Consider the following 56,340-nt stretch of genomic DNA (forward strand, 5'->3'; position numbering starts at 1 on the left):
GATTGAAACCGTATCGCGCCATTGCGACGCGCTACGATAAGCTCAAACGAAATTACGAAAGCATGGTGGCCTTGGCATGCGGCTTTTTATGGCTACCAATGTGAAACGTCAACAGGCCCTAGCGTTACCGGCCGATAGTGGCGTTATTTTTCCGCCACGCAAAACGCCGGGGCCGTTAAGTCTTCAGCGGCTAGGCCCACAGCATGCCTCAAGCCGGCACGGAAAATTTGAAACCATCGTGCAAGCCAGCGTGCAAACGCTGCCGCGCGCTTCCGACGGCTGCCATACTCAAGCGGGCGGCACCCGCGACGGCGGCGCCGCCCGTCAACGCCTTCCCACGATTCAACACCACAAAAGGCAGGTATTCCATGCGACATCTTCCACTTATCCACCGCCGTCATGGCGGCAGAAGCGGCCGTATTGCGCTGCTGCTCTCGCTGGCGCTCGGCGCCTTCACCGCCGCGTCCCCTTCGCTGGCCGATAACGAGCGTACGCCGAGCCTTCAGGTGCAGGCACAGTCCACCGTCGAGGTGACGCCCGATCGCGCCACCGTCCGCGCCCGGCTGTGGGAAGACACCCCCGCCGTCAACCTCGCTGATGAGCAGCAGCGCCAGCAGCACCAAAAGGCCCGCCGGGAGGCGCGAGACGCCCTGGAAAAGCGCGCCGCTAGCCTGATCGACGCGCTTGAAGACGACACCGGCATCGAACGCGACGCCATCAGCGCCGGCTCGCTAGGCGTGCACCCGCGGCGCGATGAAACTCCCGGTTCCGGGCAGGACGATGACCGCCAGCCTCTGACGCGCACGCGGCTGGAGCGCCCGATCACCGTTCAGCTCGACGACCTGGACCGGCTCGAGGACGTACTCGGCACGCTGATGGCGGCCGACGTCAACCGCCTCGACGGCGTAACCTTTGACCTCAAGGACCGCCAAGGCGCAACCGACAGGGCGCTGACGCAGGCGCTGGAAAAGGCCCGCCGCAAGGCCGGCCTGATGGCAGAGAGCCTAGACGTCGAGCTCGGCCGCGTGCAGCGCGTGGAAGAAACCCGCTCGCCGGGCTTTTCTCCGCGCATGATGAGCATAAGCGCCGACTCGCGTGGCAATACCGAAGCCTCGGCGCCGGCTACGGAATACCGCCCCGGCACCATCGACGTCGAGGCCGGCGTCAACGTCGAGTGGGCGCTTGAAGACAGCGATAGCGAAAGGGATAGCGACGCTTAAAGGCGAATGGTCTCCACGCCGCCCATATAGGGGCGCAGCGGCTCGGGAACGGTGACCGTGCCGTCTGCCTGCTGGTGGTTTTCCAGCACCGCCAGCAGGCAGCGCCCCACCGCCAGGCCGGAGCCGTTCAGCGTATGGACCAGCCGGGGCTTTTTCGCCTCGGGACGGCGATAGCGCGCCCGCATCCGCCGGGCCTGGAAATCCTCGCAGTTGGAAATCGAGGAAATCTCGCGGTAGGTCTCCTGGCTTGGCAACCACACTTCCAGATCGTAGGTCTTGGCGGCGCCAAAGCCCATGTCGCCGGTACACAGCGTCACCGCGCGGTACGGCAACTCCAGCGCCTGCAAAATCGCCTCGGCGTGGCCGCGCATGTCCTCGAGCGCCGCGTAGCTGTGCTCGGGCTCCACCACCTGCACCATTTCCACCTTGTCGAACTGGTGCTGGCGGATCATCCCCCGGGTATCCCGCCCGTGAGACCCCGCTTCGCTGCGAAAGCACGGCGTATGGGCGGTGAGCTTCAGCGGCAGCGCCTCGGCCTCGACGATTTCGTCGCGCACGAAGTTCGCCAGCGGCACCTCCGAGGTCGGGATCAGATGATACTCGCGCTCGTCGTCCAGGCGGAACAAGTCCTCGCCGAACTTGGGCAGCTGCCCGGTCCCGATCAGCGAGTCGCGGTTGACGATATAGGGCACGTAGCACTCTTCGTAGCCGTGCTGCTCGGTCTGGGTATCCAGCATGAACTGCGCCAGCGCCCGGTGCAGCTTGGCCACCGGGCCGCGCATCACGGCAAAGCGCGCGCCGGTGAGCTTGGACGCCAGGTCAAAATCGAGATAGCCGGACTTCTTGCCCAGATCCACGTGGTCAAGCACCGCGAAATCAAACTCGCGCGGCGCCCCCCAGCGGTGCAGCTCGACGTTATCGTCTTCGTTCCGGCCTTCGGGTACGCTTTCATGGGGCAGGTTGGGAATCCCGCTGACGGCGTGCTCCCACTCTTCCTGAACCTCGGCGTGGGCCTGCTTGGCTTCGTCCAGCCGATCGCCCAGATCGCTCACTTCATCCAGCAGCGGCTGAATGTCCTCCCCGCTGGCCTTGGCATTGCCGATCGCCTTGGAGCGCGTGTTGCGCTCGTTTTGCAGCTGTTCGGTCCGGGTCTGCAGCTCCCGACGGCGCGACTCAAGCGCAGCAAGCCCTTCCGTATCCAGGGTATAGCCGCGGCGAGCCAGCTGCCGGGCCACCGCCTCCAGATCTCCGCGCAGCAGTTTCGGGTCGAGCATGAGTCATCCTCCGGGCTGAAATCAGAAAGACACGCAGCGCCAAACGCCCGTGACAAAGGCCGTCATTGTAGGCAAAAGCCCGCCGTGGAGCTATGGTTGGACCTTGATACTCAGGCAATCGCAGCTGGCTATGTCCAGAAGAGCCGGGGACAGGTCAAAGAGGGGGTTCTACGCCATGGATGGCGTAGGTAGCGAGTCCCCTCGCAGACCTGTTGACGGCTCAGCCTGGTTGACTGAGGCTAAGATGCCTTCTTATCTCTTCCGACAGCGAGCCGTCATGACCCGCGCTTTCACTACCACGCCCTTCATCACCGTGTTTGACGCCCTGGACGACCTTCACCGCGGCGACCCGCGCATCGTCGAGGTGGACGGCGAAGCCGAACCCAGAGAGCTGGTTTACGCCCGGCGCATGAGCGCCTGGCTTGAGCACATTGACAGCGAGCCAAGCGACATCCTGCGCCTGGCCGTGCGCGCCCAGCACCTTGAGCGCTGGCAACTGCCCCGCGCCGACTACACCGAAGGTCGCGTGGGTTACCTGACCTGGCGCCGCGACCAGAGCCGCCGGGCCGGCGAAACGACGGCCAGGCTGATGCGCGAAGCCGGCTACGCCGAGGCCGACGCCGAACGCGCCGCCAGAATCATCCGCAAACAGGACCTTAAGCGCGACGCCGAGGTGCAGACGCTCGAAGACTGCGCCTGCCTGGTCTTTCTGGAAAACTACTTTGCCGACTTCTCGCGCACCATCGAGCGCGATCATCTGATCCGCATCGTGCAGAAAACCTGGCGCAAGATGTCACCCGGGGCGCGGGAGCTCGCGCTAGCCCTGCCCATGTCCGAGACCTCTGCGGCTATCGTTCAGGAGGCCCTGGCGGACGCGCCGGCCTGAAGCGGACCCCGTGTGCAGCCCGGGAGCGGCTGCGTTAAACTGGATACCTCCCTTTGATCTCCGGCTTTCCGGCTGTGACGGCGCTGATATTCCATGATTGCATCCCTGACTCGGCAGACTATCCCCCTTGAGCGCGCAAGCGCCGACTACGTGCGCTTTCTCGAAGCGCTCAAGGCCACCGGCTTTGACGGCGAGATCGCCCCGGACTACGCCAACCGCACCGTCGCGGCCACGGACAACTCCATCTACCAGCGCCTGCCCCAGGCCGTGCTCTACCCCCGCCACCGCGAGGACCTTGAGCGCATCGCCAAGCTCGCCGGCGAGGTGCCCAACCGCGATATCGTCCTCGCCCCCCGGGGCGGCGGCACCGGCACCAACGGCCAGTCGCTCACCGACGGCCTGGTAGTGGACGTCTCCCGACACATGAACCGCATTCTCGAGATCGACGTGGAAAACCGCCGGGTGCGGGTGCAGGCCGGCGTGGTCAAGGATCAGCTCAACGCCGCGCTCAAGCCCTACGGGCTGTTCTTTGCTCCGGACCTGTCCACCTCCAACCGCGCCACCGTCGGCGGGATGATCGCCACCGACGCCAGCGGCCAGGGCAGCTGCGAATACGGCAAGACCCGGGACCACGTGCTCGAGCTCGACAGCGTGCTGCTGGGCGGCAAGCGCCTGATAAGCCACGCCCTCGACCCGGACGAGGAGCGCGACACCAGCGCCCAAAGCGGCATAATCGGCGATATTCACCGCACCGCCGCCGACATCATCGACCGCAAGGCCGACCTCATCGCGGAAACCTTTCCGCCGCTCAACCGCTGCCTCACCGGCTACGACCTGGCCCACCTGCGCGACGCCAAGCAGCGCCTGGATATCAACAGCCTGCTGTGCGGCGCGGAAGGCTCGCTGGGGCTGTTAAGCGAGGCGACACTCAACGTGCTGCCTATTCCTGAGTATTCGACGCTGGTCAACGTGCGCTACGCCGGCTTCATGGACGCCCTCAGGGATGCCAAGGCGCTGATGGGCAGGGCCCAGCCAACGTCCATTGAAACCATCGACGACAGCGTGCTGCTGCTGGCCATGGACGATTTCGTCTGGGACGGCGTGGCCGAGTTTTTCCCCCAGGGCGACACGCCCATTCGCGGCATCAACCTGGTGGAACTCAACGACAACGACCCGGATAGGCTTGCCCAGCGCGTGGCGGCCTTTACCCGCCACCTGGCCGACGATGACAGCGTCTCGCGGCTGGGCTATACCCTAGCCGAAGGCCGCGGCGCGATCCAGAAAGTCTACGCCATGCGCAAGCGCGCGGTGGGGCTTCTGGGCAACGTCCAGGGGGAAAAGCGCCCGATCCCGTTCGTCGAAGACACCGCCGTGCCGCCGGAGCACCTGGCCGACTACATCGCCGACTTTCGCGCCGTCCTCGACCGCCACGGGCTGAAATATGGCATGTTCGGCCACGTCGACGCCGGCGTGCTCCACGTGCGCCCGGCCATCGACATGAAGGACCCCGAGCAGGCGCGGCTGATCCGCGAGATTTCCGACGAGGTCGCCGAGCTGACCCAGCGCTACCACGGCCTTTTGTGGGGCGAACACGGCAAGGGCATCCGCTCGGAGTACGCGCCCAAATTCTTCGGCGAGCTCTACCCCAGCCTGCAGCGGGTCAAGGCGGCCTTTGACCCGCACAACCAGCTGAACCCGGGCAAGATCGCCTCGCCGCGCCACGAAGGCGGGCTGATCGCCCGGGAGAGCGATCCGGCGCTTTTGACCATCGACGGCGTGACCACCCGGGGCGAGCTCGACCGCACCATCGACGAGCGCGCCTGGCAGTCCTATGACGCGGCGGTGTACTGCAACGGCAACGGCGCCTGCTACAACTACGACGTCGACGACCCCATGTGCCCGTCGTGGAAGGCCACCCGCCAGCGCATTCACTCGCCCAAGGGCCGCGCCAGCCTGATCCGCGAATGGCTGCGGCTGCAAAACGCCGCCGGCGTGGACGTGGTGGAAGAATCGCACAAGAAAAAGACCGAAGGCGTGGGTGGCTTTATCGCCCACCTGCCGCTGCGCACCTACAACACCTTGAACCGCCGCGGCCGCGACGACTACTCCCACGAGGTGTACGAGGCCATGGCGGGCTGTTTGGCGTGCAAGTCCTGCGCCAGCCAGTGCCCGGTGAAGGTCAACGTGCCGCAGTTTCGCTCGCAGTTCCTCGAGGTTTATCACGGCCGCTACCTGCGTCCGCTCCGGGACTACCTGGTCGGCACCACCGAGTTCATGCTGCCCACGCTTGCCAAGGCGGCGCCGCTGTATAACGCCCTGATCACCGGCCGCCTGGTGGACGGTCTGATGCGCCGGGGGCTCGGCATGAGCGACTCGCCGACACTATCCCGGGCCAGCCTGAAAAAGCAGCTCAGGGCCTGGGGCGTGAGCGCCGCCACGCCTACCGCCCTTGGCCTGCTCACCGAGCAGCAGCGCGCCAACAGCGTGATTATCGTCCAGGACGCCTTCACCACCCACTTTGAAGCGCAACTGGTCATGGACGTGGTCGAGCTTCTATCCCGGCTCAACCTGCGGGTGTTCGTCATGCCCTACGCCGCCAACGGCAAGCCGCTCAACGTCCAGGGCTTTCTCGGCGCGTTTGAACGCACCGCGGAAAAGCAGGCGCGGCGCCTGCGCACCCTGGCCGACTTCGGCGTGCCGCTGATCGGCATCGACCCGGCGATGACGCTCTGCTACCGCCAGGAATACGTCAAGGCGCTGGGCGAAGATGCCGTGCCGCCGGTAGCGCTGCTCCAGGAATGGCTGGTCACCCGGCTGAACACGCTCCCGGTAGCGCCGCTGGACGGGCCCGAGGACGGCTACCGGCTGCTTTCCCACTGCACCGAACAGACCAGCGAGCCCCAGGCCCCCAAAGCCTGGCAGCAGGTGTTCGCCGCCTTCGGCCTGGAGCTTGAGACGCTTGCCAGCGGCTGCTGCGGCATGTCCGGCACCTACGGCCACGAAACCCGCAACGTCGAGACGTCGAAAACCGTCTACGCCCAGTCCTGGCAGCCCATGGTCGAGGCCGAAGAAAGCCCAGGTCGTCTGCTCGCCACCGGCTACTCCTGCCGCAGCCAGGCCAGCCGCTTCTCAAGCGCCACCCTGCCCCATCCGCTGCAGGCGCTGCTCACGGCGATGAAGCGTACGGGCTAGCCCACTTACCTCAGAAAAACATCGCCTGGAGCGCCTCCCCCGGGCTCTCCTTGCGCATAAAGGCCTCACCTACTAGAAAGCCGTTGACGCCGCTGTCGCGCATTTTGGCGACGTCTTCGCGGGTGTGGATGCCGGATTCGGTAATCACCGTGACGCCCTCGGGCACTTTCTTGAGCAGGTCGAGGGTAGTGTCGAGCGTGGTGTCGAAGGTGTGCAGGTTGCGGTTGTTGATGCCCACAAGCTCGAGATCGAGCCTGAGCGCGCGCTCCAGCTCCTCGGCATCGTGGACTTCAACCAGCACGTCCATGCCCAGCGCATGAGCCTGCTGGTTCAGCTCGGCGAGTCGGTCGTCGTCGAGCGCGGCGACGATCAGCAGAATGCAGTCCGCGCCGATGGCCCGGGCCTCGGTGACCTGGTAGCCGTGGGTGATGAAGTCCTTGCGGATCACCGGCAGCGAGCAGGCGTCCCGGGCGGCAATGAGAAAATCCTCGTGACCCTGGAAGAAGTCCGCGTCGGTAAGCACCGACAGGCAGGCCGCGCCGCCGTCGGCGTAGCTTTGGGCAATCTCGGCAGGCGCGAAGTCCTCGCGGATGACGCCCTTGGACGGCGAGGCTTTTTTGATCTCGGCGATCACCGCCGCCTCCCCCGCCGCCATGCGCTCGTTCAGCGCGCGAATAAAGCCGCGCGGGGCGCTTTGCTTGTCGGCCAGCGCCAGCAGGTCGGCCTCGGAAACCGCTTGGCGGCGCTGCGTTACTTCCTCATCCTTGCGCGCCAGAATGCGGGTTAACACGGTCGGCGTAGCCTGATCGCTCATAGATATCATCTCACTGCGGTTGCGTTAGGGTTTGAACTGGGCGGTGAAGCGCGAAAGCTCGCGCATTTTTTCCAGCGGCAGCCTGTCCCGCTGGGCGCCGCGCGCCAGGCGCACGCCCTCTTTCAGCGTGTCGGCCACGCCGGCGCAGTAAAGCGCCGCGCCGGCGTTGAGCGAGACGATATCTGCCGGGGCGCCTTCGCCGCTCAGCGCGGCCTTTACCTGGCGCAGGCTGTCTTCCACGCCGTCGGCTTTCAGCGATTCAAGGCTTTGGCGCTCGATGCCCAGCTCTTCCGGGGTAATGCGGTATTCGGTGATGTCGCCGTCTTTTAATTCGGCTACCTGCGTCGGGGCCGCCAGCGAAATTTCGTCCAGCCCGTCGTCGGAGTGGACCACCATGACGCGGCGGCTGCCGAGCTTTTGCAGCACCTCAGCCAAAAGCGGCACCAGGGCCGGGTCGTACACGCCCAAAAGCTGGTTGGGCGCGCCGGCGGGGTTGGTCAGCGGGCCGAGAATGTTGAACAGCGTGCGCACGCCCATGTCGCGGCGCGGCACTACGGCGTGGCGCATGGCCGGGTGGTGGTTGGGGGCGAACATGAAGCCCACGCCGACCTCTTCGATGCAGCGAGCCACCTGCCCGGCTTCCAGATTGAGAAAGATCCCCGCCACGTCGAACAGATCCGCACTGCCGGACGACGATGACACGCTGCGCCCGCCGTGCTTGGCCACGCGAGCGCCGGCCGCGGCGGCGACGAAGCTCGAGGCGGTGGAAACGTTGAACAGGTTGGCGCCGTCGCCGCCGGTGCCGACGATATCCACCACGCCGCCCTGCACCTCGGGCGTGACGCGGTTCATCAGCTCGCGCATGACCTGGGCGGCGGCGCCAATCTCGGTGGCCGTTTCGCCCTTCATGGCGAGCCCCATGAGCAGCGCGCCGACCTGGGCGTCGCTGGCGTCCCCGGTCATGATCTGGCGCATGAGCGCGTGCATCTGGTCAAACGACAGGTTCTCGCGGCGCATCACCGCATTGATTGCGTCTCGCATCTGCATGAAAAAGGTGGGCCTCGTGCTCGTGATGCGCCGGTTCAAGCGCGTTGCAAAAAATTCGCCAAAAGCGCGTGGCCCTGGCGGGTCAAAATCGACTCGGGATGAAACTGCACCCCTTCAATGTCCAGCTCGCGGTGGCGAAGCCCCATGATCAGCCCCGGCGTAACGTCGTCCTCCGGCGTCCAGGCGGTGATCTCCAGGCACTCGGGCAGGCTGGCTTTATCCACCACCAGCGAATGGTAGCGGGTCACTTCCAGCGGGTTGTCAAGCCCGGTAAATACGCCATGGCCAAGATGCTCAACGGCCGAGGTCTTGCCGTGCATCACTGCCGGGGCGCGAATCACGCGGCCGCCGTAGGCCTGGCCGATCGCCTGGTGGCCCAGGCACACCCCCAGAATCGGCAGCTGGCCGGCAAAGTGGCGAACGGCGTCCAGAGATATCCCCGCCTCGTCGGGCGTACAGGGGCCCGGGGAGATGACCAGGTGGCTTGGCGCCAGAGCGTCGATGTCGGCGATGGCGATCTCGTCGTTGCGGTAAGTCAACACTTCGGCCCCCAGCTCCGCCAGATACTGGACGATGTTGTAGGTGAAGCTGTCGTAGTTATCGATCATGACGATCTTTGCCGCTTTGGCCATCAAAACATCCTGTGGTTTGCCGGGTCATTCAGGCGTTTGCCGATCAACCCGACGGCCTGCTTGCTACCGGCCGGGCAGTTTCTCCGAGTGTAACGCAACCCGCCGCCAGGGTGCACGGTGCCGGCCATCCGAGAGGTGCTCACACCGCCCGGGCTTTTTAGCGCTCCTTGAACTACCTCCCGCTTTAATGCTTAGCTAGACGCTTGAAGACAGCGTCACACCGGCTTGCAACGCTTACTCCCCGCCAGAGCACGGGGCGCGTATAAAAACAGCTCACGCGTCGCCGGATAGCGCTTTCCCAGACACCGTAACGGGTACGCCTTATGCCACTCGACAGTGCCAACGAGTTGATCGCCGAGTACTGGGCCATCGGGCTTTTCGTCCTGGCCGTGTTTCTGCTGTGCGCGTTCATGATCGGCGCCTCGGCGCTGCTCGGCGGGCGCAGCCAGGGGCGCAGCAAGACCATTCCGTTTGAAAGCGGTGTCCTTGGCGCCGGCGACGCCCGGCAGCGCTTTTCCATCCAGTTTTATCTGGTGGCGATGCTGTTCGTCATCTTCGATATTGAAGCCGTTTTCCTGTTTGCCTGGGCCGTCTCGGTACGCGAATCGGGCTGGCCGGGCTTCTGGGGCGCAGCCGTTTTCATTGGCATCCTGCTTGCCGGGCTCATCTACGACTATCGCTCCGGCGCACTCGACTGGGCGCCTGGCGGCAGCGAACGGATGCACCGGGGAAGCGCGCGGCGCGGCTGAATCGACGCGCGATTCAGCGCCTGCCAGCACGAAGCAAGTACCAGGGCCGAGGCGTTTCCGGCCGGCACTCAACGATTTCAGTCGGGAGGCATAACATGGCATATACCCTGACCCGGGCCGACGACGCAATGGCGCAGCAGAGCGACCGCTATCCGCTGGGCGAGCGTCAGCGCGTCGACGATCCGATGAAGCAGCAGGTACACCGCAGCGTGTTCACCGGCAAGCTGGAAGAGGTGCTCAACTCGGCGGTGAACTGGGGGCGCAAGAACTCCCTCTGGCCCTACAACTTCGGGCTGTCCTGCTGCTATGTGGAAATGACCACGGCGTTTACCGCCCCCCACGACGTCGCGCGCTTCGGCGCCGAGGTGCTCCGCGCCTCTCCGCGCCAGGCGGACTTCATGGTGATCTCCGGCACCTGCTTTGTGAAAATGGCGCCGGTCATCCAGCAGCTCTACGACCAGATGCTGGAGCCCAAGTGGGTGATCTCCATGGGCTCCTGCTCCAACTCCGGCGGCATGTACGATATTTATTCCGTGGTTCAGGGGGTGGATAAATTCCTCCCCGTGGACGTGTACGTGCCCGGCTGCCCGCCCCGCCCGGAGGCCTTTTTGCAGGGGCTGCAGCTGCTTCAGGACTCCATCCAGGAAGAGCGCCGTCCGCTTTCCTGGGTCGTCGGTGACCAGGGCGTTTACCGCGCGGAAATGCCGTCTCAGCGGGAGAAGCACCGCGATCAGCGGATTCAAGCCACTGAACTGCGCACGCCGGACAGCGTATAGCGCCCCAAGCCAGGCGGAACCGCCTTTAGCCAAGGAGAACCTGCACCACCATGAGCACAGATGCCTCCGCCGCGATTGTCCATACGCTACGCGAACGCTTTGGCGACAAGCTTCACTGCGAGCAGCCCACGCTGACCGGCATGCCGGTGGTCTGGGTGCGCCGCGACGCCATTGTCGAGGTGCTCGACGCCCTGCGCCGGCTGCCCGAGCCGTTCGAGATGCTCTACGATCTCACCGCCGTGGACGAGCGCATGCGCGGCCACCGCGACGGCCTGCCCGCCGCGGACTATACCGTGGCCTACCAGCTGCTGTCGGTCTCCGGCAACCGCGACATCATGCTCAAGGTGGCGCTCGACGAGCGCGATCTCTCTCTGCCCACGGTGATTGCGGTTTACCCCAACGCCGACTGGTACGAGCGCGAGGTCTGGGACATGTTCGGCATCGAGTTTGCCGGCCACCCCAACCTGCGGCGCATTCTCATGCCGCCGACCTGGAACGGCCACCCGCTGCGCAAGGACCACCACGCCCGGGCCACCGAGTTTGACCCCTACACCCTGACCGTTGAGGGTCAGGACAAGGAACAGGGCGCGCTTCGCTTCGTCCCCGAAGAGTGGGGCATGCAGCGCGAGCGCGACGGCGCCGAGTTCATGTTTTTGAACCTGGGGCCCAACCACCCGTCCGCCCACGGCGCGTTTCGCATCGTGCTGCAGCTCGACGGCGAAGAGATCATCGACTGCGTGCCGGATATCGGCTACCACCACCGCGGCGCGGAAAAGATGGGCGAGCGCCAGTCCTGGCACAGCTTCATCCCCTACACCGACCGCATCGACTACGTCGGCGGGGTGATGAATAACCTGCCCTACGTGCTGGCGGTAGAAAAGCTCGCCGGCATCCAGGTCACCGACCGCGCCGCCACGGTGCGGGTGATGATGTCGGAACTTTTCCGCATTACCAGCCACCTGCTGTTTCTGGGCACCTATCTGCAGGACCTGGGCGCCATGTCGCCGGTATTTTTCACCTTTACCGACCGCCAGAAGGCCTACCACGTCATCGAGGCGATCACCGGCTTTCGCATGCACCCGGCGTGGTTTCGCATCGGCGGGCTGATGCAGGATTTACCCCAGGGCTGGGACCGGCTGATGCAGGAATTCGTCGACTGGATGCCGGCGCGGCTGAGGGAATACGAGCGCGCCATGATGGAAAACTCGGTGGTGCGCGACCGGACCCGTCACGTCGCCGCCTTTGACACCGCCAACGCCCTGGCCTGGGGCGTGACCGGCCCCAACCTGCGCGCTACCGGCTGCGATTTCGACCTGCGCAAAAAGCGCCCCTACTCCGGCTACGAGAATTTCGACTTCGAGGTGCCGCTGGGGCACAACGGCGACGCCTTCGACCGCGGCCAGCTGCGCATCGAAGAAATGCGCCAGAGCCTGCGCATCATCCAGCAGTGCATCAACCACATGCCCGCCGGCGACTTCAAGGCCGACCACCCCTTGACCACGCCGCCGCCCCGGGAGCGCATGCTCGAGCATATCGAGACCCTGATCACGCACTTTCTGCAGGTCTCCTGGGGGCCGGTGCTGCCCGCCAACGAGTCGCTGCAGATGGTCGAGGCGGCCAAGGGCATCAACAGCTACTACCTGACCAGCGACGGCAGCACCATGAGCTACCGCACGCGGATTCGTACGCCGAGCTTCCCGCACCTGCAGCAGATTCCGGCGCTGATGCGCGGCGGCTTCGTCCCGGACCTGATCGCGCATCTGGGCAGTATTGATTTCGTCATGGCCGACGTGGACCGTTAACCCGGGGAGTGTAAGCAATGTCTGACAGCTTTTATGACGCAACCGGCACCGCGGCTCCCATTGCTACCGATGGCGACGGCTTCGTGCTCCACGCCGACGACCGCCGCGCCATGCTCGACGAGCGCGCCCACTACGAGCAGCCCCAGGCGGCGTGCATCGAAGCGCTGAAGATCGTCCAGAAACGCCACGGCTGGGTGCCCGACGGCGCTATTGTCGCCGTGGCCGAGACGCTCGGCATAGGCTCCGGCGACGTGGAAGGCGTGGCCACTTTTTATAACCTGATTTTCCGCCAGCCGGTGGGCCGCCACGTGATTCTTGTCTGCGACAGCAGCTCGTGCTTTTTGACCGGCTATGACGAGCTAAGCGAAGCGCTGAGCCAGCGGCTGGGCATTGGCTTTGGCGAGACCACCAAGGACAACCGCTTCACCCTGCTGCCCACCTGCTGTTTGGGCGCCTGCGACCGCGGGCCGGCCATGATGATCGGTGACGACACCTTTGGCCCCATTGCGCCGAGTGATCTGAGCGAGCTTCTGGAGGCGTATCCATGACCGCAATTCCTGCGAACTCTCGGCTGCGCTATCACAGCCAGCTGCGCCAAAGCGCCGACGAGCGCCGCGAGGAGACGCATCCGCTGACCTGGCGGCTTCACGACGACGGCAGGCGCGTCGGGCTTGACGAGTACCGGCAGAAAAACGGCTACGTCGGCGCGAAAAAGGCGCTGGCCATGGACCCCGCCGACGTGATCGAGGCGATGAAAACCGCCAACGTCCGCGGGCGCGGCGGCGGCGGCTTCTCCGCCGGGGTCAAGTGGAGCCTGACTCAGGTGGGCGAGAATCTGCCGCGCGGCTACACGGTGTGCAACGCCGACGAAATGGAGCCGGGCACCTTCAAGGACCGCATGCTCATGGAGCAGCAGCCGCACCTGCTGATCGAAGGTATGATCATCGCCGGCCACGCCAACCGCTCGAAATACGGCTATATCTTCCTGCGCGGCGAATACGTCGAGGCCGCGCGCTCGCTTCAGCTTGCCATCGAGGAGGCGCGGGAGGCCGGCCTTTTGGGTGACAGCGTCGCCGGCACCGGCTTTGACTTCAACATCGCCCTGCACACCGGCGCCGGGCGCTATATCTGCGGTGAGGAAACCGCGCTGATTAACTCGCTCGAGGGCAAGCGCGCCAACCCCCGGGCCAAGCCGCCGTTTCCCGGCCAGTCCGGCGCCTGGGGCAAGCCCACCGTGGTCAACAACGTCGAAACCCTGTGCAACGCTCCGGCGGTCATGCAGCACGGCGCCGACTGGTACCAGGCGCTATCCGGCGATCTGAGCAACGACGGCGGCACCAAGCTTTACGGCGTTTCCGGGCTGGTCAACAAACCCGGCCTGTGGGAGCTGCCCATCGGCACCAGCGGCTGGGACATCATGGAGCGCGCCGGCGGCATGCGTGAAGGCCACACGCTGAAAACCTGGCTGCCCGGCGGCGGCAGTACCGGCTTTTTGCTCCCCGAGCACCTGGAACTGCCGCTGGACTTTGACACCGTCGGCCAGTACGGCAGCCGGCTGGGCACGGGACTTTTGACCGTGGTCAGCCAGCGCCAGAGCCTGGTGGCCCTGCTGCGCAACCTGGAGCAGTTCTTCGCCCGGGAGTCCTGCGGCTGGTGCACCCCCTGCCGGGACGGCCTGCACTGGACGGCGAAGATACTCCAGGCCATCGAGCACGGCGATGGCCGGCCCGGCGACATCGAGCTTCTGCAGGAGCACGCGCAAAACATCGGCCCGGGGCTGACCTTCTGCGCCCACGCGCCGGGGGCGGCGATGCCGCTGGAATCGGCGATCCGCCACTTCCGCGCCGACTTCGAAGCGGGCATTGTCAAGGAACAAGCCGAAGAGGTTACCGCCGCGGCTGACGGCGCGGGTACAGCGGCGGCCAATGAAGAGGTGAGCTGATGGCAACGATTCATGTGGACGGCAACGCCTACGAAGTAGACGGCAGCGATAACCTGCTGCACGCCTGCCTGTCGCTGGGCCTGGACATCCCCTACTTCTGCTGGCACCCGGCCATGGGCAGCGTAGGCGCCTGTCGCCAGTGCGCGGTCAAGCAGTACAAGGACGAAAACGATACCCAGGGCAAGATCGTGATGTCGTGCATGACGCCGGCCGCCGACAACAGCTGGCTTTCCATCGACGATGATGAAGCCCACGCGTTTCGTGCTCGTGTGACCGAATGGTTCATGACTTACCACCCCCACGACTGTCCGGTATGCGCCGAAGGCGGCCACTGCCACCTTCAGGACATGACGGTGATGACCGGCCACAGCCGGCGCCGCTACCGCTTTGCCAAGCGCACCCACCGCAACCAGTATCTGGGGCCCTTTGTCGCCCACGAGATGAACCGCTGCATCAACTGCTATCGCTGCGTGCGCTTTTACAACGACTACGCCGGCGGCACGGACCTTGGCGTGTTCGGCATGAACAACAACCTCTATTTCGGCCGCCACCAGGAAGGCGTGCTGGAAAGCCCCTTTGCCGGCAACCTCACCGAGGTGTGCCCCACCGGCGTGTTCACCGACAAGACCCACACCCGCCACTACACCCGCAAATGGGACCTGCAGTACGCCCCCAGCGTCTGCCACCAGTGCGCGGTCGGCTGCAACACAAGCCCCGGGGAGCGCTACGGCAGCGTCCGGCGTATCGAAAACCGCTACCACGGCGAGGTCAACGGCCACTTCCTCTGCGACCGCGGCCGCTTCGGCTACGACTACGTCAACCGCGACGATCGCCCGCGCCGGCCGGAATGGCACGATAACGACACCCACGTCACCGAGCTCGACGTGGACCCCGCCCTTGACCGCGGCGCCGACCTGCTGCGCCGGGCCGACCGCGTCATCGGCATCGGCTCGCCCCGGGCGAGCCTTGAGAGCAACCACCAGCTGCGCGCGCTGGTGGGCGAGAACAACTTTTCCACCGGCATCGCCGCCGCCGAACAGGCCTGCCTCGAGCGCATGGCCGCCATCGACGCCGAAGGCGCGCTTGCCACGCCCACGCCCCGGGACATCGAAAGCCACGACGCGGTGCTGGTGCTCGGCGAGGACCTGCTGAACAGCGCCGCCCGGCTGGGCCTCAACGTGCGCCAGGCGGTGCTGGGCATCCGCGAAGAGCTCGCCGAGGAGCGCGGCATCCCCCAGTGGCACGACGCCGCTGTCAGAACGCTGGCTCAGGACAGCCGCCATCCGCTCTACATCGCCTACCCCACCGCGACCGGCCTCGACGACATCAGCGCGGCCAGCCTGCGGCTGACGCCGGACGACATCGCCCGGCTGGGCTTTGCCGTGGCCCACGAGATCGACCCCGACGCGCCGGCGGTCAGCGACCTTGACGACGCCACCCGGGATCACGCCCGGAATATCGCCCGGGCGCTTCTCGCCGCCAAGCGCCCGCTGGTCATGAGCGGCGGCTCGCTTGAATCGCTTGCCATCCTCAACGCCACCGCCAGCGTCGCCCGGGCCCTGGGGCAGAAGACAGAGGGGCAGAAGACAGAGGGGCAGCGAAAAGGGCGGAAAAAAGCGCCGCAGGGCGGCCTGCTTCTGGTTCGCCGGGAAGCCAACAGCGCAGGGGTCGCGCTGATGGGCGGCAAGCCCCTGGAGCGCGCGCTCGAGCACGTCTCCCACGGCCACGCCGACACCCTCATCGTATTGGAAAACGACCTCTACGAGCGCATGCCGGACGCCCGGATAGACGAAGCCCTGACGGCGGCCGAGAGCCTGATCGTGCTCGACCACCAGCGCACCCAAACCTGGCAGCGCGCCACCCTGGGCCTGCCCGCGGCAAGCTTTGTCGAGGCCGACGGCACCGTGGTCAATCTCGAAGGCCGCGCCCAGCGGTTTTATCAGGTGTACGACCCGCGCCACATGCGCCCGGAATGCCGCATCCACGCCGGCTGGCGCTGGCTTGACGCCCTGCGCGCAAGCCTCGGGCGCAGCGTCAGCGAGCCCTTGACCTTTGACCAGGTGGTGAGCGACTGCGCTTTCGCGCACCCGACCCTTGCGGGCATGGAGGCGGCCGGCGGCCACGCCAAGCTTCCCGGCGCGCTCAAGCTTGCCCGGGCGCCCCATCGCTACAGCGGGCGCACTTCCCTGCGTGCTCACCTCAACGTCAGCGAGCCGCGCACCCCTCAGGATCCGGACACGCCCTTCGAGTTTTCCATGGAGGGCTACAGCGGCTTTGACCGCCCGCGCCAGAACGTGCCCTTTGCCTGGGCGCCGGGCTGGAACTCGCCCCAGGCGTGGAATAAGTTCACCGACAGCGTGGGCGGCCACCTTCAGGGCGGCGATCCGGGGATTCGCGTGGCCGGTGCGGAAGGCGCGCCGGAGGCGACCTACCCCGCCGCCGACGCTATTCCGGCGGCCTTTGCCCGCCGCGACGGCCAGTTTCAGCTGTGGGTTCTGCCGCGGCTGTTCGGCGGCGAGGCCACCTCGTCCCGCGCCGACGCCATCGCAGAGCGCACGGGAACGCCCTGCCTGCAGCTAAGCGAGGCCGACGCCCGAGCGCTTGACGCCGAAGACGGCGCCACGCTGACGCTGTGCGTTGGCGAGACGCACCTGCCCCTCGCCCTGCAGGTGGAGACCCATCTGCCCGACGGGCTGGTAACGCTACCCGCAGGGGTTATGCCCGGCGCGCCGAACGGCCACTGGGTCACCCTTGGCAAGGAGGAAGGCTGATGGACTGGGCAATGCTTGATGGCCTGCGCCCGGCGTGGCTGAGCCCGACGCTGCTGGCAACGGCTATTGCCATGATCGAAGCCGTGGCGATTCTGCTTGTCGCGGTGCTTATCGGCGCCATTCTTACCGTGGTCGAGCGCCGGATGCTGGGCCTGTGGCAGGACCGCTACGGGCCCAACCGGGTGGGACCGTTTGGCTCGCTCCAGCTGATCGCCGACATGCTCAAGATCTTTTTCAAGGAAGACTGGATTCCGCCCTTTGCCGACCGCACGATTTTCCTGCTGGCCCCGGCCATTGCCATGGCCTCGCTTTTGCTGTCGTTCGCGATTATTCCCATCACGCCGACGCTTGGGGTCGCGGACTGGAACATCGGCCTGCTGTTCTTTTTGGCCATGGGCGGCATCAACGTTTACTCGGTGCTGCTGGGCGGCTGGTCCAGCGGCAACAAATACGCGCTGATCGGCGCCATGCGCTCCTCGGCCCAGACGATCTCTTATGAAGTCTTCCTGGGGCTTTCGCTCATGGGCGTCGTGGCCACCGCGGGCTCGTTCAACCTGCGCGAAATCGTCAGCGCTCAGGAAGGCCTGTGGTTTGTCATTCCCCAGTTTCTGGGCTTTTGCAACTTTCTCATCGCCGGCTTTGCGGTCACCCACCGCCACCCTTTCGACCAACCCGAAGCCGAGCAGGAGCTGGCCGACGGCTACCACGTCGAGTATTCCAGCATGAAGTTCGGCATGTTCTTTATCGGCGAATACGTGGGCATGCTGCTGATTTCGGCGCTCACCGTAACGCTGTTCTTCGGCGGCTGGCACGGGCCGCTGCTGCCGCCGATTGTCTGGTTCATGCTCAAGACCGCGGTGTTTACGCTGCTGTTTATTCTGGTGCGGGCGTCGCTGCCCCGGCCGCGCTACGATCGCGTCATGACCTTTGGCTGGATCGTCTGTCTGCCGCTTACGCTGCTCAATCTGCTGGTCACGGGCGCCATTATTCTGCTCGCAGCGCCGGCGTGAGCCCGCGCTCAAAGAGACGCACTGAGTCCGCCATGCAGGCGTAAAACGTGGGTTACCAGGCGTCAACGGAGGAAACGTCATGTATAAAAAGCTTTTACAGGGCACCTGGTCCCAGCTGCGCAGCCTGGGAATCATCTTCATGCACGCGTTTCGCAAGCGCGAGACGCTCAACTATCCCGAAGAAAAGCCTTATCTTGCGCCGCGCTATCGCGGGCGCATCGTGCTCACTCGGGACCCCGACGGCGAGGAGCGCTGCGTGGCCTGCAACCTCTGCGCGGTGGCCTGCCCGGTGGACTGCATCGCGCTGCAAAAAGGGGAGATGGATGACGGCCGCTGGTACCCGGAATTTTTCCGCATCAACTTCTCGCGCTGCATCTTCTGCGGCATGTGCGAAGAGGCCTGCCCCACCTCGGCGATTCAGCTGACGCCGGACTTCGAGATGGCCGAGTATCGCCGCCAGGAGCTGGTCTACGAAAAAGAGGATCTGCTGATCAACGGCCCCGGCAAGGACCACGACTACCACTTTTATAAGGTAGCGGGCATGTCCATCGCCGGTAAGGACAAGGGCCAGGGCAAAGACGAAGCCGAACCCATCAACGTCACCACGCTGCTGCCCTGAGGGCGCTTTGACCACACGGGAGGATTCATGGAGCTTGCCTTCTATCTCGGCGGCCTGATCGCGGTGCTTGCCACCCTCGGGGTCATTGCCAACCCCAACCCGGTACATGCGGTGCTTTACCTGGTGGTGTCGCTGCTGGCCGTCGCCATGGTGTTTTTCGCCCTCGGCGCGCCCTTTGCCGGCACCCTGGAAATCATCGTCTACGCCGGCGCCATCATGGTGCTGTTCGTATTCGTGGTGATGATGCTCAACCTCGGCCAGTCCGCTGCCGAGCAGGAGCGCGAATGGCTCAAACCGCGCACCTGGCTGGGGCCGTCGCTTTTAGCCGCGGTGCTGCTGCTGACGCTGGTCAGCCTTCTATGGCGCGGCGACAGCCAGTCCATGATTACCGGCGGCGGCCTTACCGCCAAGGGCGCCGGCACGCTGCTCTACGGCCCCTGGCTGCTGCTGGTGGAGCTCGGCGCGCTGCTGCTGCTGGCTGCCCTGGTGACGGCGTCCCACGTGGGCCGTTTAAGCCCTGTTGCCGCCCCCTCGCCCGCCCCGCGCGATATACCGACGAATAAAAAGGGCAAAGGCGCGAGTGCAGCAACCGCCGACGTCGAAGGTCAGCCCCAGGCAGCGGGCACCGATACCCCCAAGGAGGACTCATGAACGGCGTACCCATGGAGCACGGCCTGGTACTCGCCGCCGTGCTGTTTACCCTGGGCCTTGGCGGGCTGATGTTCCGCCGCAACATGATATTTGTGTTGATGAGCCTTGAAGTCATGCTTAACGCCGCGGGTCTTGCTTTCATCGTGGCCGGCACCGGCTGGGAGCAGCCCGAAGGCCAGGTCATGTTCTTGCTGGTGATTACCCTGGCAGCCGCCGAGGCAAGCGTCGGGCTTGCCCTGCTGATTCAGCTGTATCACCGCTTCAAGACCCTCAACCTCGACGTGGCCAGCAGGATGCGCGGATGATGGAACTCTTGACGACTTTCTCGACAGCCCAGCCAACGGCGGTGCTTCTGCCGCTCACTTTCTTGCTGCCGCTTCTGGGCACCCTGATTCTGGCGTTCTCCCGGGGGACCCTGGGCTACGGCGCCAGCGCGCTGACGGGCACGGCAAGCGTCGGCCTGGCCGCCCTGGCAACGGCGATGCTCGCTCTGGGCTTTGCCGAGAACGGCCCCGAGCAGCTGACGCTTTGGACCTGGATTGCCGTGGGCGATTTCCAGCCGGGCATCAGCCTGGCGCTGGACGGCCTCTCGCTCACCATGCTCGGCGTGATCACCGGGGTAGGCTTTTTCATCCACCTGTTCGCGGCCTGGTACATGCGCGGCGAGGCGGGCATCACCCGCTTTTACACCTACATGAACCTCTTCGTGTTCAGCATGGTTCTGCTGGTGCTGGGCGACAACCTGCTGCTTTTATTCCTCGGCTGGGAAGGCGTGGGGATGTGCAGCTACCTGCTCATCAGCTACTACTACACCAACAGCGCCAACGGCTGGGCCGGGTTCAAGGCGTTCATTATCACCCGGATCGGCGACGTCTTTCTCGCCATCGGCATGTTCCTGCTCTTCAGCCGGCTGGGGACGCTCAACATCGCCGAGATCCTCGAGCTTGCGCCCCAGGCATGGCAGTCGGGCGACACCGTGGTGGAGCTGGCGGCCTTTCTGCTGCTCGGCGGGGCGCTGGGCAAATCGGCCCAGCTGCCGCTGCACACCTGGCTTGCCGACGCCATGGCCGGCCCCACGCCGGTGTCGGCGCTGATCCACGCCGCCACCATGGTCACCGCCGGGGTCTATCTGATCGCGCGCATGCACGGCATTTTCGAGCTTGCACCCGCAGCGCTTTACGCCACCGGCGTGATCGGCGCGCTGACGCTTTTGATGGCGGGCTTTGCGGCCCTTGCGCAAACCGACATCAAGCGGGTGCTGGCCTACTCCACCATGAGCCAGATCGGCTACATGTTTCTCGCTTTGGGCGTCGGCGCCTACGACACGGCGATCTTTCACCTGATGACCCACGCGTTTTTCAAGGCGCTGCTGTTCCTCTCCGCCGGCGCGGTGATCGTAAGCTGCCATCACGAACAGGACATGCGCAACCTGGGCGGGCTGTGGCGCAAGCTGCCGCTGGCCTATATGGGCTTTGTTGTCGGCGGCGCGGCGCTGGCCGCCCTGCCGCTGGTGTCCGCCGGGTTTTACAGCAAGGATGAAATCCTCTGGCAGGCGCTCGCCGCCGACCAGCAGGGCCTGCTGGTGGCCGGACTGATCGGTGCGCTTTTGACCTCGCTTTACACCCTGCGGCTGATTATCGGCACCTTCCACGGCGCGGCGAAAAGCGACAACGCCCGCCACGCCGAAACCGGCCGCGGCCTGGCCCACGGCCTGCCGCTGGTGGTGCTCGCGGTGCTCTCGACGTTCCTCGGCGCCTGGATTACCCCGCCCCTTGGCGGCGTGCTGCCATCAAGCCCCGGGGAGGGTGTGACCGCCGGCCACGGCGCGCTGGAGCTGGTCGCCGCCGCGACGGCCCTGGCCGGCATCGCCCTGGGGGTGTGGCTATTCGGCCTCAAGCGCGGCTGGCTGCGTCCGGCCAACCACGGCCTGGGCGCCGGGCTCTGGCAGCTATGGCACCACGCCTGGGGCTTTGACCTGGTGTTTGACTGGACCATTGTGCGCCCCTATCGCGGCGTGGTGTGGCTTTTGCAAAGCGACCTGTTCGACGGCCTCTTCCGCCTGCTGGCATGGTGTGTGCGGCTTGTTCACCTGGGGCTTTCGCGGACCCAGACCGGCAAGCTACGCGGCTACGCCGTCACCATGGTGGCCGGGGCGACGTTGATTTTGTTGAGTTTGGCGCTGGTGATCCAGGGAACCTGAAAGGGATAAACGCTTATGATACTGGTATGGCTGATCGTCATCCCGTTTGTCGGGGGGCTGTTTTGCTGGCAGGCCGAACGCCTGGGCAGCCGGGCCACGCGCCTGATTGCTCTTGCCACCATGCTCTGCGAGCTGCTGATTGCGCTGTGGCTGTGGACGCAGCTGGATTTTCAGCTGCCCGCCACGGACGGCTCGAGCACCCAGTGGGCGATTGAATATCGCCTGCCCTGGATCACCCGCTTCGGCATCGACATCCACCTGGCGCTGGACGGCCTGTCGCTGGTGCTGATCGCTCTGACGGGCTTTCTCGGCGTGCTCGCGGTGCTCTGCTCGTGGAACGAGATCGTCCGCCGCATCGGCTTTTTCCACCTTAACCTGCTGTGGATCCTCGGCGGCGTGGTCGGGGTGTTTCTGGCCATCGATCTGTTTCTGTTCTTCTTCTTCTGGGAGCTGATGCTGGTGCCGATGTACTTCCTCATCGCGCTCTGGGGCCACAGCGGCTCCAAGGGCAGCACCCGCATCGGCGCGGCGATCAAGTTCTTCATCTACACCCAGGCAAGCGGCCTGTTAATGCTGGTGGCGATTCTGGGGCTGGTATTTGCCCACCACGCCAACACCGGCGAGTACTCGTTCAGCTACGCCGTGCTCAAGGAAACCACGCTGTCGCCGACGCTTGCCTTCTGGCTGATGCTCGGGTTCTTCATCGCCTTTGCCGTCAAGCTGCCGGTGATACCGCTGCACGGCTGGCTGCCCAACGCCCACGCCCAGGCGCCCACCGCGGGCAGCGTGGACCTGGCCGGTATCCTGCTCAAGACCGCCGCCTACGGCATGCTGCGCTTTGCCCTGCCGCTTTTCCCCGAGGCCTCCCAGGCGTTTGCCCCGGTGGCCATGGGGCTTGGCCTGCTGGGCATTTTTTACGGCGCGGTGCTCGCCTGCGGCCAGCGCGACATCAAACGCTTTGTGGCCTACACAAGTATTGCCCACATGGGCTTTGTGCTCATCGGCATCTACGCCGGCACCCCGCTTGCGCTCCAGGGCGTGGTGGTGCTGATGGTGGCCCACGCCTTCTCTGCCGCCGGGCTCTTTATCCTCAGCGGCCAGCTCTACGAGCGGCTGCATACTCGCCAGATCAATGAAATGGGCGGCCTCTGGGGCCGGCTTGGCAGCCTGCCGGGGTTTTATCTATTTCTCATCGCCGCCTCGCTTGGCATGCCTACCACGGCCAACTTCGTCGGCGAGTTCATGGTGCTGTTCGGCACCTTTGCCATCGCCCCCTGGGTGGTGGCGCTGGCAAGCGTCGGGCTGGTGCTGGCGGCAGTATATTCGCTGCTGCTCATGCAGCGGGTACACTACGGCCCGCCCAAGGACGATACGCCCTTGAAAGGCCTGGATCCCCGGGAGTTTTGCATGCTGCTGGGTATCATCGCGCTGATCCTCTGGGTCGGCCTCTACCCGCAGCCGCTGCTGGACACTACCGGTGCGTCCATGGGGGAAATCCATCGGCTGTTTGATGCCCAAAGCTCACCGTTGCCGGAGGCTCGCTAATGCCGTTGCCCAAGCTTGCTATCGCTTATCTTCCGCTGATTCTGGTGGCCGCCACGGCCATTACCGTGATGCTGGGCACCGCCTGGCGGCGCGACCATCACGTCACGGTGGCCGTGAGCGTGCTGGGGCTGACGCTTGCCCTGATCGCGCAGATCCTGGTGCTGGACCTGCTGCCGATTACCACCACGCTGCTCGTCTTTGACGGCCCCGCCATGCTCGGCGGGCTATTGGTGCTGGCCTCGACGCTTGCCTGCGCGGTGCTGGCACACGCCTACTTCGAGACGTTTCAGAACGCCCGGGAAGAGTTTTACCTGCTGCTCCTGTGCTCGGCGGCGGGCGGGCTGGTGCTGGTGGCAAGCCGGCACCTGGCCAGCCTGTTTCTGGGGATGGAGCTGCTTTCCATGCCGCTGTACGGCATGCTGGCCTACGCCTTTCACGAGCGCCGTTCGCTGGAAGCCGGCATCAAATACCTGATTCTTTCCGCGGCGGCGAGCGCCTTTTTGCTCTTCGGCATGGCGCTGGTCTACGCCCAGACCGGCGAACTTGAGCTTACTGCGCTGATGGCAACGCTTACCCAGAACAGCAGCGCCTGGGGGCTGGCCGGCGCCGGCATGATGCTGGTGGGGCTTGGGTTCAAGCTTTCGGTGGCGCCCTTCCACCTGTGGACGCCGGACGTCTACGAAGGCGGGCCCGGGCCGGCGGCGACGTTTCTCGCCACGGCCAGCAAGGTTGCGGTATTCATCGTCATGCTGCGCCTGGTGATGAGCGCCCCGGCGTTTCAGGGCGAGTGGCTGCACGCGGTGCTCTGGGTGCTCGCGCTTGCCAGCATGCTGGTGGGCAACCTGCTGGCGCTGACCCAGTCCAACCTCAAGCGCCTGCTGGGCTATTCGTCCATTGCCCACTTCGGCTACATGCTGCTGGTGCTGGTCATCGCCGACGGCCTGGCCGCCGAAGCCGGCGGGGTCTATCTGATGACCTATATCCTTGCGACCCTCGCCGCCTTTGGCGTGGTCATCCTGGTATCAAGCGCCACCGAAGGCGCCGACGCCGGGAGCCTGCACTACTATCGCGGGCTATTCTGGCGCCGGCCCTTCCTCACCGCGGTGATGACCGTGGCCATGCTCTCGCTCGCCGGCATTCCCGCTACCGTTGGCTTTATCGGCAAGTTCTACCTCATCGCCCTGGGCGTGGAAGCCGAGCAGTGGTGGCTGGTGGCCGGCATCATCGTCGGCAGCGCCATCGGGCTTTATTACTACCTGCGGGTGATCGTCACGCTGTTCCTCGCCGAGCCGGGGATGCAGCACCGGGACGCCTCGGCGGACTGGGCGGTACGCGCCGGCGGCCTGGTGGTGCTCGGCGCGGCGGTGCTGGTGGTTCTGCTGGGCCTCTACCCCGCGCCGATGATCGCCCTGGCGAACGCCGCCGGCGGCGTGGCGACGCCCTAACTCCAGACGCCATGGCCTCAGGCGCCTGGATCTCAGGCGCCGTCATCTCAAACGGCCCGGCCGGCCAGGCGCTTTCCTATATGCGCTTGCACCGGCCGGGCCGCCTCAGTTTTCGTCCAGGCCGCGCTCGGCCATGGCCACGGCGCGAAACAGCGCGCGGCCCTTGCTCAGGGTTTCCTGCCATTCGGTTTCCGGATCCGAGTCGGCAACGATCCCCGCCCCTACCTGAACGTGGACCTCGCCGTCCTTGATCACCGCGGTACGAATGGCAATGGCGGTATCCATATTGCCGTGCCACGACAGATAGCCCACCGCGCCGGAGTAGATGCCGCGCTTGACCGGCTCGACCTCGTCGATGATTTCCAGCGCGCGCACCTTGGGAGCCCCCGAAACGGTGCCCGCAGGGAAAGTCGCGCGCAAAGCGTCCATGGCCGAAAGCTCAGGTCTAAGCCGCCCCACGACGTTGGACACGATGTGCATGACGTGGGAGTAGCGCTCTACCACCATCCTGTCGGTGACCTTGACGCTTCCGGTCTCGCTGATGCGCCCGATATCATTGCGCCCCAGATCGATCAGCATGGAGTGCTCGGCGAGCTCCTTGGGGTCGGCCAGCAGCTCGTCTTCCAGCGCCTGGTCTTCGGCCTCGGTCCTGCCGCGCTTGCGGGTGCCGGCAATGGGCCGCACGGTGACTTCGTCTTCCTCGGTGCGGGTGAGGATCTCCGGCGACGAGCCTACTACCTGATGGTCGTCCAGGTTCAGGTAATACATATACGGCGAGGGGTTGAGGCTGCGCAGCGCCCGGTAAAGGTCCAGCGGCGCGGCGCGGTACGGCGTCGACATGCGTTGGGAAGGCACGCACTGCATGACGTCGCCGGCGCGGACGTACTCCTTGATCTTCGCCACCGCGGCCTTGAAGCCGTCCTGGGTAAAGCCGGAGCGAAAGTCGCTTTCGCGAACGTCCGGTTTGTCCCTGGCCTCTCCGCCCGGCCGCTGATAGGCATCGCGCAGGCGGCTTTCCAGATGCCGCAAATGCCCTTCGGCCGTCGCCAGGGCATCCGCGGTTTCCGGGTCGGCATGGGTGAGAAGCGTCAGCCGGCCGGAAAGGTTGTCAAACACCACCAGGTCGTTACACACCATCAGCAGGATGTCGGGCACGTCGAGCTGATCGGGCTTGTTGCTGTCGGCCAGGCGCGGCTCGATGTAGCGGATGGTCTCGTAGCCGAAATAGCCCACCAGCCCGCCGTCAAAGCGCGGGCGATCGTCTATTTTGGGCACCTTGAAGCGCGCCTGGAACTCCTCGATCCACGCCAGCGGGTCGTCGACCTCGGCCACTCCCTGGGTTTCGCCGTCCTGAAGATGGCGCACGGTATGGCCGCGCACTTCGATGCGCTCCCGGCACGGCAGCCCAATGATCGAGTAGCGCCCCCACTTTTCTCCACCCTGCACCGATTCCAGCAAAAAGGTCCACGGCACGTTGGCAAGCTTGAGATACGTCGACAGCGGCGTATCCAGATCGGCCAGCACCTCGCGGGCGACGGGAATGCGGTTGTAGCCGGCGCGGGCCAGCTCGGCAAAGCGGTCGGGGGTCATCATCAAGGTTCCTTATCGTGTAGAAGACGGTCGGGCAGAGGTCGACAGCAGCTCGCTCAGCGAGTCAAGCAGCGCATCCGGCGCGCTTTCGCTAATCGGCTCGCCGTGGTTGTAGCCGTAGGTAAGCGCGGCGGTGGCGAATCCCGCCGCCTTGCCGGCGGCCATGTCGTGGCGGGAATCCCCCACCATCACGCAGGCGCCGGCGGGTACGCCAAAGTGCGCGGCGGCGTGGGTCAGCGGCAGCGGATCGGGCTTTTTACGCGCCAGGCTATCGCCGCCCAGGCAGAGGGAAAAGGCCTCGTTCAAGGCAAAATGCTCAAGCAGCGGCGCGATAAAGCGCTCGGGCTTGTTGGTCACCAGCACCAGCATAAAACCCGCGTCTTTAAGCGCATAAAGCGTCTCGGCAACGCCCCGGTACAGCCGCGTCAGGCGGTGCGGAGCGTCGCCGTAATAGCCCATGAAAGCGGCGTAGACCCGCGCCGAAAGCGTCTCGTCCACGGCCTCGACGGGGGTATTAAGCGCCCAGGCAAGGCCCCGCTCAACGAGCTTGCGGGTGCCGTTGCCCACCCAGTGGCTCACGTCTTCCTGCCGGGGCACGGCCAGGCCTTCATCGTCGAGCGCGCGGACAAGCGCCGCCGCGAGATCGGGCACCGAGTCAATCAGAGTGCCGTCAAGATCAAAGGCCATCAGCCGCTTGCCGGTTAACAGCTCGTGCAGCGCCCGGTCCGCTGCCGCCTCGTTACGCCCTTCATCTTGATTCATCGTCGCATCCTGATGGTTCGTCTGCGGCCATCTTACCTCTCAGCCCTCTCCGGCGCATTAGCCCTGCGCCAGCGCCTCGCGCATCCTGGCGATGACCGAGTCGTAGGCGTGGGGGTCATCGCTGCGGCGCGCCTTGAAGATCGCCGAGCCGGCGACAAAGGTGTCCGCCCCGGCGGCGGCCACCTCGGCGATGTTGTCGATTTTGATCCCGCCGTCCACTTCCAGGCGAATGTCATACCCCGACGCATCGAGCTTTGCCCGGGTATCGCGCAGCTTGGCAAGCGTCTGAGGAATGAACGCCTGGCCGCCAAAGCCCGGATTGACGCTCATCAGCAGCACCATGTCGAGCTTGTCCATGACGTAGTCGAGATAGCTCAAGGGCGTGGCCGGGTTCAGCACCAGCCCGGCCTGGCAGCCGCCGTCGCGGATCAGCTGCAGCGAGCGGTCGATGTGGTCGGACGCTTCAGGGTGAAAGGTGATGATGCTGGCCCCGGCGTCGATGAAATCGCTGATCAGCTGGTCCACCGGTTTGACCATCAGGTGCACGTCGATGGGCGCGGTCACGCCGTGGTTGCGCAGCGCCTTGCACACCATGGGGCCGATGGTGAGGTTGGGCACGTAGTGGTTGTCCATTACGTCGAAGTGGACGATATCCGCGCCGGACGCGAGCACGTTGTCGACTTCTTCCCCCAGGCGGGCAAAGTCGGCGGAGAGGATCGACGGCGCCAGGCGAAACGGACGCGCGGGGGCTTGGGGAGATGCAGTCATGGTCATGGGCTTTTTTGAGCGGGTGGCTTTGGCAAAGGGTGTCGTTAGCAAAGGGCTAATGATACCAGAGCCCGGCGATGCGGCGAGAGACGCGGCGGTCTGGCGAACGCGGCACACATATATTCTAAATTCGAATAGTAAACATGATTGTAATTACACTTTGGCGGATTTAGTCTTTATCCCACTCATCTTCATCCCTATTCCCGTTTCTTGTGACAGGAGCCTTCACATGGCCTTTCCCCGCACCACAAGCGCGCTCAAGCGCAGCCTGCTCGCCGTCGCCGTTGCCGCCAGCGCTTCGGGCGCGGCCAACGCCGCCGACCGCGAACTGCTCAACGCCTCCTACGACATCGCCCGGGAGCTGTTTGCCGAGATCAACCCCCAGTTCGAAACCTGGTGGGAAAACGAGCACGGCGAAAGCGTTGAGGTCAGCCAGTCGCACAACGGCTCGTCCGCCCAGGCCCGATCGATCATGCAGGGGCTGGGGGCCGACGTCGTCACCTTCAACCAGGTGACCGACGTCCAGGTGCTCGCGGATGCCGGCCTGGTGGCTGACGACTGGCAGGAAGCCTTTGACAACAACGCCTCGCCCTACTACTCCACCACGGCGTTTCTGGTGCGCAAGGGCAACCCCAAAAACATCGAAAGCTGGGACGACCTCGCCGGCGACGACGTGGAAATCGTCTTCCCCAACCCCAAGACGTCGGGCAACGGCCGCTACACCTACCTGGCCGCCTGGGGTGCCGCGGACAAGCGCTTTGACGGCGACGAAGACAAGATCCGCGACTACATGAAGACCTTTCTCGGCAACGTCGAAGTCTTCGACACCGGCGGCCGCGGGGCGACTACCAGCTTTATCGAGCGCGACATCGGCGACGTGCTGATCAGCTTCGAATCCGAGGTCAACAACATCCGCGGCGAGTACGGCAGCGACGACTACGAAGTGGTAGTGCCGCCGGTGAGCATCCTCGCCGAGTTCCCGGTAGCCGTGGTTGATGAAAACGCCGAAAAGAACGACAGCGCCGATCTCGCCCAGGCCTACCTGGACTACCTCTACCGCGAAGATACCCAGCGCCTGCTGGCGGGCTTTAACTACCGCGTGCATGACGACACCGTGGTTGAGGAGTTTGCCGACCAGTTCCCCGACACCGAGCTTTTGGAGGTCGAAGACGTCTTTGGCGGCTGGGACCAGGCCATGGAGAAGCACTTTGAAAGCGGTGGCCTGATCGACCAGCTCCAGCGCCGGTAGGCACACCCCCATGAGTGCTTTCGCTATCAGACTCCCCCGGCGCCTGTCCGGCAGCACCCGCGTGCTGCCGGGCTTCGGCCTTTCCATGGGGATCAGCGTGCTGTTTATCTCGCTGGTCCTGCTGCTGCCCATGACCGGGCTATTCGGCCAGCTGGCCGGACTTTCGCTGGGCGAATACTGGGCCATCGTCAGCGACCCCCGCGTGGTGGCAAGCTATACCACCACCCTCGGCGCTGCCGCCGTGGCCGCTCTGGTCAACGCCGCCTTCGGCCTGCTTTTGGCCTGGGTGCTGGTGCGCTACGACTTTCCCGGCAAGCGCCTGGTGGATGCGCTGATGGACCTGCCCTTCGCCCTGCCCACCGCCGTGGCCGGCATTACGCTTGCCACGCTGTACGCCAAAAGCGGCTGGGCGGGCAACGTGCTCGAGCCGCTGGGTATCAAGGTGGCCTACACCTGGGTGGGCATTGCGCTGGCCATGGCGTTTACCAGCATTCCCTTTGTGGTGCGCACGGTGCAGCCGGTGCTCGAGGACATGCCCGCGGAGGTGGATGAGGCGGCGATGTCGCTGGGCGCAAGCGACGGCGTGGGCTTTCGCCGGGTCATTCTGCCCCACCTCTGGCCGGCGCTGGTGACCGGGACGGGCCTTGCCTTTGTGCGCTCGCTTGGGGAGTTCGGCGCGGTCATATTCATCGCCGGCAACACCCCCTACGAGACCGAGATCACGTCCTTGATGATTTTCGTCAAGCTCCAGGAATACGACTACGCCGGCGCTTCGGCCATTGCCTCAGTGCTGCTGTTTGTCTCGCTTGCTCTGCTGTTTGCCATCAACGTCTGGCAGGGCCGCTTTGTCCGCCGCCTGCACGGAGGGAAAGGGTAATGCAACGCATCGGTGACTCCCCCGGCGTTCGCCGGCTGCTGATCGTAGCGGCGCTGGTGCTCACGGCCGTCTTTCTGCTGCTGCCGCTGGTCGCTATCTTCGCCCAGGCCTTTGCCAAGGGCCTGGGCGTGTTCTGGGCAAGCGTGACCGAGGCCCACACCCTCCACGCCATCTTTTTGACCCTGGCCGTGGCCCTTCTCACCATCCCCATCTGCCTGGTGTTCGGCGTCGCGCTGGCGTGGCTGATCACCCGCTTCACGTTTCCCGGCCGGCGGCTGCTGCAAACCCTGATCGATATTCCCTTTGCGGTCTCGCCGGTGGTGGCGGGCCTGATCTACCTGCTGCTCTACGGGCGCAACGGCTGGCTCGGCTCCTGGCTCAGCGCCCACGACATCCAGCTGATGTTTGCCTGGCCGGGCATTCTCATGGTGACGGTGTTTGTCACCTGCCCCTTCGTCGCCCGGGAGCTGATCCCACTGATGCAGGCTCAGGGCAGCCGCGAGGAAGAAGCCGCGGTCACCCTCGGCGCCGGCGGCTTTGCCGTCTTTCGCCGGATCACCCTGCCCAACATCCGCTGGGCGCTGCTCTATGGCGTCATTCTGACCAACGCCCGGGCGGTGGGCGAGTTCGGCGCCGTCTCGGTGGTATCCGGCGCCATCCGCGGACAAACCAACACCCTGCCGCTCAACGTGCAGCAGCTCTACCAGGACTACAACACGGTCGGCGCCTTCTCGAGCGCAGCACTGCTGGCACTGATCGCCCTTTTCACCCTGGCGGCCAAGGCCGGCCTTGAATGGCGCGCATCGCGCCGGGAGACCCACGCATGAGCATCCGTCTGGACAACATCGGCAAGCACTTCGGCCCCACCCGGGCGCTGGAGCCGGTCAACCTGGATATTCACGAAGGCGAGCTGGTGGGGCTTCTGGGGCCGTCGGGCTCGGGCAAGACCACCCTTTTGCGGATTATCGCCGGGCTGGAAACCCCCGACCGCTCGGGTACGCACACCCCGGCGCGCATCCTTTTTGGCCAGCGCGACGTCACCCACGTTCACGTCCGCGACCGGCGCATCGGCTTTGTCTTTCAACACTACGCGCTGTTTCGTCACATGAGCGTGTACGACAACGTCGCCTTCGGCCTCTCGGTGATGCCCCGGCGCAGCCGCCCGTCGCGCAGCGATATCCGCGCGCGGGTCTTTCGCCTGCTGGAGATGGTCAAGCTCGAGCATCTCGCCGACCGCTACCCGGCCCAGCTCTCCGGCGGCCAGCAGCAGCGCGTGTCGCTTGCCCGGGCGCTGGCCGTGGAGCCCGACGTGCTGCTGCTCGACGAGCCTTTCGGCGCGCTCGACGCCAAGGTGCGCCAGGAGCTGCGCCGCTGGCTGCGCCATCTTCACGAAGAGCTCAACTTCACCAGCGTCTTCGTCACCCACGACCAGGAAGAGGCGCTCGAGCTTTCCGACCGCGTGGTGGTGATGAGCGACGGCAAAATCGAGCAGATCGACACTCCGGAAACGCTGTATCGCGCGCCGCAAAATCGCTTCGTGTTCGAGTTCCTGGGCGATGTGAACCATCTGGAGGGCGACGTGCACGGCGGCGTGCTGACCTGCGGCGACGCGCGGCTGGCAGTGGACCTGCCCGACGGCCGCGAAGAGCTGTTGCTGCGCCCCCACGAGGTGCGCCTGGCCGAACAGCCGCAGGCCGACTGCCATCTGCCGGTGACCGTCACCGCGGTCTCCCCAGTGGGCGCCGAGGTGCGCGTGGAGCTGGAGGCCGACTGGCTGGCCAAACCCTGGCTTGCCAGCGTGCGCCACGCCGACTTCGAGCAGCTGAACCTGCACCGCGGCCGGCGCCTCTTTGCCCACCCGCGCCAGTGGCACCGCTTTGCCGATGCTGCCAGCGCCCCGGCCCCTTCCCACGCGGCCTGAGCGCAAACTGGCCCGCGACATTACCCGGCGGGCCGATTTGCGTCTAGAATGCGCGCATGGCTTCACTCATTGACCCACAAGAACCAACGGAGACCCCCATGCAGCGACGTTCTTTCTTGCTCAGCGTCACCCTGCTTTGCGCCGGCCTGTGGCTTGGCGGCTGCGCCAGCCCGCAGTACCTGGAAGTCACCCCCGAGCGCAGCGCGCCGGTGGCCCAGGTCGGCAACGGCCAGGAGGTCGCGGTATTCGCCCAGGACGGGCGCGACACCGACGTCATCGGCCAGCGCAGCGGCGGCGGCATGTCCACGTCCCGGATTACCGTCAGCAGCCATATTCTGATCCCCCAGCTTCAGCGTGAAGCCGAGCGCGCGGTGCGCGACATGGGCTTTACCCCGGTCAGCGAGCAGGCCGAAGGGCGCCCGACGCTGACCCTGGAGCTTGCCCGGCTGAACTATGCCCGGGGCGACGGCGCCAATCCCGGCATTGACGAGGCTCAGCTTGAGGGCGTGCTGCGCGCCATCGCTAAAAATGACGGCACCACCTACACCGGCACCTATACCTCGCGCCGCACCCAGGAATATGCGCTCAAGCCCGACTCGGACAAAAATACCGAGATGCTCAACGAGCTGCTCGGCAAGGCGCTCGACCGCGCTTTCAACGACGGCGAGCTGGGCGCGCTGCTGGCGCGTTAGCTTTTCGGGCCGCGGCGCTCGAGCGCCCAGGTGCTCTCGATAAAGCCGCGCGCGTCGGGCGGCCCCTGCTCCAGAAACGTCAGCCGGAAGTTGGGCGAAAAGAGCTGCTCGACTTCTTCGTGGGACACGCTGTAGGGCGGGCCGGCGTCGGCCTCCCCCCGGGTCAGGCTGACCAGCAGCCCCCGGGCGCCCGGGGGCACCAGCTGGGCCAGATGAAAGGCATAGCGCTGCCGCGTGGGCCGGGGCAGCGCGATCAGCGAGGCGCGGTCGTAAAACGCCTCGATTTCCGCTACCTGGCGGATATGCAAGTGGAAAAAATCGCCCAGCCACAGCTCGATGCTGCCCTGGCGCACGATGTCAAAGCCCGCCTGGTGATAGCGCAGCACGCCCTGGCGGCGTTCGGCGACGAACTGCTCGATGGCCTCCGGCGAAATCTCTACGCCCAACACCGGGTGGCCGGCATCGGCGAGCCAGCGCATATCCACGCTTTTACCGCACAGCGGCACCAGCACCTTGGCCGTCCGGGGCACGTCAAGCGTCAGCCAGTAGCGCTCAAGCGCCGGATGCAGCGTTGTCCGGTGAAAGCCGATGCGCCCCTCGCGCCAGCGCTTGAGCCATTGATCCGTCATCGCCTGATCCCGTCTTGAAGGGCTCTGTCTTGAAGGACTCCGTCATGAAAAGCCCCGTCATAAGAAGCCCCGTGGTCCATCAAAACCAGCGGTCGCGCTTTTTGCGCCGGCGCGGCAGGTGCGGAACGATCAGCCCTACCAGCAGGCCGGCACCGGCGACGCCGCCGCCGTACATGAAGTAGCGCATCAAAAGGTCCTCTTCCTGGGTTTCCAGGCGGGCATTCAGCTTGCGCGACTGCTTGCGCAACGTCTCGGCATCGCGCTTGAGCGCTTCATTGCTCGCCTCGAGCTCGTCGATACGCTGCGCCCGGGCTTCCAGGTTCTCTTTCATGGTCGCCACGCGCTCTTCCCAGGTGGCGTTGATATTGTCGAGCTCCTCGGTTAGCTCAGCCACCCGGGTCTCAAGCTTGGGCAGCTTTTCCCGGGCGCTGGGCGTGTCCTGCAGCTCCTCGCTGAGAATCCACACGGCGTCGCCGGAATCGCTTTCTACCCGGGTATATTCACCGCTGGTTTCAAGCATCTTGACCTGCTCGCCGGCGCTTAGCGTGCCCACGATCCGGTAGCCGTCGGTGGGACCCGAGCGCACATAGGTGGTGAGCTCTTCAGACACCCAGGTGGCACTCTCCTGGGCAAGAACCTGACCGCTGCCAAGACCGATCAACAGGCCGGCCAGCGCGGCCCGGCAGGAAAAACGAAACGTCGTTGCTTGCATGTGAAACATCCTGATGAAAACGCTGACCGCACACACTACCGAATTCGCCGCCCCGGCGCAGCTACCCGGGTGCCGCCCCTTGCGCATGCGCAGCCCCTGAAAAGGCCGCCAGATTAACACAGGCCCGCGCTTTCTACCGGCGCGCGTTGACCCCACAGGCATCACAATGCTCGCACCCGGGCTCAGATAAGCCTAGAGTGAAGAATACTGGTGCCGTAGCGCTGACGCTTTGACACCAAGGCCCATCGGCAAAGAAGAAGGAGCTAGACCGTGGAAAAAAACACTGACAAAGGTTACATCGCTCTTCTCGGCTGGAGCCTGAACGCCATTGAAGCCGCTGAAAACTTTGACCGGCGCTATGTCGTCGTGGCACCGCCCTGGGCAGAGGACTACTGCCAGGAGCACGATATTCCCTATGTGCCCTGGGATTTCGAGCGGCTCAACGACCGCTCCATGGAGATTGCCGAAACGCTCAAGGAAAAAGGCGTTGACGTGGCCATTCCGCTGTTTGAGGAAACCGTTGAGTGGGCCGGCGCCATCAACTCCGTGCTGCTCGACAGCCCGCGCCTTTACGGCCAGTCGCTGCTTTTGCGCGACAAGGCGCTGATGAAGCGTCGCGCCCAGCTCGGCGGCATTCGCGTGGGCATTTTCGAAGAAGCCCACGACAAGGACGACGTGGTGCGCTTTCTCAAGCGCGTCAACCAGACGCTGCTCAAGCTCGACGGCGACCCCAACGACCCCATTCACCTGAAGGCGTTCGACAAGGCCGGCTGCCTGGGCCACCGGGTGATCCGCACGCCGGACGAAGTCGACCTGATTCCCGAGGAGGAATTCCCGGTGCTGATGGAGTCGCATCTGGACGGCTGGGAGTTTGCCGTAGAGGCTTGGATCCACAACGGTAAAATCGTCTTTTTGAACATTTCCGAGTACGTCACCCTGGGCTATTCGGTCTTCGTCCCCGCCTCGCCTGAGCTTGAAAGGTACCGCGACCAGATTACCGCGCAGATCGAGAAGCTGATCAAGACCTTCGACATCGGCTTTGGCCTTATCCACCCCGAGTATTTCGTCACCAGCGACGGCGAAATGTACTTTGGTGAAGTGGCCTATCGCCCGCCGGGCTTCAAGGTGTTCGAGCTTCTGGAGCGGGTCTACGGCTTCAACGCCTACCAGGCCTCCATGCTGGTGTTTGACCCCCACACCACGGCGGAAGAGGTTGCCGACTTCTTCCCACGGGAAGTGGTCGACGCCGACGGCTTCGCCGGCTGCTTCGGCGTTTATCCGCGCCGGCGCGTGGTCAGCCGGCTGGAGCTCCCCGAGGAGGTGGAAGACCATCCCTACTTCGAGTCCCACGAGCTCACCTCGCCCCTGGAAGAAACCGTGACCAAGCGTACGGCTTTCGGCACTCACTGGGGGCTTGTCTACTTCAAGGGCGACGACGCCCACACCCTGCGTGACCTGCTGAAACACCAGGAAGATCTCGACTTCTATGTATAATCCCCTCACCCGCAGGGATAAGGAGTCACCGTGACCCCAGCAAACAACGCATCTTCCACCCACGCCGCTTACAGCGAAGCGGCAAAGCTTGACAGGCTGGTGGAAAAATTTGACGAGGCGCTGGGCCTGCTTCAGCAGGCCCTCGCCTTCAATAAAACCGCAAGGCTGCCCCGGGTGCTGGACACGGCACGACGGCTGCTGCTGACCGACGGCGGCTGCGCGGCGATTGAGGCCCGCGCCGAGGCGCTGGAAAACGCCGCCGTGTTCGACGGCTCCGACTGGGCCTCCCCCAAACACCTGCTGCCCTCTCTGACAAGCCAGGCGCTGAAAAGCACCGACGCCAACGTGGTGGTGATCGAGGCGCTGAGCGAGCTGCGCCTCCTTGCCGTGGCCAAGGCCAGCTTCGCTCACCCCCAGGTCTCCGCCGAGCACGCCCACCACTACTTGACCCAGGCCCTGGCGCTCAACCTGCGGCTATTGTTCACCCCGCCCACGGAAGCCGAGCGCGAGTCCCAGGGGCGCCTGGCTCTGGTTTCGCGCTACCTGTTCCAGCATCTGGCCGCGCGGATTGGCTACGAGCACATCGTCGACACGCTGATCGAGGAAGTCTGGCGCATACTGCAGCAGCGCCCGCTACAGACCGACGCCATCAAGCAGATGATCACCCAGATCGCGCTGTGCCAGGCCGACCCGGCCATTGACCTCGGCGCCAGCGGCCAGGGGGCGGCGCGGCTGGTCAGCGCGCTTTTCGGCCCCACCCAGGCCTGCCAGGAGGACCCCGGCGTCGAAGTATACCGCGAGCGCCTGGAGCGCATGGACCACGCCACCCTCCAGGCCGAAGCCTCCGGCTTTGCCCGAGCCATGCACGACACCGGGCTGGTCGCGCCCTACCACGCCGTGCTCATGCGCCACCTGGTCGAGCACAGCGATCAGCTGATCGCTGAAGCCCTGGGGCTTTCCTCCACCGGGCGCGACTGCCTACTGTGCTACCGCGAACTGGTGCTGGCGCTGATCCGCACCGGCGTCTATTCGGACACCGCCCAGGCGGTTTACGGGCTGGCGCTCACCCTGGAGCGCGGCATCCTCTATCAGCCGCCGGTGGCACCGGCCATGTGGCGCCAGCTGGGGCTTACGCTGTCGGACTGGTCCCGGGCGCGCCTTGTGCTTGCCTGCGGCGACGCCGTACCGCCCCGAGCTCGGTTGCTGGAAGGCGTGCTGGGCATGCTCGGCCTGCCGTTTGGCATCGGCCAGGGCAACAACCCCACCTGCCAGTCGGCCCGGGCGCTTTCCATGTGGGCCTACAACGACCCCGACTACCTGCTGCAAATGGTCGCTTGGGCCGCGCGCGACGATGAAATCATCATGCACTTCGAGGGCCAGCCCATCTCCTCGATGGCAAGCCTCTCCGGCGTTGCCACCGAGCTACCCATGGACCTGGACCCGGTATCGCTGATCGTGGTGCCCCACCTGGACCGCATCTACGCCGAAATGGGCAGGCGCTGCGTCGGACGGCTGGGCGATCCCCACCGCTGGGTCAACCCCGAATTCCACGGCTGGTGGTCGGGCCGCGGCTTTGCCATCAACGTCGACGTCGCCACCGGCAAGCTCATCGACGTAGACGCGTTTCTGCGCCATTTCTACGCCAGCTATCACCCGTTCTATAACGGTAACCAGCCGCTGATCCACCCCCAGCCGGCGGGCATTGCGGTAACCGACAGCACCGGCCGCTTTATCGGCTGGCACGCCATCAGCGTACTGCGCGCCTCGCTTGACCCCGGGGAGCAAATGCGCGTGTATTTCTACAACCCCAACAACGACAGCGGCCAGGACTGGGGCGATGACGTGGTGGTCAGCACCTCAGGCAACGGCGAACGCTTTGGCGAAGCGTCGCTGCCGTTCGAGCAGTTTGCCTCGCGCCTTTACATCTACCATTACGACGCGCTTGAGCACGGCGAACTGGCCATCGTCAGCGACGACGAGCTGGCGCGGGTCAAGGGGTATCTCTCGCGCAGCTGGGGCGCCGAGCGTCTGCCCCCGGGCGGCCTGCAGGCCGCGTCCGGCTCCGCCGGCCGGCGCGGGTAGCGCCCCATGCCACGTCTTGACCAGCTACTCGTCAAGCAGCAGCTTGCGGCCTCACGCACCCGGGCCCAGCGGCTGATCAAAAGCGGCCACGTGCGGCGTCGGGACACCGGCGCTCGGCTGGCCAAACCCAGCGAGCAGCTGGCCGACGCCACGCCGCTTGTCGTGGATGACGCGCCCGAAGAGCGCTACGTTTCCCGGGCGGGACTCAAGCTTGAAGCCGTACTCACGGCCCTCGACAAGCGCTTTGACGGCCAGACGGTACTCGACGTGGGCCAGTCCACCGGCGGCTTCACCGACTGCGCCCTGCGCTTTGGCGCGCGTCACGTCATCGGTATCGAGGTCGGCCACGGGCAGCTGGCGCGCCGCCTTTGCGATGACCCCCGGGTCAGCTGCCTCGAGGGCATCAATGCCCGGGAGCTGACCCGCTCCCCGGCCTTTGCTACCCTGTGCCAGCGCCAGCCGCCGGATACCGCGGTGATGGATGTCTCTTTTATTTCACAAACGCTGATCCTGCCCGAGATCGCGGCGGCACTACCCGCCGGCGGCGAGCTTTTATCGCTGGTCAAGCCGCAGTTCGAGCTCGACGCCTCGGCCCTGGGCAAACGCGGCGTGGTCCGCGATACGCACCGCTACGCCGAGGTCAGAGCGCGCCTGGAGCACGCCTGCCGGCAAAGCGGGCTTACCATCGACCACTGGCAGCCAAGCCCGATTGCCGGCGGCGACGGCAACCGCGAGTTTTTGCTCCACGCTCACTGCCAAAGCGCCTGACCGCCGTTGACTTCTTCAGGCCCCGTGATAAAACACGCCCAGGCGTTTGCCTGCTTATCCATTGACGAGCCGTAACCATGACCGCCCGACATCCATTTCTTGCCGGCTTGAGCCTCGTAGTGGCAATGCATGCCGGCAGCGTCTTTGCCGACGCCGCTGACCCCAGCGCGCTGGACGCGCGCGTCCACGCCCTGCGCCAGGAAATCACCCGGCTCAACCTTGAGCTCTCCTCGCTCGAGGCGCGCCAGACGCCGCGCTTTGAAACCTCGGCGTACATGACCGCGCTGACCCCCAAACCGCCGGAAGAGCAGGCCATTGAAGAAACCCGCGAGCGCCGGCAGCTGGAAAGGGCGTCCAACCACAACCCGTTTTCGATCACTGCCCACCGCACCAACTATCTGTTTCCGGTGAGCTATAACGGCAACCAGGACCGCGCCCGCTTTCGCAACATCGACGCCGACGGGCGGGCGGACAGCGCCGAGGTGAAGTTCCAGTTCAGCGCCAAGTTCTCGCTGGTCGAAGATCTGTTTGGCCACAACGGCGACCTGTTTTTCGGCTACACTCAGCGCAGCTGGTGGCAGGCCTACAATACCGACTCGTCCTCGCCCTTCCGCGAAACCAACTACGAGCCGGAAATCTTCATCGACTTCGACAACGCCTGGAATATTTTCGGCTGGGTCAACACCCGCAACCGGCTTGCCGTCAATCACCAGTCCAACGGCCGTTCGGCGCCGCTGTCGCGCAGCTGGAATCGGGTGTATCTGGAAAGCACGCTGCAGCGCGGCAACTGGGCGGTCACAATGGCTCCCCACTGGCGCATTCCCGAGTCCCAGGGCGATGACGACAACCCCGACATCCACCGCTACATGGGCTACGGCGATGTGCGCATCGCCAAGCGCTATAGCCACGACCAGGAAGTCGCCGTCCAGCTGCGGGGCAACCCCGATACCGGCAACTACGGCACCCAGCTGGACTACAGCTGGCCGGCCTTCAACGGCGTCCGCGGCCACGTGCAGTATTACTACGGCTACGGCGAAAGCCTGATCGACTACGATCACCGGGTCCACCGGCTAAGTCTCGGCTTTAGCCTCAACCCGCTGTTTACGCCCAGCGGGCTGCTGCGCTAGGGGTCACCGCGCGTATAGCGCTTGTATCGCCCTTTACACCTGCTATGCTGACATCTCGCTGCTGAAGCGATGTCACTCACCGGTAACACTCATTTGTGGGTTCATTCGGGTGCTCATTCGTGCAGTACCCACGTGTAGTACCCCAGGAGAAAGACACCATGGCCAAGAAACCATCAGATCGCCAAGTACAGACCGAACAGCTGCAGGACGACCTGCGCCACCTGAGCGACACCGTAGAAGAATTGGTCAACGCCACGGCCAAGGACGCAAGCTCGGAAATGCGCGACCTGCGCGAGCGCGCCGAACAGCGCCTCAAGGACACCCGCGCCCGCGTTGAAGCCCGGGGCGAGCAGCTTTACACCGGCACCCGGGACAGCCTGACCCAGCAGGCCGACTGCTGCGACCGCTACGTGCGTGACAACCCCTGGACCAGCGTAGGCATCGGCGCTGCCGCCGGCGTGGTGGTAGGCCTGCTGCTCGGACGGCGCTAATGGCGCTGGGTCCCGGCCAACGTGTGATCCAGGCCGTCAGGAGCGTACTCGGTACGCTTGTCGCCAACGGCGAAACGCGTCTGCGTCTGGCGGTACTGGAGCTTGAAGAAGAACGGGCGCGCCTGCTGACGCTGATACTGCTGGCGGGCGCCAGCCTGCTGCTATTCATGCTGGCCACGGCCAGCATGACCACCCTGATCATCGCCATCTTTTGGGACAGCTATCGTCTGCTGGCCATCGGCGCCTGCGCCGGCGTGCTATTGCTGGCAAGCGTCGTGCTTGCCGCGATAGCGATACGCCAGGCAAGGCGGCACACCCTGCTGAAAGACACCCTGAGCCAGCTGGCCACCGACCGCGCCCTACTGGAGCAACGTAACGATGCCCGCCAAAAACGCTGATCCGGTCGCCCATCGCCAACCGGCACGCCGCTCGCCGTCGCGGGCGGCGCGCAAGCGCGAACTGCTGGAGCAGCTGGAGCAGCAGCGCATCGACATCATGGTGGAAGGCCTGCGCCTTGAGCGTGCCGCCGAGCCGCTGGACCGCGGCTGGCAAAAAATCGCCCGCTACAAAACGCCGCTGATGCTTGCCGGCAGCGGCCTTGCCTATCGCGTAGTCAGAAAATCCGGTCCCTTTGTGCGCATTGGCCGGCGCGCCCTCGCCGCCTATATGCTGGTGCGCAACATCAAGCGGCTGGGTCGCCTGCGCCGCTAGCAGGCCTGGCCGCAGGCCACCCCCGATGCCCAGGCCCACTGAAAGTTGTACCCGCCAAGCTCGCCGGTCACGTCCAGCACCTCGCCGATAAAGCGCAGCTGGGGTAGCCCGTTCACGGTAAAATCCTTCGACGACAGCGCCGCGGTATTCACCCCGCCAAGCGTTACCTCCGCCGTGCGCCAGCCTTCGGTACCGGCAGGCTTCAGCGTCCAGCGGTTGAGCCGCCCGGCCCAGGCAGCAATGGCGGCGTTGGAATATTCCGCTAGCGGCGCACTGCCGGCGGCATCGGCGTACCACTCTCCCAGCGCCTGAGCGACCCGCTTGGGCAGGCGCTCCCCAAGCCAGGTGGAAAGCTGGCGCTTGGGCGTGGCGCTGCGCGCCTGGCGCAGGGCAGCCTCGGCGTCCTCCCCCGGCAGCAGGTCTACGCACAGCGCCTCCCCCGGCTGCCAGACGCTGGAAATCTGCAGCATGGCAGGCCCGGAAAGCCCGCGGTGGGTAAACAGCATCGGCTCGGCAAATTCGCGCCCGTTGCAGGCGACGCGCACGTCAAGGCTCACCCCGGAAAGCGCCGCCGCCCGGGCTTTCCACGGCTCGCTCAGGGTAAAGGGCACCAGCGCCGGCCCGGTGGGCAGCACCTCGAGGCCGAAGCGGCGGGCAAGCTCATAGCCAAAGCCGGTGGCGCCCATGGTGGGGATCGAAAGCCCGCCGGTCGCCACAACCACCGCGCCGGCATCCACCGTGCCAAGCGACGTGGCCAGGCGCATACCGTCCCCCCGCCGCTCCACGCACTCCACTTGGGTCCCCAGGCGCACATCAACCCCCGCCCACTCGCATTCAGTGAGCAGCACCCGCACAATGTCCTTGGCCGACGTGGCGCAAAACAGCTGCCCCGGCGCCTTTTCCACGTACTCCACGCCGTGGCGCTCCACCAGCTCGATAAAGTCGCCGGGCGAATAGCGCTTCAGCGCGGAGATGCAAAAATGTGGATTCTGCGAGTAGAAGTGCTGTGGCGCGGTGGCCGTATTGGTAAAGTTGCAGCGCCCGCCGCCGGACATGAGTATTTTCTTGCCGGCCTTTTTCGCATGGTCCAGCAGCAGCACGCGCCGGCCGGCGTAGCCCGCCTGGGCGGCGCACATCAGACCGGCCGCGCCCGCGCCGATCACCACCACGTCATAGGTTTTCACAAGGCAGCTCCGGTATGCACAAAGCCGCTAGTTTAACAGCCTGTCCCGCTTCCGCCGCCCTTCGTACGAAAGCCCGGCGCGCGCGGCGCCGCGCAGTGCTCTGGCTTGGGCTGCTGCCTGGCCTGCTGCTGGGGCTGGCCGCCGGGCCGGCGTCGGGGCAGACCGGCGCAACGGCCCCACAGGTCATCGCCGCCAGGGTCAGCCAGGGCGCCTGGGCGGATACCGTCAGGGCCCCTGGCACGCTGAAAGCCGACGAAAGCGTCACCCTCTCGGCAACCGTCACCGACGTGATTACCGCCATCGACTTTGACGACGGCGACACGGTCGAAGCCGGCCAGCGCCTGTTTCAGCTGGATGACGCAGAGGAGCGCGCCCGGCTGCGCGCCGCCCGGGCCAGCGCCAGCGAAGCGCAAAACGCCCTGCGCCGCGCCACCCAGCTGCAAGAGCGCAACCTTTCGGCCCGGGCCGACGTGGAAGACAGCCAGGCACGGCTGGATCAGGCCCGCGCCGAGGCCGCCGCCCTTGAAGCAAGGCTTGCCAACTACCGGATTGCCGCGCCGTTCGCCGGGCGCATGGGGCTGCGCAATCTGAGCGTCGGCACCCTGGTGTCCCCGGGTGACGAGCTTGCCACCCTGGACAAGCTCGACGTCATGCGCCTGGACGCCAGCATTCCCGCCGTGCGGCTGGGGCAGCTCTCGCCGGGGAGCCCGCTTCGTGCCCGCACTCGGGCATTCCCCGAACGCACTTTTAGCGGCGAAGTGGCCAGCATCGATACCCGGGTCGACCCGGTCGCGCGCAGCGTCACCGTGCGCGCCCGGCTGGAGAACCCCGAAGCGCGCCTGCGCCCGGGGATGCTGATGCAGGTCGAGCTTGATACCGCCACCCGGGAGGCGCTGGCGGTGCCCGAGGCGGCTATTGTCTCTGAAAGCCACAACCACTACGTGTGGCGGCTGGATGCGACCGACGACAACCGCGTGGAGCGCCGCCGGGTCGAGCTTGGCGCCCGGCGCCTGGGCGAGGCGGAGATCCTCGACGGCCTCGAGCGCGGCGATCTGGTCGTCGTTCACGGCGCGGAAACGCTGCGCGACGGCCAGACGCCCGGACTTCTGGGCATTACCGATGACGACACCGATATCAAGGCAATACTGCGCCAGGGGCGGAGCGAATAATGCGGCTTTCCGATATATCCGTCGAGCGGCCGGTACTTGCCACCGTCATCGCCGCGCTGATCGTCGCCTTCGGCGTACTCTCCCTTGACCGCCTGGCGCTGCAGGAATACCCCTCCATCGACCCGCCGGTGGTGAGCGTCGACACCCGCTACCCCGGCGCGTCGGCGAGCATCGTCGAAACGCGCATCACCCAGCCGCTGGAGGATCGCATTTCCGGCGTGGAAGGTATCGAGACGATTACCTCCTCCAGCAGCGACGGGCGCTCGAGCATCAGCGTCGAGTTCAGCCTGGACCGCGAGATTGACTCCGCGGCCAACGACATCCGCGACAAGATCTCCCGGGCGCTTGGCAACCTGCCCGAAGAGGCCGACCCGCCCGAGGTGCAAAAGGCCGACGCCAACTCCGACACCGTGCTGTGGCTGAGCCTCACCGGCGACAACTACACCACCGCCGAGCTCACCGACTACGCCGAGCGCTACCTGAAAGACGCTCTGGCGGTGCTGCCCGGGGTCTCCCAGGTGCGCGTGGGCGGCGGGCGACGCTACGCCATGCGCGTCTGGCTCGACGCCGACGCCCTGGCCGCGCGGCGGCTGACCGTCAACGCCGTGGAAAGCGCCCTGCGCGAAGAAAACGTCGAGCTGCCCGGCGGTGCGATCGAATCCCGGGAGCGCCAGTTCATCGTGCGCCTGCCGCGCAGCTTCACCACCCCCGCAGACTTCCGCACGCTGGTGCTCGACGAAACCGACAGCGGCGAGCTGATCCGCCTGGGCGACGTGGCCCGGGTAGAAATCGGCGCGGTGGAAGACCGCACGATTTTTCGCAGCAACGGCGAGCCCATGGTGGGGATGGGGCTGATGAAGCAGTCCACCGCCAACGTCCTGGAAATCTCCAACGCCGCCCGGGACACCCTAAAAGACCTGCAGAAAACGCTGCCCGAGGGCATGACGCTGAGCCTGAATTTCGATTCGTCGGTCTTTATCGCCGGGGCTATCCGCGAGGTCATCGTTACCCTGCTGATTTCGATGGTGCTCGTGGTCGCGGTGATTTTCCTCTTTCTGGGTAACCTGCGCACCACCCTGGTGCCGGCGGTGACCGTGCCCGTGGCGCTGGTCGGCAGCTTCGGCGCCCTGCTGCTGATGGGCTTTACCCTGAACCTTTTGACGCTGCTCGCCCTGGTGCTGGCCATCGGCCTGGTGGTGGACGACGCCATCGTGGTGCTGGAAAACATCCACCGGCGCATGCAGGAATACGGCGAGACGCCGCTGGTCGCCGCCTGGCGCGGCGCCCGGCAGATCGCCTTTGCGGTGATTGCCACGACGCTGGTGCTGATCGCGGTATTCGTGCCGCTGGGCTTTCTCCAGGGCGATATCGGCCGGCTGTTTTCGGAGTTTGCCCTGACGCTTGCCGCCGCGGTGGCGCTCTCCAGCGTGCTGGCGCTGTCGCTGTCGCCGATGATGGCGTCCAAGGTGCTCAAGCCCGGCATGCACGACGGCCGCCTGGCCCGCGGCGTGCAGCGCCTCCTTGACGCCAGCCGCAGCGCTTACCGGCGCACGCTGAGGCTTGCCCTGCGCCTGCGCCTGGTCGTGGTGGCGGTCTTTGTGCTGCTGCTCGGCGGCATCGCCTGGCTTTCCCAGACGCTGCCGACCGAATACACCCCCGAAGAAGACCGCGGCAGCTTCTACATCATCGTCAGCGGCCCGCCGGGCGCCACCTTCGACTACATGCTCGACTACATGGACGAGATCGAAGCGCGGCTGCTCCCCCTGGTGGACGACGGCGAAATCGAACGCCTCCAGGTGCGGGCGCCGCTCGGGTGGGGCAACATCGAAAATTTCAACAGCGGCTTTATCATCGTCAACCTCGCCGACTGGGGCGAGCGGCGCAGCGTCTGGCCGATCATGAACGAAGTGCGCGAAAAGCTCGGCGACCTGCCCGGCGTGCGCGCCTTTCCGGTGATGAGCCAGGGCTTTGGCGGCAGCGCCGGAAAGCCGGTGCAGTACGTGCTCGGCGGCAGCAGCTATGAAGAGCTCGCCCAGTGGCGCGATACGCTGATCGACTACGTGCGCGAGGACAACCCCCGGCTGCTGGGGCTCGACAGCGACTACGAGGAAAAGCAGCCCCAGCTGCGCGTGCACATCGACTACGACCGCGCGGCAAGCCTGGGCGTCACCGTCAGCGACGTCGGCCGCACCCTGGAGACCCTGCTCGGCGGGCGCCAAGTCACCCGCTACGTCGAGGGCGGCGAAGAGTACGACGTCATCGTCGAAGGAGAAAGGGGGGCCCGCCCCAGCGCCCAGAGCCTGGAAAGCGTCTTCGTGCGCTCGGCGCGCTCAGGCGAGCTGGTACCGCTGGCAAGCCTGGTGAGCTTTGCAGACACCGCCGGCGCCAGCACCCTGAGCCGCTTCAACCGGCTGCGCACCATTACGCTTCAGGCCAACCTCGAAGACGGCTACGCCCTGGGCGACGCCCTTGACTACCTTGACCGCACCGTCGCCGACATTCTGCCCGAAGCCGTGCAAACCGACGTCCAGGGCGCCTCGAGGGACTACCGCGAAGCCGGCGGCGCCACGGCGTTTCTGCTGGGCATGGGGGTGCTGGTGGTATTTCTGGTGCTGTCCGCCCAGTTTGAAAGCTTCATCCACCCGCTGGTGATCATGCTCACCGTGCCGCTGGCCATCGTCGGCGCGCTGCTGGCGCTTTATGCCACGGGGCAGACGCTGAACATCTACAGCCAGGTGGGGCTGGTCATGCTGGTGGGGCTCGCCACCAAGAACGGTATTCTGATCGTCGAGTTCATCAACCAGCTGCGCGATGAAGGCATGGCCTTTCAGGAGGCGCTGGTCGAGGCGTCGGTCACCCGGCTGCGGCCGATTCTGATGACCGCCGTGACCACCATGGCCGGCGCCGTCCCGCTGGTGCTGTCAAGCGGCCCCGGCGCCAACTCGCGGCTGGTGATCGGCACGGTGATCATGGCCGGCGTGGGTGCCGCCACGGTGTTCACGCTGTTCGTGGTCCCCGTGGCCTACGCCCTACTGGCGGGAAAAAGCGGCTCGCCGGGCGCGGTCAAACGCAGGCTCGCCAGCGAGCTTGACGAGACCCGGTCCGCCGAGGAGGTTTAGCAACCAGGCGCGCGGCAATACACGGCGGTCGACTCCGCCGTGGTTACCAGGGCAGCACCTCGCCATTGCTATGCCAAAAGCCGCCGCTATTCTCCAGCGTCAGCGCCTCGATACGCTTGGCGATACCCGTGGCGGCCTCCTCGGTGCTGATCATGCCGCCAAATTTGACCATGCGCGTCTGCACATAGCCCGGGTGAATCTGGGCAACGGCGACACCCCGCGGCTTCAAGTCCACGGCAAGCGACTTGCCGAAGGCGTTGAGCGCCGCCTTGGAGGCACGATAGCCGTAGCGCCCGCCGGAGTCGTTATCGGCGATGGAGCCCATGCGGCTGGTAATATTGGCGATCCTGGCGCCCTCTCCCAGGTTGCCAAGCAGCGTCTCGGTCACGCGCAGCGGTGCATAGGCGTTGATCTCCATCTGCGTGCGCATGGAGTCAAAGTCGAGCTCACCAAGCACCTCATCCTGCATCAGGCCGGCGTTATTGACCACCAGGTCCAGGCGGCGGTCCGCCAGCGCCTGCTTCAGCCGTGCCACGTCCTCTTCACGGGTCACGTCGATGCCCTCGATCAGCGTCTCGGCGACGTCTCGCAGCTCGGCCGCCTCCTCACCGCCGCTGCGGCACACGCCGATCACCGCCCAGCCGGCGGCATGGTAATGGCGAGACAGGGCGAGTCCGACGCCGCGGTTGGCGCCGGTGATCAGTACACTAGCTGACATATCAACTCCAGAGCAGGAAATGTGGGTACATGGGAGGTGGAGCCCATCCCTCCATCGTTCAAGCGGGAATGGGCGATGCTTGGCACTGCACAACGCATCAGCGGCTGGCGGCGCTCGCCAGCTGCGCCCTGCTGCGCTTACGCGTGCTGTTCCAACGAATGCCCAGGGCAACGATCAGGATCAGCCCCACCACGCCCAGCATGGGATAGACGGTGCCGATCAAGGCACTGAAACCGAACTGGCTGAGCACCAGCCCCACCAGGGTGAAGATGACGCTGAACAGCTTGAAACGAGCCGACTCCGGCGCGGCGAAGCGGGCGCTGAAGGCGAAGAACATGCCCACGGCGGTGCTGTAGATCATGCAGATCAGCGCCACCGACATCGCTATTGCCACCACCGGCGAGACCGCCGTGGCAAGCATCAGCGAGGGCATATCGACGCCGGCCAGGCGCTCAAGGTTGGCGAACAGGCCGATATTGAGCACAAAGATCAGCACGCCGAGCCCCACGCCGCCAAGAATGCCTCCCAGGGAGGCCTCGCGCGTATCCCGGGTCAGGCCGCCGATCACCGAGAGCATGGGGAAACCGACGGCGATATTGAACGACGCATAGAGCAGGGCGCCGATAAACCAGTGCGAGAACGGCCAGTCATCGCTGATGGTCGGTACCTCGGCGGCCGCGGCCTCCAGCGTCTGCAAAGACGCACTGCTGGTGAAGAAGGAATAGACGGTAATGGTCATCACCAGCAGCAGCAGTACCGGCATGATAACGCTGATCAGATTGATGATGCCGCGAACTCGCAGGCACAGGGTCAGGATGACCAGCACGCTGAGCAGCACGCCGCCAAACAGCGGAGGAAGGCCGTACTGCTGAGAAAAGATGGAACCGCTGCCGGCCAGCATCACCACCCCGACGCCGAACAGGAAGAAGGAGAGCGCGAGGTCAATGACCAGACCGGCACGCCTGCCGAAGAGCGCCTCCAGCACCACCTTGTGAGAGCTCGCCTGCAAGGTGGAACTCATCCGCGCGATCTGCATGCCGAGAAAGGCGAACAGCAGACCGCTGACCAGGGTGCCGGCAATGCCGATCACCCCATAGCCGGTGAAAAACTGCAGCACCTCCTGTCCCGAGGCGAAGCCGCCACCGATGATAATCGACATGAAGGTCATGGCGATCAGGAAAGGCTGTTTGCTCATGGAATGACACCTCACTACAAATGGCTTCTATGGCCCGTCCCAACCACGGGCCGATTCATCGCCAATCAATACAAGCGTTCCATTGAGCCCATCGCAGGCGGACCCGATTCGAGAGCACTGGCGTTGCTGTAGTGATTAGATGGGCGAGAGTATACGATAGGAAACTTAGTTTATTATCGGGAATATAGGCGCCAATCAGAAATAAACACTCCATTATGCGCCTTTAGTTTTACACGCTTGATTGTAAAACGTAGAGACCCTTCTCCCCCACTTCAGGAGACCCCCATGCCCCGCCTGCTAATCGTCAAGACCGGTGATGCCTTCCCCGAGGTGATCGAACAGTACGGCGACTTCGAGGCGTTGTTCCAAAAGATACTGGCCCGCCATGGCTTCGAAGCCGAGGTATTTGACGCACGCCACGAACCCTTGCCGGACCTGAAGGGCATCGACGGCCTCTATATTACCGGCTCCCACGCCATGGTCAGCGATGCCGAACCCTGGAGCGAGGCGCTCAAACCGTGGCTGGTCGCTGCCCGGGAGCGCAACCTGGCGATGCTTGGCGTCTGCTATGGGCACCAGCTGATGGCCGCCGCCTTCGGCGGTAAAAGCGACTACCATCCGGCAGGACGCGAGTCCGGCACCCACGAGGTGACGCTGACCGAGTCCGGCCGCGAGGACCCGCTGCTTAGCACGCTGCCGACCCACTTCCCCGCGCAGCTGACCCACGCCCAGTCGGTGCTCGAGGCACCCAGCGGATCGGTGGTGCTGGCCCGTAACGCCCACGACGCCTTTCAGGCACTGCGCTATGGCCCGCGCCAGTGGAGCGTGCAGTTCCACCCGGAGTTTACCCCCGAGGTGATGCGCGCCTACCTGGCCCGCCAGGTCGACGAGCTGCGCAACCGGGGTGAAGATGCCGATGCGCTGATGCGCGGCGTCATCCCCACGCCGGAGGCGAGCTCGCTGCTGGCAAGCTTCGCCCAGGCAGTAGCGATGCCCTCCCAGGGGTCAGTGGCGCTCACCCACCGGGGGTAAAAGATCGCCGTGCTCAAGGCTCTCTTCCGCGACCTCATCACGCAGGCGCCGGGTGTCCGGGGCACCCTCGGCCGCCTTGCGGCGCTGGCGCAGGAGATCACGCAGCGAGCTTGCCAGCATGGCGGCGACGATCATTCCACCGCCCACAAAGGCCAGGGGCGCCGGCACTTCACCGACCCACCACCACACCAGCAGGGTACCGACCAGGGTCTCGAGCAGCATGACCAGGCTGACCTCGGCGCCGGGCAAATAGCGCGCCCCGGTCTGGATCAGGAAATAGGCCAGCGGCAGCAGCAGCCCCATCAGCAGCAGACGCTGCATATTGTCGGCATCCGGCAGCTGGGCACCGCCTATCAACGCCGCGGGCAGCAGCATCGCCAGGCAACCCAGGGGCAGCACCACGGTGGTATCCAGGCCGCGCTTCCCGGCGCCGGGCCGGGAGCTCGCCACGCTGGTGTTGATCGCAATGGAGACCGGAATGATCAGCGCCACCGCCAGTCCCAGCAGGCTGCCCTGCCCCACCTCGCCGGCGGCCATCAGGCTGGCGCCGGTAATGCAGATCACGATCACCACCCAGGTCTGGCGGCGCAGCCGCTGGCGAAAGAACAGCAGGCCGATCAGCCCGGCCACCAGGGGCGCCAGGTTGAGCATGACCAGCACATTGCCCGCCGAGGTCAGGCGAGTCGCTATCACGAAGGCCCAGGCGCTGGCGGCAAAGGCAAGCGGGCACCAAAGCGCCGCGGGACCGCAGGCCAGCACCGCCTGTCCCAGACGCTCGCGATAGCGAGCCCCGGCGATCAGCAGCAGTACCAGGCCCAATAACAGCCCACGCCAGAACATGAAGGTGGCCACGTCCACCGTGGTGTCCTTGACCAGCAGCGCATCCGGCGAGAGCAGCAGCACGCCGCTCATGGTGATCAGATAGCCGCGCAGGCGAAACGGCAGCCGCTTCCACATGGTGCAATCTCCCAGGTTCGGAGCTATCGGGGGTATTAACGGTAGGGTGCCGGATGATCAAATCGCCTATGCGCCTCGGCCTGAACAACCTTCTCGCCGCGGCGCGTCAGCGCTTAGGGCCAAGGGCCGTCATTTGTCCTGGCACTCGCCCTGGTAGGTGCCTTCAATCTGGGTGTGCATAGTCATCTGGCCGATGTCGGATTCGGTGTCGATATCGATGTCGCCCTCGATACGCTCGCCCATGAAGCGCATTTCACCGTCGATCATGGCTTCGCCGTCGTCGGCGCTGCAGGCCATGGAGTAGCTCAGCCCGTCGGCGCGGATGTCCTGGTCAAGCAGCTCGCAGCCGTCCTCTTCCTCGATGAAGCCAAAATCGGCGCTTTCCAGATCTTCCGCGGTGATGCACTGGCTGTCGGTATCGGTGCGCTCGGGCATTTCCACGTCGCCCTCGACGTTGGTGACGCTGACGAACTCCCACTGGCCGGGCTTGATATCGGGGGTGTCGGCCTGGGCGGCGAGGGGCAGCGTGAAAGCGACGGCGGCGGCTAGCATTTTCATGTTCATGGTCATCTGACTCCCGGGTAAAAACGTGGCAATGTAGCTGGAAACAAGGCTTGAGAAAAGCCCATAAGGCGCTATCCTACCCCAATCCGGCCGCTACTGCTCGCCTGCAACGGCAAGCCGGCAAGGCTTTCCCCGGGTTTACTTTTTTACCCGAGCGCCGTTTCTGACACCCGTTCGCAGAGGCTTTTATGCACGACGATGCCCTGATAGCCCATGACTTCCACTGCCCCTATTGCGATAGCCCCCTGACCTTTGAGATCGACGCCTCCCAGGGCAGCCATACCACCTGGGAAGACTGCCACCAGTGCTGCGCTCCGATTCTGGTCGAAGTGGTGGTATCGCCGTTCAGCGGCGAGCTCGAAAGCGTGCGCACCGGGCGCGACGACGACGTGCTGTAACGCTCAGCCGCCGGGGCGCGCCAGGCTCGCCCGGCGCTTTTTCTCCCCGCGGCGCATGACGTACCAGGCCACCAGGGTCGCCAGCGACACCGCCAGGATGATCAGCGTGGCCAGGGCGTTGATCTTGGGCGACACCCCCAGGCGCACCGAGGAAAACACCACCATGGGCAGGGTGTTAGCCCCGGGACCGGAGACAAAGCTGGCGATGACCAGGTCGTCAAGCGACAGGGTAAACGCCAGCAGCCAGCCCGCGACCAGCGCCGGCGAGATGATCGGCAGGGTGACGGCAAAAAACGTCTTCGCCGGCGGCGAGCCCAGGTCCATGGCGGCCTCCTCGATGGAGCGGTCTACCTCGCGCAGCCGGGCCGCCACCACCACCGCCACGTAGGCGCTGCAAAAGGTGGTGTGGGCAATCCAGATGGTAGCCATGCCGCGGTCCGCCGGCCAGCCGGTCAGCGCGGCCATCTGCACAAACAGCAGCAGCAGCGAAAGCCCGGTGATCACCTCGGGCATCACCAGCGGCGCGGTGACCATGCTGGCAAGCACGGTCCTTCCGCGAAAGCGGTCGAAACGGGTCATCACCAGCGCAGCCGGCGTCCCCAGGCACACCGCCATGCTGGCGGCAAAAAACGCCACCTTGAAGCTGGTCCACACCGCCGCGAGGATCTGCTCGTCGCGCAGCAGCTCGCCGTACCATTTCGTCGAGAACCCCGCCCACACGGTCACCAGGCTCGAGGCGTTGAACGAATACGCCACCAGCACCGCCATGGGCAGGTAGAGGAACACAAGCCCCAGCGCCAGCGCGGCACCGCTGAACGACGGTAGTCGCCTCATGGCGCCAGCTCCCGGGACTGATGGCGGTGAAAGAGCACCAGCGGAATCACCAGCAGCCCCAGCATGATCGTGGCCAGCGCCGCCGCCACCGGCCAGTCGCGGTTAAGGAAGAACTCGTCCCACAGCACCTTGCCGATCATCAGCGTGTCCGGCCCGCCCAGCAGCTCGGGGATGACAAACTCCCCCACCGCCGGAATGAACACCAGCATGCAGCCCGCCACGATGCCGCCGGTGGAGAGCGGCAGCGTCACGGTGATGAAGGTGTTGAAGCGCCGAGAGCCAAGATCCGACGCCGCCTCCAGCAGCGTCATGTCCAGCCGGGTCAAATGCGCATAAAGCGGCAGCACCATAAACGGCAGGTAGGCATAGACTATGCCCACCACCACCGCAAACTGGGTATTGAGCAGGCGCAGCGGCGCGTCAATCACGCCAAGCCCGAGCAGCAGCTGGTTGGCAAGCCCGCTGTTGCTCAGGATGCCCATCCAGGCATAGATGCGGATCAGAAACGACGTCCAGGACGGCAGCATCACCAGCAGCAGCAGGACCAGCTGGGCGCGCGGCCGGGCCCGCGCCATGGCCCAGGCCATGGGATAGCCCAGCAGCAGGCACACAAGCGTCGATAGAAACGCCGTTTTCACCGACCCCCAGTAGGCCGCCGCGTACAGCGAATCGCTGAACAGGAACAGGTAGTTGCCCAGGTTGAGAAACACCCGCAGCGTGCCGTCCACGTACTCGGCAAGCGGCGCGTAGGGCGGCACGCTGATCGCCGCCTCGGACAGGCTGATTTTCAGCACCAGCGCAAACGGCAGCAGGAAAAACAGCGAAAGCCACACCAGCGGCAGCGCGATCACCGCCCGGCGCCCGAGCGATAAGCGCCCCGGCCGGGCAGCGAACAAAGCGGAAAGTCGGGAGCGAAAGGACATGGTCGGCGTCACTCCAGGGGGCAAAGCTAAAGTGGTAAAGCCAAGGTGATAAAGCCAAGGCGGTGGCAAAAGACGGGCCGGACTAGCGGTTCAGCACGATGGTGCTGTGATCTTCCCAGTACACGTACACCCTATCCTCCCAGGTGGGGCGGTCGCCCCGGCGCTCGGTGTTGGCCATGCTCACCTTGAACAGCGTGCCCCTGCCGGTGCGCACGTAGTACAGCGAAAATCCGCCGAGATAGGCGATGTCCTCCACCACGCCCTGTTCCCAGTTGTACGGCGCGTCGGGGCGCTTTCGGGTGAGCCAGACCTTTTCGGGGCGCAGCCCGGCCCAGACCCGGCGCTCGGCGGCCTGGGTGGTCACCCCGTGATCGATGTACAGCGGGCGCTCAAGGGCCGGGCTTGCGATCCGGCAATGGTCGGCGGCGTCTACCTCGATCTCGCCTTCGAGCAGGTTGAGCGTGCCGATGAACTCCGCCACCGTGCGGCTGACCGGGCTTTCGTAGATATCCACCGGCGATCCCACCTGTTCGATCCAGCCGTCGGCCATGACCCCTACGCGGTCGGCCATGGTCATGGCCTCTTCCTGGTCGTGGGTGACCATGATGCAGGTCACCCCGACCTGCTCGATGATTTCCACCACTTCCAGCTGCATTTCGGTACGCAGCTTCTTGTCCAGCGCCCCCATGGGCTCGTCGAGGAGCAGAAGCCGCGGGCGCTTGGCCAGCGAGCGCGCCAGCGCCACCCGCTGGCGCTGACCGCCGGAAAGCTGGGCGGGCTTGCGCCGGGCAAAGCGCTCCATGTGCACCAGCTTGAGCATCTTCGCCACCCGGGCGCGGATGTCGGCCCTGGGCAGCTTGTCCTGCTTGAGGCCGAAGGCGATGTTCTGCTCCACGCTCAGGTGCGGAAACAGCGCGTAGGACTGAAACATCATGTTGATCGGCCGGCGGTACGGCGGCATCCGGGTAATATCCTCGCCGTCGAGCAGGATGCGCCCTTCGCTTGGCGTCTCGAAGCCCGCCAGCATCCGCAAAAGCGTCGACTTGCCCGAGCCCGAACCGCCCAGCAGGGCAAAGATCTCACCGCGCTTGACCCGAAGATTGACGTCGTCCACCGCCACCGCGTCGTCAAAGCGGCGCGTCAGGCGCCGGATGTCGAGCACCGTGTCTTCGGCAAACCGCGGCGTCTTGCCGGCGGCGGTGGCAGGCGTCGTCATGCCCTTCTCTCCTGACTCAGCGGCCGGATTTTACCCGGTTCCAGATGCGCGTACGGGCACGCTGCACGTCCCGGGGCTTTTCGTTGGCTACGTAGAGCTTGTCCATGACGTCGTCGTCCGGGTAAATCGCCGGGTCGTTGAGAATGTCTTCGGGCATGAAGTCATCAGCCGCGGCGTTGGGGTTGGCGTAGCGCACGTACTGGGTAATCTCCGCGGCGATTTCCGGCTTGAGAATGAAGTTGATGAAGGCGTGGGCACTTTCCGGGTTCGGCGCGTCGGCGGGAATTGCCATCATGTCGAACCACAGCGCCGCGCCCTCCTTGGGGATGGTATAGGCAATGTCGAAGCCGCGCCCGGCCTCCTCGGCGCGCTCGACGGCCTGGAAGACGTCGCCGGAGTAGCCCGCCGCCACGCAGATATCGCCGTTGGCCAGATCGCCGATGTAGCGCGAGGAGTGGAAGTAGGTCACGTCGTTGCGCACCTTGGCGATGACCTCGCCGCCGGCCTTGAGGTCATCCACGTCGTTGCTGCGCGGATCCAGGTCGATATAGGCCATGGCCGGCGAAATCATTTCGTCGGCGGAGTCGAGCATGGCGATCCCGCAGCCGGCCTTGTTCAGCGCGCCGGTTACCTCGGGGTCAAACAGCAGCGCCCAGCTGTCAAGCGGAGCGTCGTCGCCGAGGATCTCGGTCACGCGGTCGACGTTGTAGCCGATGCCGTTGGTGCCCCACATGTACGGCACCGAGTAGCGGCTGCCGGGGTCGACCTCCTCAAGCTCGTCGAGGAGCCGGGTATCGAGGTTTTCCAGGTTGGGCAGCTGTGAGCGGTCGAGCTCCTGATAAACGCCGGCGCTCAGCTGGCGGCTCAGGTAGTGGTTGGACGGCACGACCACGTCGTAGCCCGAGCGCCCGGCCAGCAGCGCGGCGTCCAGCACTTCGTTGCTGTCGAACACGTCGTAGGTCACGTCGATGCCGGTCTCCCGGGTAAACTTTTCCAGCGTGTCCGGCGCGATATAGTCCGACCAGTTGTAGATCCGCACTTCGTCGGCCTGAACGGACGCCGCCGTCACGGCACAGACAAGCGTTGCCGCCATCAGCGGTAGTTTGTGCAGCTGCCCCATAGCATCCGCTCCTTTTTTATACGTTTGATATTGGTAAGCCGATATTGATACGCCTGATACTTACTTACGCACGATGCTGTTGCCTGCCGGCTGGCCGGTATCTTCACTGGCCCCGTATCGTCACTGACCCGGTATCGTCACTGACAGAGTAGCGGATTTTGCGGTCAGGCAGCGCTCACCGCAAGCGCTCGCCGGCAAAAACTTGCATTTGCCCGGCACGCCCCCATGTCCTTGTCAGGCGGCGGCCTTTTGCCAATAAGCCGCCGCCTTGCCAACACCCACACCGCCAGTTTTCCGCTTCGAGCCCGTTTGCCGGCTGACGCTCGCCTGAGAGCGACGACATGACTACCAAGTGCACAAATAGCCTATAGCTATGGCGATTTATGATTTTTCTCAATTTTATTAATCGCGCGGCAACGGCTAAAGTAGTTACCACGAACTTGGCAATACCCGCTTGAAGCAACCGTCATCAACCAGGAGACGTTTTTTATGTCCTTAATCAATACCGAAGTTAAACCGTTTAAAGCCACAGCCTACCTCAACGGCGAATTCGTCGACGTCAGCGAAGAAGACCTCAAAGGCAAGTGGTCCATCTTCTTCTTCTATCCGGCGGACTTCACCTTCGTCTGCCCCACCGAGCTTGGCGACCTGGCCGACCGCTACGAGGAGTTCAAGAAGCTGGGCGTGGAAATCTACAGCGTTTCCACCGACACCCACTTCACCCACAAGGCGTGGCACGACAGCTCCGAGACCATCGGCAAGCTGCAGTACCCGATGCTCGCCGACCCGACTCACACCGTATCGCGCAACTTTGAAGTGCTGATCGAGGAAGACGGCGTCGCCGAGCGCGGCACCTTTGTTGTCGACCCCGACGGCAAGATCCAGATCATCGAGCTCAACGCCGGCAACATCGGCCGTAACGCCGAAGAGCTGCTGCGCAAGGTGAAAGCCGCCCAGTACGTCCGCGCTCACCCCAACGAGGTTTGCCCGGCGAAGTGGGAAGAAGGCGAAGAAACTCTGGCACCGTCGCTGGACCTGGTCGGCAAGATCTAAGCCGGCCTGCGCCCTGGCACCCGGGCCCGGCCCGGGTGCCCCACCCCATCACGGCGGGCTTGGGTTTGTGCCCCGGCGGCCACGCCTTTCAGCGGGCCCAAACCCAAGCCCGGACGCCAAGTCTCCCTAACTACCCGAACCCCATGAAACGGCCGCGTTGATAACGGCGCGTGCGGCGCCTCGTGCCCGTTTCATCCCTTATTACGCACCGTCAGCGACTGCGAGGAAGCGATCGACATGCTGGATGACAACCTGAAACAACAGCTCAAGGCCTACCTGGAAAAAGTGACTCAGCCGTTCGAGCTTGAAGCCTCCCTCGATGACGGCGCCAAGTCGCAAGAGCTTGCTGAGCTCCTGGAAGAAATCAGCGGCCTGAGCGACAAGATTACCCTGTCCATGGACGGCACCGA

The 56,340-nt window shown here is 65.1% G+C and carries 52 protein-coding genes and 1 pseudogene (1 of these 53 only partly in view); 35 read left to right on the forward strand and 18 right to left on the reverse strand.

The features are described from left to right. Positions 1–104 (forward strand): annotated as a pseudogene (locus RS027_RS06395) (IS5/IS1182 family transposase); the annotation flags it as partial. 264 nt (positions 105–368) lie between these two features. After that, positions 369–1,220, forward strand: a complete 852-nt coding sequence (locus RS027_RS06400; RefSeq protein WP_311955162.1) for an SIMPL domain-containing protein — start codon at positions 369–371, stop codon at positions 1,218–1,220. Here the strand turns inward: RS027_RS06400 and serS are convergent. Beyond that, positions 1,217–2,494, reverse strand: a complete 1,278-nt coding sequence (serS, locus tag RS027_RS06405) for a serine--tRNA ligase (protein ID WP_311955168.1) — start codon at positions 2,492–2,494, stop codon at positions 1,217–1,219. The genes RS027_RS06400 and serS overlap by 4 nt on opposite strands. A 277-nt stretch (positions 2,495–2,771) precedes the next feature. Here serS and RS027_RS06410 point away from each other — a divergent pair, with 277 nt between their 5' ends. Together RS027_RS06410 and ydiJ are read left to right on the forward strand one after the other, a co-directional pair. Then, a complete protein-coding gene (locus RS027_RS06410; RefSeq protein ID WP_311955171.1) occupies positions 2,772–3,380 on the forward strand; it encodes a DUF4202 domain-containing protein in 609 nt (202 codons plus the stop codon). A gap of 93 nt (positions 3,381–3,473) precedes the next feature. Next, on the forward strand, positions 3,474–6,572 hold the full coding sequence (gene ydiJ / locus RS027_RS06415; RefSeq protein ID WP_311955174.1) for a D-2-hydroxyglutarate dehydrogenase YdiJ: 3,099 nt from the start codon (positions 3,474–3,476) through the stop codon (positions 6,570–6,572). A gap of 10 nt (positions 6,573–6,582) precedes the next feature. On the opposite strand, the gene trpC is transcribed toward ydiJ, so the two are convergent. The 3 genes from trpC to RS027_RS06430 are packed head-to-tail and all read right to left on the reverse strand — an operon-like array spanning position 6,583 to position 9,065. Continuing rightward, positions 6,583–7,386, reverse strand: a complete 804-nt coding sequence (trpC, locus tag RS027_RS06420; RefSeq protein WP_311955176.1) for an indole-3-glycerol phosphate synthase TrpC — start codon at positions 7,384–7,386, stop codon at positions 6,583–6,585. 24 nt (positions 7,387–7,410) lie between these two features. Beyond that, the gene (trpD, locus tag RS027_RS06425; RefSeq protein WP_311955181.1) at positions 7,411–8,433 is read right to left on the reverse strand and encodes an anthranilate phosphoribosyltransferase; all 1,023 of its coding nucleotides are present in this window, start codon (positions 8,431–8,433) and stop codon (positions 7,411–7,413) included. A 35-nt stretch (positions 8,434–8,468) separates the two neighbouring features. Further along, positions 8,469–9,065, reverse strand: a complete 597-nt coding sequence (locus RS027_RS06430) for an anthranilate synthase component II (protein WP_311955184.1) — start codon at positions 9,063–9,065, stop codon at positions 8,469–8,471. A 323-nt stretch (positions 9,066–9,388) separates the two neighbouring features. Between RS027_RS06430 and RS027_RS06435 the strand changes: the two genes are divergently transcribed. The 13 genes from RS027_RS06435 (at position 9,389) to nuoN (ending at position 24,575) form a co-directional block, all read left to right on the forward strand. Then, positions 9,389–9,814 carry an NADH-quinone oxidoreductase subunit A gene (locus RS027_RS06435; protein WP_311955188.1) on the forward strand — a complete coding sequence of 142 codons (426 nt, stop codon included), beginning with the start codon at positions 9,389–9,391 and terminating at the stop codon, positions 9,812–9,814. A gap of 95 nt (positions 9,815–9,909) precedes the next feature. Then, complete coding sequence (locus RS027_RS06440; RefSeq protein ID WP_311955190.1) at positions 9,910–10,590, forward strand: NADH-quinone oxidoreductase subunit B; 681 nt, start codon at positions 9,910–9,912, stop codon at positions 10,588–10,590. 50 nt (positions 10,591–10,640) lie between these two features. Further along, positions 10,641–12,392 carry an NADH-quinone oxidoreductase subunit C/D gene (gene nuoC, locus RS027_RS06445; RefSeq protein WP_311955192.1) on the forward strand — a complete coding sequence of 584 codons (1,752 nt, stop codon included), beginning with the start codon at positions 10,641–10,643 and terminating at the stop codon, positions 12,390–12,392. 17 nt (positions 12,393–12,409) lie between these two features. After that, positions 12,410–12,940: an NADH-quinone oxidoreductase subunit NuoE gene (nuoE, locus tag RS027_RS06450; protein ID WP_311955194.1), complete on the forward strand. Its 531-nt coding sequence runs from the start codon at positions 12,410–12,412 to the stop codon at positions 12,938–12,940. Next, the gene (locus tag RS027_RS06455) at positions 12,937–14,334 is read left to right on the forward strand and encodes an NADH-ubiquinone oxidoreductase-F iron-sulfur binding region domain-containing protein (protein ID WP_311955197.1); all 1,398 of its coding nucleotides are present in this window, start codon (positions 12,937–12,939) and stop codon (positions 14,332–14,334) included. Before nuoE ends, RS027_RS06455 begins: the two co-directional genes overlap by 4 nt. Next, positions 14,334–17,105 (forward strand): NADH-quinone oxidoreductase subunit NuoG, encoded by a 2,772-nt coding sequence (gene nuoG / locus RS027_RS06460; protein WP_311955201.1) that lies wholly within the window; start codon positions 14,334–14,336, stop codon positions 17,103–17,105. The genes RS027_RS06455 and nuoG overlap by 1 nt, the downstream gene beginning before the upstream one ends. Further along, positions 17,105–18,115: an NADH-quinone oxidoreductase subunit NuoH gene (gene nuoH / locus RS027_RS06465; RefSeq protein ID WP_311955203.1), complete on the forward strand. Its 1,011-nt coding sequence runs from the start codon at positions 17,105–17,107 to the stop codon at positions 18,113–18,115. Before nuoG ends, nuoH begins: the two co-directional genes overlap by 1 nt. 79 nt (positions 18,116–18,194) lie before the next feature. After that, the gene (gene nuoI / locus RS027_RS06470; protein ID WP_311955205.1) at positions 18,195–18,734 is read left to right on the forward strand and encodes an NADH-quinone oxidoreductase subunit NuoI; all 540 of its coding nucleotides are present in this window, start codon (positions 18,195–18,197) and stop codon (positions 18,732–18,734) included. A gap of 27 nt (positions 18,735–18,761) precedes the next feature. Further along, positions 18,762–19,385: an NADH-quinone oxidoreductase subunit J gene (nuoJ, locus tag RS027_RS06475; RefSeq protein WP_376717585.1), complete on the forward strand. Its 624-nt coding sequence runs from the start codon at positions 18,762–18,764 to the stop codon at positions 19,383–19,385. Beyond that, positions 19,382–19,690, forward strand: coding sequence for an NADH-quinone oxidoreductase subunit NuoK (gene nuoK / locus RS027_RS06480; RefSeq protein WP_311955208.1), 309 nt, complete (start codon positions 19,382–19,384; stop codon positions 19,688–19,690). Before nuoJ ends, nuoK begins: the two co-directional genes overlap by 4 nt. Further along, on the forward strand, positions 19,687–21,585 hold the full coding sequence (gene nuoL / locus RS027_RS06485; RefSeq protein WP_311955210.1) for an NADH-quinone oxidoreductase subunit L: 1,899 nt from the start codon (positions 19,687–19,689) through the stop codon (positions 21,583–21,585). The genes nuoK and nuoL overlap by 4 nt, the downstream gene beginning before the upstream one ends. Positions 21,586–21,600: 15 nt before the next feature. Further along, a complete protein-coding gene (nuoM, locus tag RS027_RS06490; protein WP_311955213.1) occupies positions 21,601–23,130 on the forward strand; it encodes an NADH-quinone oxidoreductase subunit M in 1,530 nt (509 codons plus the stop codon). After that, a complete protein-coding gene (nuoN, locus tag RS027_RS06495; RefSeq protein ID WP_311955215.1) occupies positions 23,130–24,575 on the forward strand; it encodes an NADH-quinone oxidoreductase subunit NuoN in 1,446 nt (481 codons plus the stop codon). Before nuoM ends, nuoN begins: the two co-directional genes overlap by 1 nt. 105 nt (positions 24,576–24,680) lie before the next feature. Here nuoN and trpE read toward each other — a convergent pair whose 3' ends face one another. Genes trpE through rpe form a run of 3 tightly spaced genes read right to left on the reverse strand, consistent with a single transcriptional unit; the run spans position 24,681 to position 27,695 of the window. Then, positions 24,681–26,165 (reverse strand): anthranilate synthase component I, encoded by a 1,485-nt coding sequence (trpE, locus tag RS027_RS06500; protein ID WP_311955309.1) that lies wholly within the window; start codon positions 26,163–26,165, stop codon positions 24,681–24,683. A gap of 12 nt (positions 26,166–26,177) precedes the next feature. Beyond that, positions 26,178–26,927 carry a phosphoglycolate phosphatase gene (locus RS027_RS06505; protein WP_311955216.1) on the reverse strand — a complete coding sequence of 250 codons (750 nt, stop codon included), beginning with the start codon at positions 26,925–26,927 and terminating at the stop codon, positions 26,178–26,180. Positions 26,928–26,984: 57 nt separating this feature from the next. Further along, positions 26,985–27,695, reverse strand: a complete 711-nt coding sequence (gene rpe / locus RS027_RS06510) for a ribulose-phosphate 3-epimerase (protein WP_311955219.1) — start codon at positions 27,693–27,695, stop codon at positions 26,985–26,987. 229 nt (positions 27,696–27,924) lie between these two features. On the opposite strand from rpe, the gene cysP reads away from it, so the two are divergent. The 5 genes from cysP (at position 27,925) to RS027_RS06535 (ending at position 32,434) form a co-directional block, all read left to right on the forward strand. Continuing rightward, a complete protein-coding gene (gene cysP / locus RS027_RS06515; protein ID WP_311955222.1) occupies positions 27,925–28,944 on the forward strand; it encodes a thiosulfate ABC transporter substrate-binding protein CysP in 1,020 nt (339 codons plus the stop codon). Positions 28,945–28,954: 10 nt separating this feature from the next. Then, positions 28,955–29,821 carry a sulfate ABC transporter permease subunit CysT gene (cysT, locus tag RS027_RS06520; protein WP_311955225.1) on the forward strand — a complete coding sequence of 289 codons (867 nt, stop codon included), beginning with the start codon at positions 28,955–28,957 and terminating at the stop codon, positions 29,819–29,821. Further along, positions 29,821–30,648, forward strand: coding sequence for a sulfate ABC transporter permease subunit CysW (gene cysW, locus RS027_RS06525; protein WP_311955227.1), 828 nt, complete (start codon positions 29,821–29,823; stop codon positions 30,646–30,648). The genes cysT and cysW overlap by 1 nt, the downstream gene beginning before the upstream one ends. Further along, on the forward strand, positions 30,645–31,742 hold the full coding sequence (locus RS027_RS06530) for a sulfate/molybdate ABC transporter ATP-binding protein (RefSeq protein ID WP_311955231.1): 1,098 nt from the start codon (positions 30,645–30,647) through the stop codon (positions 31,740–31,742). The genes cysW and RS027_RS06530 overlap by 4 nt, the downstream gene beginning before the upstream one ends. Positions 31,743–31,840: 98 nt before the next feature. Next, a complete protein-coding gene (locus tag RS027_RS06535; RefSeq protein ID WP_311955233.1) occupies positions 31,841–32,434 on the forward strand; it encodes a YajG family lipoprotein in 594 nt (197 codons plus the stop codon). Here the strand turns inward: RS027_RS06535 and RS027_RS06540 are convergent. Then, positions 32,431–33,063 carry a class I SAM-dependent methyltransferase gene (locus RS027_RS06540; protein ID WP_311955235.1) on the reverse strand — a complete coding sequence of 211 codons (633 nt, stop codon included), beginning with the start codon at positions 33,061–33,063 and terminating at the stop codon, positions 32,431–32,433. The genes RS027_RS06535 and RS027_RS06540 overlap by 4 nt on opposite strands. Before the next feature lie 79 nt (positions 33,064–33,142). Further along, entirely contained in the window at positions 33,143–33,775 is a 633-nt protein-coding gene (locus RS027_RS06545; RefSeq protein WP_311955237.1) for a TIGR04211 family SH3 domain-containing protein, read from the reverse strand. A 270-nt stretch (positions 33,776–34,045) separates the two neighbouring features. Between RS027_RS06545 and RS027_RS06550 the strand changes: the two genes are divergently transcribed. The 7 genes from RS027_RS06550 to RS027_RS06580 all read left to right on the forward strand — a co-directional run bounded on the left by RS027_RS06550 (position 34,046) and on the right by RS027_RS06580 (position 40,448). Beyond that, on the forward strand, positions 34,046–35,269 hold the full coding sequence (locus RS027_RS06550; protein WP_311955239.1) for an ATP-grasp domain-containing protein: 1,224 nt from the start codon (positions 34,046–34,048) through the stop codon (positions 35,267–35,269). Between the two features lie 30 nt (positions 35,270–35,299). Further along, entirely contained in the window at positions 35,300–37,351 is a 2,052-nt protein-coding gene (locus RS027_RS06555; RefSeq protein WP_311955240.1) for a hypothetical protein, read from the forward strand. Positions 37,352–37,357: 6 nt separating this feature from the next. Beyond that, the gene (locus tag RS027_RS06560; RefSeq protein WP_311955243.1) at positions 37,358–38,119 is read left to right on the forward strand and encodes a TlyA family RNA methyltransferase; all 762 of its coding nucleotides are present in this window, start codon (positions 37,358–37,360) and stop codon (positions 38,117–38,119) included. A 125-nt stretch (positions 38,120–38,244) separates the two neighbouring features. Further along, positions 38,245–39,246: a phospholipase A gene (locus RS027_RS06565; RefSeq protein WP_311955312.1), complete on the forward strand. Its 1,002-nt coding sequence runs from the start codon at positions 38,245–38,247 to the stop codon at positions 39,244–39,246. Between the two features lie 158 nt (positions 39,247–39,404). Then, positions 39,405–39,737 (forward strand): ElaB/YgaM/YqjD family protein, encoded by a 333-nt coding sequence (locus tag RS027_RS06570; protein ID WP_311955244.1) that lies wholly within the window; start codon positions 39,405–39,407, stop codon positions 39,735–39,737. After that, positions 39,737–40,135 (forward strand): phage holin family protein, encoded by a 399-nt coding sequence (locus tag RS027_RS06575; protein WP_311955246.1) that lies wholly within the window; start codon positions 39,737–39,739, stop codon positions 40,133–40,135. Before RS027_RS06570 ends, RS027_RS06575 begins: the two co-directional genes overlap by 1 nt. Beyond that, positions 40,116–40,448 (forward strand): YqjK family protein, encoded by a 333-nt coding sequence (locus tag RS027_RS06580; protein ID WP_311955247.1) that lies wholly within the window; start codon positions 40,116–40,118, stop codon positions 40,446–40,448. The genes RS027_RS06575 and RS027_RS06580 overlap by 20 nt, the downstream gene beginning before the upstream one ends. On the opposite strand, the gene RS027_RS06585 is transcribed toward RS027_RS06580, so the two are convergent. Further along, positions 40,445–41,632: a BaiN/RdsA family NAD(P)/FAD-dependent oxidoreductase gene (locus RS027_RS06585; RefSeq protein ID WP_311955249.1), complete on the reverse strand. Its 1,188-nt coding sequence runs from the start codon at positions 41,630–41,632 to the stop codon at positions 40,445–40,447. The genes RS027_RS06580 and RS027_RS06585 overlap by 4 nt on opposite strands. A 95-nt stretch (positions 41,633–41,727) precedes the next feature. On the opposite strand from RS027_RS06585, the gene RS027_RS06590 reads away from it, so the two are divergent. Further along, positions 41,728–42,801, forward strand: a complete 1,074-nt coding sequence (locus RS027_RS06590; protein WP_311955252.1) for an efflux RND transporter periplasmic adaptor subunit — start codon at positions 41,728–41,730, stop codon at positions 42,799–42,801. Continuing rightward, positions 42,801–45,920 (forward strand): efflux RND transporter permease subunit, encoded by a 3,120-nt coding sequence (locus RS027_RS06595; RefSeq protein WP_311955254.1) that lies wholly within the window; start codon positions 42,801–42,803, stop codon positions 45,918–45,920. Before RS027_RS06590 ends, RS027_RS06595 begins: the two co-directional genes overlap by 1 nt. 43 nt (positions 45,921–45,963) lie before the next feature. Here RS027_RS06595 and RS027_RS06600 read toward each other — a convergent pair whose 3' ends face one another. After that, the gene (locus tag RS027_RS06600) at positions 45,964–46,638 is read right to left on the reverse strand and encodes an SDR family oxidoreductase (RefSeq protein ID WP_311955256.1); all 675 of its coding nucleotides are present in this window, start codon (positions 46,636–46,638) and stop codon (positions 45,964–45,966) included. A gap of 97 nt (positions 46,639–46,735) precedes the next feature. Beyond that, a complete protein-coding gene (locus RS027_RS06605; RefSeq protein WP_311955258.1) occupies positions 46,736–47,833 on the reverse strand; it encodes a YkvI family membrane protein in 1,098 nt (365 codons plus the stop codon). A gap of 285 nt (positions 47,834–48,118) precedes the next feature. Here RS027_RS06605 and RS027_RS06610 point away from each other — a divergent pair, with 285 nt between their 5' ends. After that, a complete protein-coding gene (locus tag RS027_RS06610; protein WP_311955259.1) occupies positions 48,119–48,865 on the forward strand; it encodes a glutamine amidotransferase in 747 nt (248 codons plus the stop codon). Here RS027_RS06610 and RS027_RS06615 read toward each other — a convergent pair. After that, positions 48,839–49,822 carry a DMT family transporter gene (locus RS027_RS06615; protein WP_311955260.1) on the reverse strand — a complete coding sequence of 328 codons (984 nt, stop codon included), beginning with the start codon at positions 49,820–49,822 and terminating at the stop codon, positions 48,839–48,841. The genes RS027_RS06610 and RS027_RS06615 overlap by 27 nt on opposite strands. Before the next feature lie 129 nt (positions 49,823–49,951). Next, positions 49,952–50,386: a DUF3617 domain-containing protein gene (locus RS027_RS06620; protein WP_311955262.1), complete on the reverse strand. Its 435-nt coding sequence runs from the start codon at positions 50,384–50,386 to the stop codon at positions 49,952–49,954. A 188-nt stretch (positions 50,387–50,574) separates the two neighbouring features. On the opposite strand from RS027_RS06620, the gene RS027_RS06625 reads away from it, so the two are divergent. After that, the gene (locus RS027_RS06625; RefSeq protein ID WP_311955264.1) at positions 50,575–50,784 is read left to right on the forward strand and encodes a zinc ribbon domain-containing protein; all 210 of its coding nucleotides are present in this window, start codon (positions 50,575–50,577) and stop codon (positions 50,782–50,784) included. Between the two features lie 3 nt (positions 50,785–50,787). Here RS027_RS06625 and RS027_RS06630 read toward each other — a convergent pair whose 3' ends face one another. The 4 genes from RS027_RS06630 to RS027_RS06645 form a co-directional block, all read right to left on the reverse strand. After that, positions 50,788–51,618 carry an ABC transporter permease subunit gene (locus tag RS027_RS06630; RefSeq protein WP_311955266.1) on the reverse strand — a complete coding sequence of 277 codons (831 nt, stop codon included), beginning with the start codon at positions 51,616–51,618 and terminating at the stop codon, positions 50,788–50,790. After that, a complete protein-coding gene (locus RS027_RS06635; protein WP_311955269.1) occupies positions 51,615–52,541 on the reverse strand; it encodes an ABC transporter permease subunit in 927 nt (308 codons plus the stop codon). The genes RS027_RS06630 and RS027_RS06635 overlap by 4 nt, the downstream gene beginning before the upstream one ends. An 82-nt stretch (positions 52,542–52,623) precedes the next feature. Further along, a complete protein-coding gene (locus RS027_RS06640) occupies positions 52,624–53,757 on the reverse strand; it encodes an ABC transporter ATP-binding protein (RefSeq protein WP_311955273.1) in 1,134 nt (377 codons plus the stop codon). A gap of 16 nt (positions 53,758–53,773) precedes the next feature. Further along, the gene (locus tag RS027_RS06645; protein ID WP_311955274.1) at positions 53,774–54,877 is read right to left on the reverse strand and encodes a polyamine ABC transporter substrate-binding protein; all 1,104 of its coding nucleotides are present in this window, start codon (positions 54,875–54,877) and stop codon (positions 53,774–53,776) included. A 489-nt stretch (positions 54,878–55,366) separates the two neighbouring features. On the opposite strand from RS027_RS06645, the gene ahpC reads away from it, so the two are divergent. Both ahpC and ahpF read left to right on the forward strand, forming a co-directional pair. Then, positions 55,367–55,930, forward strand: coding sequence for an alkyl hydroperoxide reductase subunit C (ahpC, locus tag RS027_RS06650; protein ID WP_311955276.1), 564 nt, complete (start codon positions 55,367–55,369; stop codon positions 55,928–55,930). Between the two features lie 237 nt (positions 55,931–56,167). Continuing rightward, positions 56,168–56,340: the start of an alkyl hydroperoxide reductase subunit F gene (gene ahpF / locus RS027_RS06655; RefSeq protein ID WP_311955279.1), read on the forward strand. 1,384 nt of this gene lie beyond the right edge of the window; 173 of the gene's 1,557 nt are visible here — the first part of the coding sequence; the start codon lies at positions 56,168–56,170; its stop codon lies off the right edge, out of view.

The organism is Halomonas garicola (assembly GCF_031935715.1).
Lineage (GTDB): Bacteria > Pseudomonadota > Gammaproteobacteria > Pseudomonadales > Halomonadaceae > Vreelandella > Vreelandella garicola.

Coding starts and splice junctions, on each gene's coding strand:
- RS027_RS06400 (WP_311955162.1), top strand. CDS start 369: ATGCGACATCTTCCACTTATCCACCGCCGTCATGGCGGCAGAAGCGGC.
- serS (WP_311955168.1), bottom strand. CDS start 2,494: ATGCTCGACCCGAAACTGCTGCGCGGAGATCTGGAGGCGGTGGCCCGG.
- RS027_RS06410 (WP_311955171.1), top strand. CDS start 2,772: ATGACCCGCGCTTTCACTACCACGCCCTTCATCACCGTGTTTGACGCC.
- ydiJ (WP_311955174.1), top strand. CDS start 3,474: ATGATTGCATCCCTGACTCGGCAGACTATCCCCCTTGAGCGCGCAAGC.
- trpC (WP_311955176.1), bottom strand. CDS start 7,386: ATGAGCGATCAGGCTACGCCGACCGTGTTAACCCGCATTCTGGCGCGC.
- trpD (WP_311955181.1), bottom strand. CDS start 8,433: ATGCAGATGCGAGACGCAATCAATGCGGTGATGCGCCGCGAGAACCTG.
- RS027_RS06430 (WP_311955184.1), bottom strand. CDS start 9,065: ATGGCCAAAGCGGCAAAGATCGTCATGATCGATAACTACGACAGCTTC.
- RS027_RS06435 (WP_311955188.1), top strand. CDS start 9,389: ATGCCACTCGACAGTGCCAACGAGTTGATCGCCGAGTACTGGGCCATC.
- RS027_RS06440 (WP_311955190.1), top strand. CDS start 9,910: ATGGCATATACCCTGACCCGGGCCGACGACGCAATGGCGCAGCAGAGC.
- nuoC (WP_311955192.1), top strand. CDS start 10,641: ATGAGCACAGATGCCTCCGCCGCGATTGTCCATACGCTACGCGAACGC.
- nuoE (WP_311955194.1), top strand. CDS start 12,410: ATGTCTGACAGCTTTTATGACGCAACCGGCACCGCGGCTCCCATTGCT.
- RS027_RS06455 (WP_311955197.1), top strand. CDS start 12,937: ATGACCGCAATTCCTGCGAACTCTCGGCTGCGCTATCACAGCCAGCTG.
- nuoG (WP_311955201.1), top strand. CDS start 14,334: ATGGCAACGATTCATGTGGACGGCAACGCCTACGAAGTAGACGGCAGC.
- nuoH (WP_311955203.1), top strand. CDS start 17,105: ATGGACTGGGCAATGCTTGATGGCCTGCGCCCGGCGTGGCTGAGCCCG.
- nuoI (WP_311955205.1), top strand. CDS start 18,195: ATGTATAAAAAGCTTTTACAGGGCACCTGGTCCCAGCTGCGCAGCCTG.
- nuoJ (WP_376717585.1), top strand. CDS start 18,762: ATGGAGCTTGCCTTCTATCTCGGCGGCCTGATCGCGGTGCTTGCCACC.
- nuoK (WP_311955208.1), top strand. CDS start 19,382: ATGAACGGCGTACCCATGGAGCACGGCCTGGTACTCGCCGCCGTGCTG.
- nuoL (WP_311955210.1), top strand. CDS start 19,687: ATGATGGAACTCTTGACGACTTTCTCGACAGCCCAGCCAACGGCGGTG.
- nuoM (WP_311955213.1), top strand. CDS start 21,601: ATGATACTGGTATGGCTGATCGTCATCCCGTTTGTCGGGGGGCTGTTT.
- nuoN (WP_311955215.1), top strand. CDS start 23,130: ATGCCGTTGCCCAAGCTTGCTATCGCTTATCTTCCGCTGATTCTGGTG.
- trpE (WP_311955309.1), bottom strand. CDS start 26,165: ATGACCCCCGACCGCTTTGCCGAGCTGGCCCGCGCCGGCTACAACCGC.
- RS027_RS06505 (WP_311955216.1), bottom strand. CDS start 26,927: ATGAATCAAGATGAAGGGCGTAACGAGGCGGCAGCGGACCGGGCGCTG.
- rpe (WP_311955219.1), bottom strand. CDS start 27,695: ATGACTGCATCTCCCCAAGCCCCCGCGCGTCCGTTTCGCCTGGCGCCG.
- cysP (WP_311955222.1), top strand. CDS start 27,925: ATGGCCTTTCCCCGCACCACAAGCGCGCTCAAGCGCAGCCTGCTCGCC.
- cysT (WP_311955225.1), top strand. CDS start 28,955: ATGAGTGCTTTCGCTATCAGACTCCCCCGGCGCCTGTCCGGCAGCACC.
- cysW (WP_311955227.1), top strand. CDS start 29,821: ATGCAACGCATCGGTGACTCCCCCGGCGTTCGCCGGCTGCTGATCGTA.
- RS027_RS06530 (WP_311955231.1), top strand. CDS start 30,645: ATGAGCATCCGTCTGGACAACATCGGCAAGCACTTCGGCCCCACCCGG.
- RS027_RS06535 (WP_311955233.1), top strand. CDS start 31,841: ATGCAGCGACGTTCTTTCTTGCTCAGCGTCACCCTGCTTTGCGCCGGC.
- RS027_RS06540 (WP_311955235.1), bottom strand. CDS start 33,063: ATGACGGATCAATGGCTCAAGCGCTGGCGCGAGGGGCGCATCGGCTTT.
- RS027_RS06545 (WP_311955237.1), bottom strand. CDS start 33,775: ATGCAAGCAACGACGTTTCGTTTTTCCTGCCGGGCCGCGCTGGCCGGC.
- RS027_RS06560 (WP_311955243.1), top strand. CDS start 37,358: ATGCCACGTCTTGACCAGCTACTCGTCAAGCAGCAGCTTGCGGCCTCA.
- RS027_RS06565 (WP_311955312.1), top strand. CDS start 38,245: ATGCATGCCGGCAGCGTCTTTGCCGACGCCGCTGACCCCAGCGCGCTG.
- RS027_RS06570 (WP_311955244.1), top strand. CDS start 39,405: ATGGCCAAGAAACCATCAGATCGCCAAGTACAGACCGAACAGCTGCAG.
- RS027_RS06575 (WP_311955246.1), top strand. CDS start 39,737: ATGGCGCTGGGTCCCGGCCAACGTGTGATCCAGGCCGTCAGGAGCGTA.
- RS027_RS06580 (WP_311955247.1), top strand. CDS start 40,116: ATGCCCGCCAAAAACGCTGATCCGGTCGCCCATCGCCAACCGGCACGC.
- RS027_RS06595 (WP_311955254.1), top strand. CDS start 42,801: ATGCGGCTTTCCGATATATCCGTCGAGCGGCCGGTACTTGCCACCGTC.
- RS027_RS06600 (WP_311955256.1), bottom strand. CDS start 46,638: ATGTCAGCTAGTGTACTGATCACCGGCGCCAACCGCGGCGTCGGACTC.
- RS027_RS06605 (WP_311955258.1), bottom strand. CDS start 47,833: ATGAGCAAACAGCCTTTCCTGATCGCCATGACCTTCATGTCGATTATC.
- RS027_RS06610 (WP_311955259.1), top strand. CDS start 48,119: ATGCCCCGCCTGCTAATCGTCAAGACCGGTGATGCCTTCCCCGAGGTG.
- RS027_RS06615 (WP_311955260.1), bottom strand. CDS start 49,822: ATGTGGAAGCGGCTGCCGTTTCGCCTGCGCGGCTATCTGATCACCATG.
- RS027_RS06620 (WP_311955262.1), bottom strand. CDS start 50,386: ATGAACATGAAAATGCTAGCCGCCGCCGTCGCTTTCACGCTGCCCCTC.
- RS027_RS06625 (WP_311955264.1), top strand. CDS start 50,575: ATGCACGACGATGCCCTGATAGCCCATGACTTCCACTGCCCCTATTGC.
- RS027_RS06630 (WP_311955266.1), bottom strand. CDS start 51,618: ATGAGGCGACTACCGTCGTTCAGCGGTGCCGCGCTGGCGCTGGGGCTT.
- RS027_RS06635 (WP_311955269.1), bottom strand. CDS start 52,541: ATGTCCTTTCGCTCCCGACTTTCCGCTTTGTTCGCTGCCCGGCCGGGG.
- RS027_RS06640 (WP_311955273.1), bottom strand. CDS start 53,757: ATGACGACGCCTGCCACCGCCGCCGGCAAGACGCCGCGGTTTGCCGAA.
- RS027_RS06645 (WP_311955274.1), bottom strand. CDS start 54,877: ATGGGGCAGCTGCACAAACTACCGCTGATGGCGGCAACGCTTGTCTGT.
- ahpC (WP_311955276.1), top strand. CDS start 55,367: ATGTCCTTAATCAATACCGAAGTTAAACCGTTTAAAGCCACAGCCTAC.